Source organism: Paenibacillus sp. UMB4589-SE434, from assembly GCF_030226685.1.
GTDB lineage: Bacteria > Bacillota > Bacilli > Paenibacillales > Paenibacillaceae > Paenibacillus_B.
Window position 1 is genome coordinate 1 of the sequence record NZ_JASOYK010000001.1, and the last position, 57,671, is coordinate 57,671.

48 protein-coding genes (1 of these 48 running past the window's edge) are annotated in these 57,671 nt (G+C 43.9%); 34 read left to right on the forward strand and 14 right to left on the reverse strand.

Features of this window, described 5'->3' with window-relative positions; all coding sequences use genetic code 11:
* Positions 1-2,343 (forward strand): fibronectin type III domain-containing protein (locus QP775_RS00005; protein WP_285102633.1); only part of this gene is annotated, 2,343 nt, incomplete at its 5' end.
* A 238-nt stretch (positions 2,344-2,581) separates the two neighbouring features.
* On the forward strand, positions 2,582-2,785 hold the full coding sequence (locus tag QP775_RS00010) for a hypothetical protein (RefSeq protein WP_285102635.1): 204 nt from the start codon (positions 2,582-2,584) through the stop codon (positions 2,783-2,785).
* Between the two features lie 86 nt (positions 2,786-2,871).
* Here the strand turns inward: QP775_RS00010 and QP775_RS00015 are convergent, their stop codons facing one another.
* Positions 2,872-3,687, reverse strand: a complete 816-nt coding sequence (locus QP775_RS00015) for a DUF1836 domain-containing protein (RefSeq protein ID WP_285102637.1) — start codon at positions 3,685-3,687, stop codon at positions 2,872-2,874.
* A 310-nt stretch (positions 3,688-3,997) separates the two neighbouring features.
* On the opposite strand from QP775_RS00015, the gene QP775_RS00020 reads away from it, so the two are divergent.
* From QP775_RS00020 to QP775_RS00055, 8 genes are all read left to right on the forward strand, one after another.
* Positions 3,998-5,302 carry a hemolysin family protein gene (locus QP775_RS00020; protein ID WP_285102639.1) on the forward strand — a complete coding sequence of 435 codons (1,305 nt, stop codon included), beginning with the start codon at positions 3,998-4,000 and terminating at the stop codon, positions 5,300-5,302.
* Between the two features lie 137 nt (positions 5,303-5,439).
* Complete coding sequence (locus tag QP775_RS00025) at positions 5,440-6,705, forward strand: GTP-binding protein (protein WP_285102641.1); 1,266 nt, start codon at positions 5,440-5,442, stop codon at positions 6,703-6,705.
* Positions 6,706-7,788: 1,083 nt separating this feature from the next.
* On the forward strand, positions 7,789-8,361 hold the full coding sequence (locus QP775_RS00030) for a hypothetical protein (protein ID WP_285102643.1): 573 nt from the start codon (positions 7,789-7,791) through the stop codon (positions 8,359-8,361).
* Positions 8,345-8,983 carry a DUF4269 domain-containing protein gene (locus tag QP775_RS00035; RefSeq protein ID WP_285102645.1) on the forward strand — a complete coding sequence of 213 codons (639 nt, stop codon included), beginning with the start codon at positions 8,345-8,347 and terminating at the stop codon, positions 8,981-8,983. The genes QP775_RS00030 and QP775_RS00035 overlap by 17 nt, the downstream gene beginning before the upstream one ends.
* Before the next feature lie 399 nt (positions 8,984-9,382).
* Entirely contained in the window at positions 9,383-10,612 is a 1,230-nt protein-coding gene (locus QP775_RS00040; protein ID WP_239326881.1) for a PucR family transcriptional regulator, read from the forward strand.
* A 129-nt stretch (positions 10,613-10,741) separates the two neighbouring features.
* Positions 10,742-11,875: an alanine dehydrogenase gene (gene ald / locus QP775_RS00045; RefSeq protein ID WP_239326883.1), complete on the forward strand. Its 1,134-nt coding sequence runs from the start codon at positions 10,742-10,744 to the stop codon at positions 11,873-11,875.
* 452 nt (positions 11,876-12,327) lie between these two features.
* Positions 12,328-12,492 carry a hypothetical protein gene (locus QP775_RS00050; protein ID WP_239326885.1) on the forward strand — a complete coding sequence of 55 codons (165 nt, stop codon included), beginning with the start codon at positions 12,328-12,330 and terminating at the stop codon, positions 12,490-12,492.
* A gap of 357 nt (positions 12,493-12,849) precedes the next feature.
* The gene (locus QP775_RS00055) at positions 12,850-14,277 is read left to right on the forward strand and encodes a glycosyltransferase family 2 protein (RefSeq protein ID WP_285102652.1); all 1,428 of its coding nucleotides are present in this window, start codon (positions 12,850-12,852) and stop codon (positions 14,275-14,277) included.
* Positions 14,278-14,510: 233 nt separating this feature from the next.
* Here QP775_RS00055 and QP775_RS00060 read toward each other — a convergent pair whose 3' ends face one another.
* The gene (locus QP775_RS00060) at positions 14,511-15,827 is read right to left on the reverse strand and encodes a sigma 54-interacting transcriptional regulator (protein ID WP_285102654.1); all 1,317 of its coding nucleotides are present in this window, start codon (positions 15,825-15,827) and stop codon (positions 14,511-14,513) included.
* Positions 15,828-16,028: 201 nt separating this feature from the next.
* Here QP775_RS00060 and QP775_RS00065 point away from each other — a divergent pair, with 201 nt between their 5' ends.
* The 7 genes from QP775_RS00065 to QP775_RS00095 all read left to right on the forward strand — a co-directional run bounded on the left by QP775_RS00065 (position 16,029) and on the right by QP775_RS00095 (position 22,906).
* The gene (locus tag QP775_RS00065) at positions 16,029-16,949 is read left to right on the forward strand and encodes a proline dehydrogenase family protein (protein ID WP_285102656.1); all 921 of its coding nucleotides are present in this window, start codon (positions 16,029-16,031) and stop codon (positions 16,947-16,949) included.
* A gap of 60 nt (positions 16,950-17,009) precedes the next feature.
* Positions 17,010-18,557, forward strand: a complete 1,548-nt coding sequence (gene pruA / locus QP775_RS00070) for an L-glutamate gamma-semialdehyde dehydrogenase (protein ID WP_285102658.1) — start codon at positions 17,010-17,012, stop codon at positions 18,555-18,557.
* A 405-nt stretch (positions 18,558-18,962) separates the two neighbouring features.
* Entirely contained in the window at positions 18,963-19,409 is a 447-nt protein-coding gene (locus QP775_RS00075) for a VanZ family protein (RefSeq protein WP_285105634.1), read from the forward strand.
* Between the two features lie 210 nt (positions 19,410-19,619).
* A complete protein-coding gene (locus QP775_RS00080; RefSeq protein ID WP_285102660.1) occupies positions 19,620-20,075 on the forward strand; it encodes an NUDIX domain-containing protein in 456 nt (151 codons plus the stop codon).
* A gap of 147 nt (positions 20,076-20,222) precedes the next feature.
* Positions 20,223-20,699 (forward strand): PH domain-containing protein, encoded by a 477-nt coding sequence (locus QP775_RS00085; protein WP_285102662.1) that lies wholly within the window; start codon positions 20,223-20,225, stop codon positions 20,697-20,699.
* Positions 20,662-22,236, forward strand: coding sequence for a PH domain-containing protein (locus QP775_RS00090; protein WP_285102664.1), 1,575 nt, complete (start codon positions 20,662-20,664; stop codon positions 22,234-22,236). Before QP775_RS00085 ends, QP775_RS00090 begins: the two co-directional genes overlap by 38 nt.
* A gap of 229 nt (positions 22,237-22,465) precedes the next feature.
* Positions 22,466-22,906: a flavodoxin gene (locus tag QP775_RS00095; RefSeq protein ID WP_285102666.1), complete on the forward strand. Its 441-nt coding sequence runs from the start codon at positions 22,466-22,468 to the stop codon at positions 22,904-22,906.
* 186 nt (positions 22,907-23,092) lie between these two features.
* Here the strand turns inward: QP775_RS00095 and QP775_RS00100 are convergent, their stop codons facing one another.
* From QP775_RS00100 to QP775_RS00125, 6 genes are all read right to left on the reverse strand, one after another.
* A complete protein-coding gene (locus tag QP775_RS00100) occupies positions 23,093-24,055 on the reverse strand; it encodes an ABC transporter ATP-binding protein (RefSeq protein ID WP_239326902.1) in 963 nt (320 codons plus the stop codon).
* The gene (locus QP775_RS00105) at positions 24,052-25,044 is read right to left on the reverse strand and encodes an ABC transporter ATP-binding protein (RefSeq protein ID WP_275444513.1); all 993 of its coding nucleotides are present in this window, start codon (positions 25,042-25,044) and stop codon (positions 24,052-24,054) included. The genes QP775_RS00100 and QP775_RS00105 overlap by 4 nt, the downstream gene beginning before the upstream one ends.
* Positions 25,045-25,068: 24 nt before the next feature.
* The gene (locus QP775_RS00110) at positions 25,069-26,019 is read right to left on the reverse strand and encodes an ABC transporter permease (protein ID WP_285102669.1); all 951 of its coding nucleotides are present in this window, start codon (positions 26,017-26,019) and stop codon (positions 25,069-25,071) included.
* Positions 26,016-26,954, reverse strand: coding sequence for an ABC transporter permease (locus tag QP775_RS00115; RefSeq protein WP_239326905.1), 939 nt, complete (start codon positions 26,952-26,954; stop codon positions 26,016-26,018). The genes QP775_RS00110 and QP775_RS00115 overlap by 4 nt, the downstream gene beginning before the upstream one ends.
* Positions 26,955-27,054: 100 nt before the next feature.
* Positions 27,055-28,758: a peptide ABC transporter substrate-binding protein gene (locus QP775_RS00120; RefSeq protein ID WP_239326906.1), complete on the reverse strand. Its 1,704-nt coding sequence runs from the start codon at positions 28,756-28,758 to the stop codon at positions 27,055-27,057.
* Between the two features lie 659 nt (positions 28,759-29,417).
* Positions 29,418-29,888 carry a copper amine oxidase N-terminal domain-containing protein gene (locus tag QP775_RS00125; RefSeq protein WP_239326907.1) on the reverse strand — a complete coding sequence of 157 codons (471 nt, stop codon included), beginning with the start codon at positions 29,886-29,888 and terminating at the stop codon, positions 29,418-29,420.
* A gap of 488 nt (positions 29,889-30,376) precedes the next feature.
* Here QP775_RS00125 and QP775_RS00130 point away from each other — a divergent pair, with 488 nt between their 5' ends.
* On the forward strand, positions 30,377-31,186 hold the full coding sequence (locus QP775_RS00130; RefSeq protein WP_239326909.1) for an aminoglycoside adenylyltransferase domain-containing protein: 810 nt from the start codon (positions 30,377-30,379) through the stop codon (positions 31,184-31,186).
* 113 nt (positions 31,187-31,299) lie between these two features.
* On the opposite strand, the gene QP775_RS00135 is transcribed toward QP775_RS00130, so the two are convergent.
* Positions 31,300-33,474, reverse strand: coding sequence for a HelD family protein (locus QP775_RS00135; RefSeq protein WP_239326911.1), 2,175 nt, complete (start codon positions 33,472-33,474; stop codon positions 31,300-31,302).
* 444 nt (positions 33,475-33,918) lie between these two features.
* Here QP775_RS00135 and QP775_RS00140 point away from each other — a divergent pair, with 444 nt between their 5' ends.
* A complete protein-coding gene (locus tag QP775_RS00140; protein WP_239326913.1) occupies positions 33,919-35,184 on the forward strand; it encodes a metallophosphoesterase family protein in 1,266 nt (421 codons plus the stop codon).
* Positions 35,185-35,316: 132 nt separating this feature from the next.
* Here QP775_RS00140 and deoD read toward each other — a convergent pair whose 3' ends face one another.
* A complete protein-coding gene (gene deoD, locus QP775_RS00145) occupies positions 35,317-36,027 on the reverse strand; it encodes a purine-nucleoside phosphorylase (RefSeq protein ID WP_239326915.1) in 711 nt (236 codons plus the stop codon).
* 284 nt (positions 36,028-36,311) lie between these two features.
* Positions 36,312-37,052: a Crp/Fnr family transcriptional regulator gene (locus QP775_RS00150; protein WP_239326917.1), complete on the reverse strand. Its 741-nt coding sequence runs from the start codon at positions 37,050-37,052 to the stop codon at positions 36,312-36,314.
* A gap of 263 nt (positions 37,053-37,315) precedes the next feature.
* Here QP775_RS00150 and QP775_RS00155 point away from each other — a divergent pair, with 263 nt between their 5' ends.
* The 10 genes from QP775_RS00155 to lepB all read left to right on the forward strand — a co-directional run bounded on the left by QP775_RS00155 (position 37,316) and on the right by lepB (position 50,599).
* Positions 37,316-38,356: a BMP family lipoprotein gene (locus QP775_RS00155; RefSeq protein ID WP_239326919.1), complete on the forward strand. Its 1,041-nt coding sequence runs from the start codon at positions 37,316-37,318 to the stop codon at positions 38,354-38,356.
* Positions 38,357-38,456: 100 nt separating this feature from the next.
* Entirely contained in the window at positions 38,457-39,995 is a 1,539-nt protein-coding gene (locus QP775_RS00160; RefSeq protein ID WP_239326921.1) for an ABC transporter ATP-binding protein, read from the forward strand.
* The gene (locus QP775_RS00165; protein WP_239326923.1) at positions 39,988-41,097 is read left to right on the forward strand and encodes an ABC transporter permease; all 1,110 of its coding nucleotides are present in this window, start codon (positions 39,988-39,990) and stop codon (positions 41,095-41,097) included. The genes QP775_RS00160 and QP775_RS00165 overlap by 8 nt, the downstream gene beginning before the upstream one ends.
* Positions 41,072-42,025, forward strand: coding sequence for an ABC transporter permease (locus QP775_RS00170; RefSeq protein ID WP_239326925.1), 954 nt, complete (start codon positions 41,072-41,074; stop codon positions 42,023-42,025). The genes QP775_RS00165 and QP775_RS00170 overlap by 26 nt, the downstream gene beginning before the upstream one ends.
* Positions 42,026-42,769: 744 nt before the next feature.
* Positions 42,770-43,738: an ABC transporter permease gene (locus QP775_RS00175; RefSeq protein ID WP_239326927.1), complete on the forward strand. Its 969-nt coding sequence runs from the start codon at positions 42,770-42,772 to the stop codon at positions 43,736-43,738.
* Positions 43,739-43,768: 30 nt separating this feature from the next.
* Complete coding sequence (locus tag QP775_RS00180) at positions 43,769-44,665, forward strand: carbohydrate ABC transporter permease (protein WP_239326929.1); 897 nt, start codon at positions 43,769-43,771, stop codon at positions 44,663-44,665.
* 83 nt (positions 44,666-44,748) lie between these two features.
* A complete protein-coding gene (locus QP775_RS00185; protein ID WP_239326931.1) occupies positions 44,749-46,425 on the forward strand; it encodes an extracellular solute-binding protein in 1,677 nt (558 codons plus the stop codon).
* 183 nt (positions 46,426-46,608) lie between these two features.
* On the forward strand, positions 46,609-48,189 hold the full coding sequence (locus QP775_RS00190) for a response regulator (protein WP_239326933.1): 1,581 nt from the start codon (positions 46,609-46,611) through the stop codon (positions 48,187-48,189).
* Between the two features lie 15 nt (positions 48,190-48,204).
* Entirely contained in the window at positions 48,205-49,977 is a 1,773-nt protein-coding gene (locus QP775_RS00195) for a sensor histidine kinase (protein WP_239326935.1), read from the forward strand.
* A gap of 130 nt (positions 49,978-50,107) precedes the next feature.
* Positions 50,108-50,599 carry a signal peptidase I gene (gene lepB, locus QP775_RS00200; protein WP_285102696.1) on the forward strand — a complete coding sequence of 164 codons (492 nt, stop codon included), beginning with the start codon at positions 50,108-50,110 and terminating at the stop codon, positions 50,597-50,599.
* Positions 50,600-50,680: 81 nt separating this feature from the next.
* Here lepB and QP775_RS00205 read toward each other — a convergent pair whose 3' ends face one another.
* Complete coding sequence (locus QP775_RS00205) at positions 50,681-51,538, reverse strand: DegV family protein (RefSeq protein WP_285102698.1); 858 nt, start codon at positions 51,536-51,538, stop codon at positions 50,681-50,683.
* Between the two features lie 215 nt (positions 51,539-51,753).
* Here QP775_RS00205 and QP775_RS00210 point away from each other — a divergent pair, with 215 nt between their 5' ends.
* The 4 genes from QP775_RS00210 to QP775_RS00225 all read left to right on the forward strand — a co-directional run bounded on the left by QP775_RS00210 (position 51,754) and on the right by QP775_RS00225 (position 55,026).
* The gene (locus QP775_RS00210; protein ID WP_285102700.1) at positions 51,754-52,326 is read left to right on the forward strand and encodes a hypothetical protein; all 573 of its coding nucleotides are present in this window, start codon (positions 51,754-51,756) and stop codon (positions 52,324-52,326) included.
* 160 nt (positions 52,327-52,486) lie between these two features.
* A complete protein-coding gene (locus QP775_RS00215) occupies positions 52,487-53,515 on the forward strand; it encodes a Gfo/Idh/MocA family protein (protein WP_285102702.1) in 1,029 nt (342 codons plus the stop codon).
* The gene (locus tag QP775_RS00220) at positions 53,512-54,471 is read left to right on the forward strand and encodes a protein phosphatase 2C domain-containing protein (RefSeq protein ID WP_285102704.1); all 960 of its coding nucleotides are present in this window, start codon (positions 53,512-53,514) and stop codon (positions 54,469-54,471) included. Before QP775_RS00215 ends, QP775_RS00220 begins: the two co-directional genes overlap by 4 nt.
* A gap of 87 nt (positions 54,472-54,558) precedes the next feature.
* Positions 54,559-55,026, forward strand: coding sequence for a MarR family winged helix-turn-helix transcriptional regulator (locus QP775_RS00225; RefSeq protein ID WP_285102706.1), 468 nt, complete (start codon positions 54,559-54,561; stop codon positions 55,024-55,026).
* 138 nt (positions 55,027-55,164) lie between these two features.
* Here QP775_RS00225 and msrA read toward each other — a convergent pair whose 3' ends face one another.
* The gene (gene msrA / locus QP775_RS00230; RefSeq protein WP_285102708.1) at positions 55,165-56,133 is read right to left on the reverse strand and encodes a peptide-methionine (S)-S-oxide reductase MsrA; all 969 of its coding nucleotides are present in this window, start codon (positions 56,131-56,133) and stop codon (positions 55,165-55,167) included.
* Positions 56,134-56,502: 369 nt separating this feature from the next.
* On the opposite strand from msrA, the gene QP775_RS00235 reads away from it, so the two are divergent.
* On the forward strand, positions 56,503-57,225 hold the full coding sequence (locus QP775_RS00235) for a TerC family protein (protein ID WP_285102710.1): 723 nt from the start codon (positions 56,503-56,505) through the stop codon (positions 57,223-57,225).
* A 269-nt stretch (positions 57,226-57,494) separates the two neighbouring features.
* Here QP775_RS00235 and melA read toward each other — a convergent pair whose 3' ends face one another.
* Positions 57,495-57,671 carry the 3' portion of an alpha-glucosidase/alpha-galactosidase gene (gene melA, locus QP775_RS00240; protein WP_285102712.1) on the reverse strand. The gene runs 1,125 nt beyond the window's last position, so only the last 177 of its 1,302 coding nucleotides appear in the window; the start codon falls outside the window, past its right edge; the stop codon is at positions 57,495-57,497.

Consider the following 57,671-nt stretch of genomic DNA (forward strand, 5'->3'; position numbering starts at 1 on the left):
TCCCCAGCAGTTACGATACAAGTGACTACCGACAGTGGAAGTGTGCCAGACGTGACACCGCCAACGGCGCCAACTAACGTCACAGTCGTATCAAAGACGTCAAATAGCGTGAATTTGAGCTGGACGGCATCGACAGACAATGTAGGCGTGACAGGGTACACGGTCACATATGGCCCGACTACAGTGACTGCTGCTGGAACAAGCGCGGCCATAACAGGATTAAGCGCAAATACAGCTTATACGTTTACAATTGTGGCGAAGGATGCGGCGGGCAACGTCTCCCCAGCAGCTACGATACAAGTGACTACCAACGCAAACAGTGGTGGTGTATGTGCGTCTGCGTGGGATGCAGCTGCGGTATACACGGGGGGCAATCGCGTAACTTACAACGGCAATGTGTATGAAGCAAAATGGTGGACGAAAGGTGAACGTCCGGATCAAGGTGGAGACTGGGGTGTGTGGAAACTAATCGGTCCATGCAGCTCGACGCCAGCACTCATTGTGCCTACTGAACGGACAGAATCAGCAGGAGCAACAATAATCGGAGGAGCGGGCTTATCGCCCGCTTTTCTGTCCCTCTCAAGCCAGTCAGCACTAGCCCAGCCAACTACTGCTGCGCTGCCAGCCGACAAAAAAGTGATTGTCGGCTATTGGCACAACTTTGATAACGGCTCCGGATTTATCCGTCTACGCGATGTCTCGCCCAACTTTGATGTGATTAATATATCCTTTGCGGAGCCGGTGAGTGGTCCATCCGGAGGGACGATAGGCTTTACACCTTACAACTACACAGAAGCGGATTTCAAAGCAGACGTGAAGTATTTGCAAACACAAGGTAAAAAAGTGATGATCTCCATTGGTGGAGCCAATGGCCAGGTGCAGCTCGTATCGGAACAAGCTAAAAATAACTTTGTAAATTCAATGACAAACATTATATCTTCGTACGGCTTCGATGGTTTGGATATCGACTTTGAAGGTCATTCTTTATACTTGAACGTGGGGGATAAAGATTTTCGCAGTCCGACGACACCTGTTATTACGAATCTAATTTCGGCTGTTCGAAGCTTGCACAACCACTTTGGGGATTCCTTTATGGTGACGATGGCACCTGAGACCTTCTTTGTTCAGGTCGGGCACAGTTTCTATGGTGGCAACGGAAATGGTATCGATAGCCGAGCAGGAGCATACTTGCCTGTAATTTATGGATTACGTGACATATTGGATTGGCTTCAAGTACAGCACTATAATTCAGGTCCAATCACAGCTTTGGACGGCACGTACTACAATATGGGGGATGCGGACTTCCATGTTGCAATGGCTGACATGGTATTAAGCGGATTTACAGTTGCAAACAACCCCAATTTGGTGTTCCCGGCGCTGCGTCAGGATCAAGTTGTAATCGGACTTCCGGCGAACGTTAACGCGGGCGGGGGCTATACGAGCGTAGCGGAAGTACAGAAAGGATTGAATTACTTAATGAAGGGCCAATCCTTTAATGGGCGTTATAAGCTGGCTAATCCGGCAGGCTACGCGGGGATTAGGGGCTTGATGACATGGTCGATTAACTGGGACAAATTCAATAACTTTGAGTTTTCCTCCAAGCATCGGACTTATCTCGACAGCTATCAGACGGGGCCTGATACACAACCGCCATCCGTACCAGCTAATCTTCAGGCAAACGGGGTTACCTCAAATAGCGTCAAACTGGCCTGGAGTGCCTCGACGGATAACGTAGGTGTTATTGCTTATGATGTATATCAGGGCGGCGTAAAGACAGCCACGGTTACAGGAACAACTTATCAAGCGATAGGATTAGCCGCAGATACTACCTATTCATTTAACGTTAGAGCAAGGGATCTGGCAGGGAATATATCCTCCCCAAGTCTTGAAATTCAGGTGAAAACACTTGTGGAGAACGGTGATGACCACATTCCTCCAACGGTACCAAGCAACGTGCAAGTTACCGCCAAGTCGGCTACTAGTGTGACATTAAGCTGGACACCGTCCACTGATAATGTAGGAGTTGTTGAATACTTGGTGAGTTACGGAGCACAAACAGTGAATCAAGCTGCACCAACTGTTCTAATCTCAGGACTGACTCCTAATACGCTATATTCTTTTTCGATAACAGCAAAAGATCTGGCTGGAAATGTGTCTCCGGCAGCAACGATTCAAGTGACAACCGATACAGCGAGTGGTACTACAGCCTGGAAAGCGGGCACTGCTTATAAGACAAACGATGAGGTAACATACAACAACGTGGTATATGTATGTGTACAAGGCCATACTTCTTTGCAGGGCTGGGAGCCTGCCAATGTTCCGGCATTATGGAGAAAAAAATAGAGAGAATGCAGCCTGGCTTATGCCAGGCTGTTTTTATAGGATAGTTACATGAACTGTCTCAAAATCTAATCTCTAACCGTTTTCATGGCGAACAATAATTTACGTGATAGCGGAAGACTAGATTGGAATGAGAAACGCCCAATGCAAGTTATTGATGTAAGCCGAGGCCAAGCGTGCTATTCATATTATACCCGCGCAGCTTGATAAGGAGCGGCACGATGCTTCCGCCGCTTTCGAAATGGAGTTTCCTATTACTGATCCTAACAGCAGCACTTCGGATACCGTGGAGCAATTTATACACGCTTTGACCTCAGACAATGTTTCATTTGAGCCTGCAGAAGATCGCATAAAAGGCAAATATATCGTGCTGAATCTGGATAAATTAACCCACGTTCAATCTTTGAGTAACAGTTTACAACCAAAAGGCAGTCGCATTTCATAAATGCGACTGCCTTTAATTTCATAGATGCTAGTCCTGCTGAAGTGTATTGTTTAATACTTGACTGGACTCAGACTTAAATGCTGTCGTCAAGGCGAGGTGAAATGATCAGGCTGAGTCAGCATCATCGTATGCAAGTAGCGCTTAGCTAGGTGCTGAAAGTACGTCGTCTGCACGGAAGTAATTGCGATCACCAATGCATTTCGAATCAGGATGCGATGTTTGTCCTGAATTTGGGCACACTTTGTCATATATTCATCTGTTTTCTTGACGATAATAAGTTCCAGTACATCGTCATGATGAAGACGCAGCGGATCATGACCGTGAACGTCCAGCACCTGATCATTATTTTGATCGAGCTCCTCATATAAAGAAGAGTAGATCTGATAAAAAGTTAACGGGCGAATCGGGTAATCTCCATTATGATCCTGTTGTTCGAACAATACGGACAAGAGCTGCCGTATCGCTTCAAAGCTCAGCGTTGCCCGTAGATCCTCTACAATCAGGATGATAGCAGCTTGCTGCAAGTCATACTTTTTCCCAACGCGTGGAGAACAGATCAATTCTTTGATATCCCGTTTAACCCAATTCTGTATCGATGTGATGGAAAAGCTCGTATATTCAACCTGATTGCCCAGTGACACGATTTCATTTAGCGATAGTCCCTCAGTGTGAAGGTTACTTCGAATCAATTTCTCTAATATGATAGGAAGCTTGGACGGCATCATTGTCATACTTGCGGAATCAGTGCCTTTGAATTGCTGGTATCGGCGCCACACTTCTTGGAGGATTAGTAGCGGGCTTTTGCCACTGGCTACGGACTCGGCGGATTCTCCTGAGTGAGAACGGTACAAAAATTGAAGCAGTGCGGACATTTGCTTCCGAGTTAGCATAAAGGACTCCATTGCTTGCCTCCTTCCGCGCATACACACAGCGTATGCGATATATGATTAACGGTAGCACTAGGCGAGCGTACAATCAAGTTTGCTTGTCATACCTGCTAAGAACTGCCCTTACATCATACAAAGACGACTAATCGCAAGTCAAAGGGAAATAGGAAGCATACCGACCGCTCAGGGATTCAATAACCACCGCTACGGGTTAATTATGACTTAATATGAACCGATTCAGACGTTGTGATTCTGTAGATAAGTTCATATAATAAGTTCAAATGAACTTAAAAATAGGTATCTCAAAGGAGAGAATCATTTAACAATGGAAGTTCCCACCCTAGAATTTATTCTTATCGCTGTATTAATTGCAATGACTGCATTTTTCGTAGCAGCCGAGTTTGCCATCGTTAAGATACGAACAAGTCGTATCGATCAGCTGGTGCTGGAAGGCAAGGCTAACGCATTAGCCGCCAAGAAGGTGATTAGCAATCTGGATGGCTACTTGTCCGCCTGTCAGCTAGGCATTACGATTACAGCACTTGGTTTAGGATGGTTGGGTGAGCCTACCGTTGAAAAGCTGCTCCATCCGTTGTTCGAAATTGCTGGTTTTCCGGAGCAGATCAACAAAGTATTGTCGTTTATTATAGCATTTGTTCTGATTACGTTTCTGCACGTTGTGGTTGGTGAATTGGCGCCAAAGACAGCAGCTATTCAGAAAGCAGAGCAAGTGACCCTACTCTTTGCCAAGCCGCTTATCATTTTCCATAAAGTTATGTACCCGTTTATTTGGATGCTGAATGGCTCTGCCAATGCGATTACACGCATGTTCGGTATGAAACCTGCTAGTGAGCACGAAGAAGCCCATTCAGAGGAAGAGCTGCAGATCATCTTAAGTGAGAGCTTTGAGAGCGGGAAGATTAACAATACGGAGTATGGTTATGTGAGCCGCATATTTGCATTTGATGACTTGTTAGCGAAAGAAATTATGGTTCCTCGAACAGATATGATTGCACTGGACGCTGATCTTACTGTCGATGAAAATATGGACATTATGAAGCAAGAAGAATATACCCGTTATCCAGTCATTAAAGAGGATAAAGATAACGTCATCGGTATGGTCAATACGAAGCAGATGTTCCTTGATTACAAGATCATTGCAGACGTCCCGGTTGAGCAGTTGATTCAGCCGATCATGACGGTATCAGAGGCGATGCCTGTCAAGAAGCTGCTGCGCAAGATGCAATTGGAACGTGCGCATATGGCGATTCTCGTCGATGAATACGGGGGAACATCGGGCATGATTACGATAGAAGATATATTGGAAGAGATCGTTGGTGAGATTAGGGACGAATTTGATGCTGAAGAGCGCGCTGAAGTAGAGCGAGTGGCAGAAGGTCATTATCGTGTCGATGGAAAAGTACTGTTGTCAGAAGTGAATGATTTGTTGGGTACCCATCTTGAAAGCGCTGATTTCGACACAATTGCCGGATGGTTGTATGATCGTTTCCCAGATGGAAAGCGTGGCAGCAAGATTACGGTAGAGGGTGTAGAATTTACGATTTTGGAAAAGGAAAGACATCGAATCCGTAAAGTTGAGCTCAAGAGAGCGGCTGATAGTACGGAGTAACTTAACATAACAAAGAGCCTGTCCCCTCTGGGGGCGGGCTTTTTGTTATGTTGAGCTTGACATTTGTTTGAGAGATGGATAAAATTCTTTTAAGTTGTTAATCGTAATAATTACGAATAAAAGAAGGGATGATAAGTATGAGTAATAGTGAATGGGAAGTGGGAGGCGGTTATGAGCCGATTCCTGTCACGGTGTTATGCGGCTATCTAGGTTCTGGTAAGACGACAGTTCTTAACCATATCCTGAAGCAGCGAGGGGGGATGCGTGTCGCAGTGATTGTGAATGATATGAGCGAAGTAAATATAGATGCAAAGCTGATTAAGTCAGGCTCTGCTTTGTCACGTACAGAAGAAAAGCTGATTGAGCTGTCCAATGGCTGTATCTGCTGTACACTTCGTGATGATCTGCTTCAAGAAGTGAGAAGATTGACTGAGGAAGGTAGATTTGATGCAATTGTAATTGAGTCGACTGGAGTGGGGGAGCCAATTCCGATCGCTCAAACCTTCACCTACATGGATGACAACTTGAAGATTGATTTATCAGAGCAGTGCCGGTTGGATACAATGGTTACTGTAGTAGATGCTTATCGCTTCTGGCATGATTTCTCATCGGGTGACAGTCTGCTGGAGCGCCAGCAGGCAGTCGGCTATGAAGATGAGCGTGACGTAGTGGACCTGCTTATTGATCAGATCGAGTTCTGTGATGTACTGCTGCTAAACAAGTGTGACATGGTTCAAACGGAGGAGCTCGATCAGTTGGAGCAGCTCATGCGCAAGCTGCAGCCAAGGGCGCGGATTATACGCACCGTTAAAGGCCAAGTGGATGTAAATGATATCCTTAATACGCATTTGTTTAATTTTGAGGCAGCTAGCATTTCCCCAGGGTGGATGCAGGAATTACAGCGTGAAGAGCATACACCGGAGACAGAGGAGTACGGCATTGGATCCATGGTATTCCGGAGTCGTCGCCCATTCCATCCCGAACGGTTAGGTCTTCTCTTTGAGGAATGGCCGGAAGCGATCATACGTGCCAAAGGCACATTATGGATTGCCTCGCGGAATGATATCGCAGCATCCATCAGTCAGGCCGGGGCTTCAATCCGCTTTGGTCCTGCGGGCTACTGGATTGCGGCCTTGCCTGACGATGAACGGCAGATCTATCTGGATGCGGAGCCGGATCTGGCGGCGAGCTGGGAGCCGCGTTGGGGGGATCGGATGACGGAACTCGTCTGTATCGGCATAGACTTGGATCGTGAAGTGATGAACAAGCGACTAGAAGACTGTGTGCTGCGTGTAGATGAAGTAGAGCTGGATTGGAGTTCCTTTCCTGATCCGCTGCCATCTTGGGATCAAGCGTTAGAACAAGTGGAGATGCAAGAAATCGGTACGGACGTAAGTAGGTAATGAATGACTTGAGGCCTACCTCAGTCGTAATAACGTCTTCTTATGAGAGCTCTGACTGCGACATAGTCTGGGCTCTTTTTCCTATCCAGCCTTGTACCTGAACAGCCTGTGCAGCCATAAACTGAAGCTAATCTTTAAGCTTGTATTGCTGTTTGCATATTAGTCAGTAACGATCGTGTAAGCGCTGCAGTGAATAAACGATACATTATAAAGACAAAGTGGAAAATAACAGGTCTCGTCATCATATTAAGCGCCAGCGATTCGCTATTTTATTATTTTGTCCTACATTAAAAATGTACAATGCTACAAATTCATTCACAATTGTTATCGTTAAATCTGAAATCTAACGTATGTTCAAGAAGAGTATTATGTGCTAAAGTAAATAACATGTTGCAAAAAGGAAATAACACCCAAAAGAAATGTGTGTTTGTAAGGAGTAACCTCAGTATTTCGGATGATCTTCCTATTTTGCCTTACATTCGCTGTGTGCTTGATAACTTTACTGTACCCGCTATATATTAGCGCACACTATTGCTGCATATGCTCCCCGCACGTATCCGCTATGCATGGACACAGTTGACCTTGCTTGGTCAGATGTTGTTAACCAGAGGGTCATGCTGCACACAATAATATGTAATCAACATTCTCCGTGTAACCATTGTTCATTTAGCTGTCTGTTGACAGTGCACAGGCTGAATACGCGCTAGGTGCACATTTCGCGACCATTACACATATCCAATGAAATACGTGAATATAGGATAGCAACAGAAGGATCGTTGTTGGGTAACGTAAACTAGACGATAAGGCCTAACAGGTATCTCGATTTCGAGAACAATGGGGCCGATATAATGACTATATGATATATATTATGGGGTTTGTTTAACCGTAATCACGGATTACTGTACGTAATATGCTGGTGGTCGGCTTTACCTGGGGTGCTAATCCAATTTTTGAAACTTTTTAATATGGTTTGTTTTATGACTTTCAGATAGGCTATATAGACTTTTGGCCTGTAGTGCCAGCGGTGTTCCTAGCTTTTCTGCAATGAATCTCATAATTATTTAAATTAATGGAGGCTTGTTTATGAGTCAACACGTTCAACAAGACCGGGTTATCACATACGACATGTCCTATAGCAGGGATGAGAGATATCGCGAAGTAGCTACTAATCCCGAGCAGATGCGAATGGGCGTTGCAGCAATGATTGCTCATTATGAAAAGACGGAAGATGAGATTACGGCAGGGCGAATTAGCATCTACTTGCGGATTCTAGGTGAGCTGGATGAAGGCGAAAAGTACGCACGTTTGGCGATCGGCGCATATCGGGAAGAGAAACGGCCAAGAGGTGTATACGTTAACAAAATCCGGCTCGCTCGCATTCTACATTGGAAGGGCGAATATAACGAAGCAGCTGACATACTGTTGTACTTAAAAACAACGTTGGAACGCGAGCATATTGCAGTCGATTTGTTAGATCTTATCTATTATGTAACTGGTGAAGTGAAGGTTGATCAGGGTCATTATAAAGAGGCGCTTTCCTTCTTAAAGGAAGCCAAACGATTGGGTGAGATTAAAAAGGATCACGAAGCGCTTGCAGCGACTGTAGCAGCAATAGCAAGGGCTGAACGATTGTTATCTGATGAGGTCGAATGCTAATAGGAACGGAATCGAACTGAAGTTAAGTGCAGTCAGAGGAGAATTTGTGAAAAAGATGCTAAAGTTTCTCAATATCGGTTATTTGCGCATCGGGACTTATCGACAGCAGGAAGCGTACAAAGCTCTGATCTCATCCCATATCATGGATATATTAGACCCTTACACCCCCATATTAGTGGGGACGATTCCACTGGAAATTGATCTACCGCACAGTGACCTTGATATCGCATGTGAAGTACATGATTTGCATGGCTTCAGACATGAGATGGAGGCGAGACTTCGTCCGTTTTCGCCCTTACATCTAGCTATAGGAGTCATAAATGGACAACCCTATATTACAATAAGTTTTACATATGAAGGTTGGGATATTGAAATATTTGGACAACCAGTCCCAACGACAACTCAGAACAGCTTTCGACATATGATAGTGGAATGGCGTTTGCTGGAGCTCATAGGAGAGAACGGTAAGCAGGATATACTTAACATGAAGAGGGCTGGTTTCAAGACAGAGCCTGCTTTTGCGGAGTACTTAAAGTTAGCAGGCAACCCTTATGAGTCACTGTTAATGTTGGCAGACCTAAGCGACGCTGCATTACAGCGGTTCGTAGAAGCAGCGCGATAAAGCAGGGATAACGTCGGTATCATAGAGAAACCTTCTGATTGAAGAACAGTTCGAAATAAATGTTATAGCAACTAAATTAAAGAATATATAAAGCACTGGCATGCTTCCAGTGTTTTTTATATTCTATTTTAATCGTATTAGGCTCAGCAATTCTTTTTGTACCTATGAACAGTGAACTAGCTGGGAAGGTTGTTTGAACTGTGTCTACTTGGAAATAACAAGTAAATACTGTATGAAGCAGGGATAATCTACTATCCCCATTCACTTACAAGAAATTAAAACTGTACTTTTGTTTCATTTTCTTCTAATATCATGGAGGGATTTACAAGATGTCATAGTAAAACACGGCTTTTGCATGTTACAATGGGGTCGTTCATTTTGGTGTAAGGAGTACAATGTATGAGTGTTGATCACAATCCGTTTGACCGACATTTTGACAGCCTAGAATCGATAGCAGATACGATAAGTGAAGTTGTGCAGTGTCCAGTTACGATCGAGGACGCTAGTCACAAGCTGTTGGCTTATAGTTCGCATGATCCGGAGACGGACCCAGCTCGGATTGCTACAATTATTGGAAGACGAGTTCCGGAAAATGTCATAAGCGCCCTTTGGAAAGAAGGGATTATTCAGCAGATCATGACAAGTCATGAACCCATCCGAATCTCACAAATAAGTGAGGTTGGGTTAGGTGATCGAATCGCGATAGCTATTCGCAATAACCAGGATGTACTTGGCTATATTTATATATTAGATAACAATCAACGTACAAATGAGACATCTCTGCAGTTGCTGCAGCAAGCAGCACAGGCTGCACGAACGAAGCTTGTCCAACTACAGACGCAGAATCGCAAGCAAGAACAGCATAACCATGATTTCTTCTGGCATTTGCTCACTCATGCTAACCAATCCGAGCCGGAAACTAAAGAACGTGCCTCGCAATTAGGAATTGCGCTGCCACCTCGGTATCAAGTGATTGTACTGGAGTTCGAGTCCGATATAAACGATAAGTTGAACCAGCAGATCCAGTACACCATTCGCACGGTCCAGCAAATTCGAATTGCGCTTCATGTGATCCACAATAACCGTTTAATTATGATGTGCGCACCCGGAGTTGGAAAGCATGCAGAACTGCATTACAAAGACGAATGCAGCAAATTTATTACACAACTAAAGCTCCGTTTTGGAGCTGTGCCTGTTCGTAGAGGCGGGGGCTTGTTTTATGAGCAGTACGTCTCCGTGGAGAAGAGCTACCAAGAAGCGTTAGTTGTCATTCAAATGAGAAATAAGTATCCGGAAGCACTGAGCGGCATAAATGACTATAATGAATTGGGATATTATCGCTATCTGCCTACGTTGGTTGTGGATAGAGAACGTAAACCGATCATCAACGAGAATCTCAATCGGCTTTGGCAATATGACGATGAACATAACAGCGATCTGTTGTATACATTGGAAATATTTCTAAATCAAGACAGTAATGTGAAAAAGGCGGCAGAGGTGCTGCATGTGCATACCAACACGTTGATGTACCGTTTAAAGCGTATTATGGAGATCGGTGATATCGACTTGAATAATATGGATCAGAAAGTAACAATGTATTTAGAGTTGAAGTTAAATAAATGGAAGTAACCAATATGGCACCTGTCTTTGTGTAAAACTACAAAGACAGGTGCTTTTTTTTGGAAATCAAGATAAGGTAGCGGGTCGCAAACTACCTTATACTGGAAAGAGACGACTTTAATTTCAGGAGGCTTGAAGATGCGGATTGGTGTGCCAAAGGAATTAAAGAATAATGAAAATCGAGTAGCCATTACACCGTCAGGTGTGGTTGCTTTGTATCAATCAGGTCATGACATCCTTATCGAGGACGGCGCAGGCACTGGCAGTGGCTTTACGAATGAAGACTATATTAGGGCTGGAGCAGAAATAGGTTCAAGTGCCGCTGATGTATGGTTTCGAGCTGATATGATATTAAAGGTGAAGGAGCCCATTCCTTCTGAATATGCTTATTTTCGATCAGGTCTTATTTTGTTTACGTATTTACATCTAGCTGCAGAGCCTGGATTAGCGAAAGCGTTGACAGAGAATGGGGTAACAGCAATTGCGTACGAAACAGTTGAAGTGAATCGGACGCTGCCTTTATTAACACCAATGAGTGAAGTCGCGGGACGGATGGCCGCCCAGATCGGGGCACAATTTCTCGAAAAATCTCATGGTGGAAAAGGAATTTTGTTGGGAGGCGTACCTGGTGTCAGACGTGGGAAAGTGTCTGTCATCGGTGGTGGTATCGTCGGTATGAACGCTGCCAAGATTGCAATAGGACTTGGAGCTGATGTTACAATCATCGATATGAATGCGGATAGGCTGCGGCAATTGGAAGATATATTCGGTTCATCCATTCATACTTTGATGTCTAATCCGCTTACGATTGCCGAAACAGTTGCCGAGTCAGACTTGGTCATCGGAGCGGTTCTGATCCCTGGAGCGAAGGCACCTAAGCTGGTAAGTGAAGCGATGATTCAGTCGATGCAGGCTGGCTCTGTTGTCGTTGACGTGGCCATCGATCAAGGGGGCATTTTTGAGACCGTTGATCATATTACAACTCATGACAATCCAACTTACGTTAAGCATGGCGTAGTTCATTACGCTGTTGCCAATATGCCAGGAGCAGTTCCGCGCACATCGACGATCGCATTGACAAATGCTACGATTCCATACGCCTTGTTAATGGCTAACAAAGGATTGGAACAGGCACTACGGGAGCATAAAGCTCTATTGGCAGGAGTGAATACGGCAGGAGGCGCTGTTACTTATTACGCAGTTGCCCGAGATTTGCATCTCGACTATGTTCCTGCAGCAGAAGCATTAAAGTATGTCTCTGTTAATTTGTAACAAGTCAGATGGAGAGAAACTAGGCAATACGATGTATACTTTTTAGCTGCAAACCCCAGTTCTTATATAAATGAATTTGGTAAGCGAATTCGTGACCCCTGCGCGAATTCGCTTTTTAAATTGTGCAAGTCAGTTGCTCTGATATCGAAATCGCTTGAGGTATATGCAGCAGTGCATGAATCTGGTAAAATAACGAAAACACCACTTTATGGCAAAAAAATGGAGGCATTGGAACTGAAAGCGAGACCACAGTTTATAGCCGTTTATGGAGCTGCTGGCAGTCTTTGCAGTCCTTGTGTGTTTAATAGGGTTAATGTATCGAACACTTATTACCGACAAATCTTCGCACGTTGTGCATCTCAAGTATTTGAACTGGTTTAGAATGGTATGTTTTCGCATCAAGGATGAATGGGAATAGCCACAATCCCCAGTTAGAAAGGAGGATGATCGTCATGTGGTATACGATTACGGCGTTGCTGGCAGCCGGGGTTACATGGATATGTTATCGCATATTTCAGAGGATCAGGCTACTGGAAGAGCAGAATGACGAGCTTCTGTTTCGGATTGAGCAGCTTGAAAGCAGGCGGATAATGGAGCCAGATCATTATGTATCTTAATGAATATACAATGGATAGGCAGCTATCACATTCTCATCTTGTTGTCTGTTTGTTAAAGATTTGATTAAGAAATTCAGAATTGCTGTACAAAAAAAGTACATTATATAGAATTAGTACTAGGAGCATAGATCAAGGTTGCTAGTGGTTTAAGTAAGATAACCTATTAGAAGTGATATAACTACTATTCCAGTAAACTGATCATTACATGTAAGACGACCTCTTCTGCTCCGTGCTTCAGATTTTTTCCTACCCACTTTCTAAGCTCACTGCGAGTAACACCTTCATCACAGCTCTATTTTAACTTATACATCAGGATGAAACACATAGATACATATATCGTGGAGGGAGACTGTACAATTGAATATTTCAATTATTATTCCAGTTCACAACAAAGTTGAGCAGTTGGAGCGGACCTTGGCGTTTATTAGCGAGCAACAGCATCGGGACGACATTGCGTATGAGGTAATTGTTGTGGATGACGGCTCAACAGAACCTGTTAAAGAGGTAGTAGATTCGTTTGTGTCGAAAATTAAAGCGTTAAAATATTTGTTTATTCCACGGGATAAATTCTCGTGCCGTTCCAGAACAAGAAATACAGGAGTTAATGAGAGCAGGGGAGATATCCTTGTGTTTTTGGATTGCGGGATCGTGATTCCAGCACATTTTGTGGATCGTGTCGCCGAGAGAATCGGCTTAAGCCAGAATACTGTTTTGTACCATTATATCCTTGGTGCATTTACAGACCCGGACAAAGAGGACATGTCGGTAATAGATGGAATTACACCTCACAATTTACAAGAAATAAGTGAGCGTTTGAAGTACCATCCGGCTTGGGAGGACATGAGAACGTCTCATTTTCACCTAGTTGAAAATAATTTAAACCGGATGGATGTACCGTGGACGATGGGCTGGAGCGGGGCAATAAGCGCATCCAGGGAAATTGTGCTGCAAGCTGGCGGCTTTGACGAATCGTTTAAAGGCTGGGGAGCAGAGGACACGGATTTCTCTTATCAACTTCACAAACAAGGCGCTGTTATGCATGCGACAGAAGATATTTGTGTCCTTCATTTGCCGCACCGCTCAGATGATCAGAAGCAGCTTAAGATTAAGTCGAGTTTTCTTAATCGAAAGAAAATGCACGTAAAAAATTATCAGTTTGATACGGAAATTTATCCGTACTCAGCTGACATGCATTTCGATCAGGTCATTTCTAAATTTAATCATCTCGTTGTGAAATACTATACGCCGGAATATGAGCTTTCCTTTATCGATACACTTAATACTAACTATATTGCCGGTTCAGAATGCTCACTTATTATTGGTGAGGACAGTATTGCACATCTTTCCGCGCTCCATACTTCTCATATTTTCATCCAGAATAAACACATACACCAAGCTTATACTGAACGGTTTGCTGCTAGGGAAGTTGTGTATCTGCTTGGGGTTGATACACCGTATGCTCGGGGGTATTTCGATACGATTGTTGTGACGGATTACTACCGCATGATCAGTGAACCTCTTGCTGGTTTAATGTTCAAAGAATGGTTCCGTATTTCCAAACGATTGATCTTAATCTACCATAAAGAGTACATTTCTTATCTCGCCAATGTGTCAGGATGGACTTGGCATAATTTAGAGGAAATCGAGCTAATTTTGCGGAGCAACAATTTAGGTTACGAGATCCAGGATCAGCTCGGTGATTATATCATAATTGAGGTAACTAAAGCTGTCAGCAAGCCAACCACATCTACGTCTTTAGCTGATCCGACTGCCGTAGGGAACTAGCTGACTAGGGAAATAGAAGGTGATTCGTAAGTGAGTCATCCGAAGACGTGTTGATGCATTGGTGACTGAGAGGCTAAATATTAAATAATTCATCAAACAAGCACAGCAATTTAAAGCTTGAACAAACATAAAGTGCCCTATATTCCACTGTATGATCAGCGGAATATAGGGCACTTATTTAGCTTTTGTTAATCTATTATGTTGTAAGGATTACTAGTTAAGAGGTACGGTTGTTACTCTAAGCCATACTGGCGCATTTTATAATAAAGTGCACCTCGTGAAATACTCAACATACGTGCCGCTTTGGCTTTGTTCCCAGCTGCTCGCTTCAGTGCATCCGCAATACGGACACGTTCCATCTCTTCTGAGTGCACGCTTAAAGGAACATCAGCCTCCGTCAACTCGGAAAGCGTTGTTAGCCTAGCGTAATCAGGCAGTTCGCGCACAGATACTGCGCCGGTTCCGTTTGAATGGGCCATAAAGCAGGCATGCTCCATGGCATTTGCCAACTGCGGCATATTTCCAGGCCAATCAAACGAAGTCAGTGCTGTCAATGCGTCGGAACCCAAGGGCGGCGACTGTGCATTCAACTTCTCTGCTGCTACGTTCAGGAACATACGGGACAGTTCAGGTATGTCCTGCTTACGTTCACGCAGGGCAGGCACCTCCTGCTGCAGCATCGCATAGTACAGCTCAGGAAGCCACTGTGACAATACGGACACTTCGAGTCCATTCGCTGCAGAAGCGATAATTCGACAGGATAACGATACAGTGGACGTGCCGCCTAATCTATAAAATTTACGATCTTGCAACATCTGATAGAGCTTTTCTTGGAGCGATTGGGGCAGCAAATGTATATCTTTGAGATACAAGACACCGTCCTTCGCTTGATCCAGCTTGCCAAGACGGACTTCATCACCTTGATACCCAAATAACTCTGCTTCCAGTAAACCGTGAGGAAGCGCACCACAGCTCACCGTAACAAACAGCCCCTGCAGCTGAAGCTGCTTATGAATCCATTGTGCGATTGCACGTTTGCCTACCCCTGATTCCCCCAATAGGAGCAATGGACGCTTATGTTCTACAACAAGGCAGGCCGCATGTACTTCTTCTGGCTTAAAAGGAAACACCGCAGAAGATAATTCCTCAGCTTCCGGTTTATTATACATTTCAGCGCTTAGCTTTACGTACTGCGTTACGTTGCTTTCGATAGAGATGGCGCCAATTAACTGTTCCTGTTCATCTCGCACGGGAGCGGCATTAATCATAACATGTACGCCGGGACGAGGTTCGTGATATACGTGATGTACTTCAGTACCGCTTTCCATCACTTGAAATAACATAATAGATTCCCGTTGAAAGAAGTCTCCAATTCGTTTGCCTACAATATCAGATCGTGCAATTCCGTATGTCTCTTCCGATACCCGATTCCAGTACTGCACGATTCCATCGGTATCCACGATCGTTACGGCGTCATTCGTTGTGTCTAATAGTCGCTGCAGCAGAGCATTTACATGTCTGCCAGACCAGGTATGTATCTCTTGTCCCATGATTTCCACTCCGGTTTCTGCTGTCTTTCAACTATTATGGCAAACGCCCCCTAGAAAATCAATCCATCTAACTCGTAAAACTTTTCCAAGTATTTCTTCAAAATCTATTTACATGTTCAACCAATTGTGATTATAATTAATCATCGAGGTTAAATGTGTACAAAAATTGAACACTTCAATGTTTAGGGGGAACTGTTCGACATGGAAAGCTTAATGCGAAATGCGTTTCTATTTCTGTCGAAGAATAAAGTGGCTAACCGCACCGCTAAGAAATATGGTCTCCGCTTTGGCGCCAAGCGGTTTGTAGCTGGTGTTCAAATTTCGGAAGCGGTTACAACTGTGCGTATGTTGAATGAGAAGGGGATCGTAGTTACACTGGATCACCTTGGCGAATTCATCTCCACACGTGAGGAAGCCATTGAAGCGACAGCATACAATGTACGTACGCTGCATGAGATTGCCGCTAGCGGCGTCAAGTCCAACCTGTCCTTAAAGATGACTCAGCTTGGTCTCGATATCTCTCGAGAGCTGTGCATGAGCAATATGCGTCAGATTTTGGACGCAGCCAAGCAGCATGGGAACTTTGTACGCATCGACATGGAGGATTACGCTCACAATGAAGTCACCCTAGACATTTTCCGTGAATTAAGAGAAGAATATGGCAAGACCGTCGGACTAGTTATACAGGCATATTTGTACAAGAGCCAAGCTGATATGGAACAATTATCGGTTTATAAGCCCAACCTACGACTTGTTAAGGGTGCTTATAAGGAATCACAAGAAGTCGCATTTCCACGTAAGGAAGACGTAGATCAGAACTTTATTCGTATTATTGAGCAGCACCTGCTGGATGGTCATTATGCAGCAATTGCAACGCATGATGATAACGTCATTAATCACGTCAAGCAATTTGTAAAGGACCATCGCATTCCGAACAGTCAGTTTGAATTTCAGATGCTGTACGGAATCAGGGTTCAAGCGCAGCAGGATCTTGCTAATCAGGGGTATACAATGCGTGTATATGTGCCTTACGGGGACGATTGGTATGGATACTTTATGCGAAGACTGGCAGAGCGGCCTGCCAATGTAGGTTTTGTCCTCAAGTCAATGTTTAAGTCGTGATATGACAAACGTACGGATATCTTCATTATATACATTCATTATTATTGGGAGGTACGAACTATGAGCATGATTGAATATCGTAACGAACCGTTCACTGACTTTACAATTGAAACGAACAAGCAAGCGATGGAGGCAGCCCTTCAACGCGTGGGAGCGCAGCTCGGTAGTACTTATCCATTAATAATAAACGGTGAGAAAATTAGCACGGAACGTGCGGGTACATCTATTAACCCTGGAAATACAGATCAAATTATCGGTTATGTGGCGCAGGCAGATCGTGAATTGGCTCTGAAGGCAATTGCCGCTGCGGATGCGGCATTCCAAGAGTGGCAGTATGTTGATCCAGCAGAACGTGCAGGATACTTATTTAAGGCCGCAGCTGTGATGCGTCGTCGCAAATTTGATTACTCGGCATGGCTCGTATATGAGGTTGGTAAGAACTGGGGCGAAGCAGATGCAGATGTAGCGGAAGCGATCGATTTCCTCGAATTTTATGCACGCGAGATGATTCGTCTGAGTGGCCCACAGCCATTGACGAAGCTTGCAGGCGAAGACAACCGCCTATCGTATATTGCACTTGGCGTAGGTATTGTAATCCCGCCGTGGAACTTCCCGCTTGCTATTATGGCGGGTATGTCCGTGGCAGCGATTGTGACGGGCAACACCGTTGTGCTAAAGCCAGCTTCTACTTCACCGGTCATCGCAGCAAAATTTGTCGAGCTAATGGAAGAAGTCGGCTTGCCGGCAGGTGTCTTGAACTTCATTCCGGGTTCTGGAGCTGAAATTGGTGACTTGATCGTGGATCACCCTCGCACACGGTTCGTATCCTTTACAGGCTCACGTGACGTTGGATTACGTATTAATGAACGTCTAGCCAAGCCTGCTGAAGGACAGATCTGGATGAAACGTCTAATCGCAGAAATGGGTGGGAAAGACGGCATTGTCGTCGATAACACGGCAAATGTGGAAGAAGCGGCTACCGCGATTGTAGCGTCGGCATTTGGATTCCAAGGGCAGAAATGTTCTGCTGGTTCCCGTGCAATCATTCATCAGGACGTATATGATGAAGTGTTGGAACTGGTGACAGCCAAGACGAAGCAGCTTCAAGTAGGATCTGCAGTCGCAAACGTAGCAATTGGTGCTGTTATCGACGAGAATGCATATCGTAAGACGTTGGAGTACATCGCGATAGGTGCCGAGGAAGGTAGAGTAGTAGCAGGCGGAGATGTAGCGGAAGGCAACGGCTACTACATTCAGCCGACGGTTATCGCGGATGTAAGCGAGAATGCACGAATCATGCAGGAAGAAATTTTTGGACCTGTACTTGCTGTTTGCAAAGCAGATGATTATAAGCATGCGATTCAAATATTTAACAACACGGAGTACGGGCTGACTGGCGCTGTATTCAGCGGCAATCGCGAGCATTTGGAGTATGCGCGGCAGCGTATGCACTGTGGCAACCTGTATTTTAACCGCAAGTGTACAGGGGCTCTGGTCGGGGTGCATCCATTTGGCGGATTTAACATGTCAGGTACCGATTCCAAGGCTGGAGGCCGTGATTATTTACTGCTCTTTACACAAGCAAAGCTGGTATCGGAGAAATATTAATTAAGGGGAATGCAAGCCTTCGTCTGGGAAATCCGACGGAGGCTTTTTATTGTAGTGACACATATTAGGAAATAGTAAGCGCTCACTCCTTCTATTTTTCAGGGGGTAACTGACATTAGGAGTTCACATGTTGTACGTTTCTGTAGAGAAAGCTGTTTTGATGTATAACTTTTTTCCTTGCTTGTTGGGGGGATTATCTATAATATCGATATGAAGACCGTTTTCTTGTACATGATCACCTAGCAGGAACGTGGTGTAGACAAAGGATTGGCCGCTGATGGGGATGTGGCAACTTTATTGAATAAGTAGCTTTCTACCTGCTGCTGAGAAAGTAGGTTGATACCGTTGACGCCTTTACAACGCAGAATTAAATGGAAGGCAAGTCTGACAATTGTGGGTTGGCTTGTGTTTATCCTATATGTACTCTACAGTACATACTTATTATTTTTCGGGTTTTATCGCAGTTATGGTTTAAGTGAGGGTTACTATCCTGTGAATTTAATACCATTAACAACAATATGGGAATATGCGATGCACATAACAGATTATCCTGTGTATGTGTGGTTTAACAATTTGATCGGTAATATTTTGTTGTTTGTTCCACTTGGAGCCCTTCTTCCGCTGCTGGTTAGAAGCTGCCGAGGGTGGGTAAGGATGATGCTGATTTCTTTCTTGATGACGATGTTTATTGAAGTGATGCAGTATATGCTTCAAGTCGGAACGCTTGACGTTGATGATATGCTGCTGAATGTATGCGGTGGTATGATTGGTTATGGTTGCTATAAGATCGTTCGTATGCTCCTTATTTCGTTATCACGTGTAGGCCCGCAGCAATCTCCTCCTTTACCATAAGTTCTCCTCCATCAGTCCATATCCCCAAACGACCTTTTCTATATTCTATTATTCATGTTTGAAACAATTAATAGCGTGGTGCATGTCGTTTATACCCTGAATAAGGAATAGTCTGGTAATTCCCTGTGAGATATGATAGAATGTAGAGCTTATATCATATCCAATATGAGCTGTTATCATCCTATTACAGTTGCAGAAGGGAATATTAACATGAAACCGATCCGTAATTCGACGAAAGCTATTATACAGCGTTCAGGTCACCTGTTACTAACGCAGAACATAGACCAAGAGGGTCTGTTTTATTTGTTTCCAGGCGGTGGTCAAGAACACGGTGAGCAGCTAAATGAAGCACTTATACGGGAGTGCATGGAAGAGATCGGACAGAACGTAGTTGTAGGCGAGTTAACCCATATCCGTGAGTATATTGGTGCCAATCATCAATTCAGTCTAGTGGATGGGGACATCCACCAAGTCGAGTTTTATTTTGCCTGTGAGTTGGAACATGAGGCAGATACTTTTATAGGCACCAATCCTGATGAATATCAAGTTGGTGTTGAATGGATAGCCATCGACAAACTGCATGAGATTCGTTTATATCCGGAACAACTAGGTCATATTTTGCAAGGAAAGAGACCTGCTGTCTGTTACTTGGGAGATACGAATTAGTAACTTTTTCAACAATTATAGGAACGTATGAACGAATCATGCGTTATATATAAGAGGACGTTATGAAGATAGCGCCGCATTTTGCGGTGTTTTTTTCATGCCAGCTAATTAAAATTTGAAAATGTAACGTGGAGGCTTCAAATGGAAATGGACAGACTTACGCAACGGCTTCATCCTGATTATATCAAAGTATCACGTATATCCGGCTGCCTCACGAATCTTATCTTGATAATTGGATCGGCCGTATATTTGCTAATCGCAATTCAAAAGGACTGGGTATTATGGCCAGGTTGGATAGCACTTTGTATATTTGTATTTACGTTTGTTCTTTTTACGTGGATTGTGCCTGTAGTAGAATATGAACGGTTTAAATACGAGGTATTCGAGGAAGAAGTTGAGATTCGTTCAGGATTGATCTGGATCCGAGATGTACTCATTCCGATGGTAAAAGTCCAGCACGTGGAGTTAGAGAGTGGTCCGCTAATGCGGCGTTATGGCTTGGCAGAAGTAAAGGTTGTAACGGCTGCCAGCACGCACCGGATTAAGGGGTTAAAGCAGGCGGAAGCCGAACAATTAAAACTGCAGGTTGGTAAGCTGGCAAGAGTGGTGGAAGCTGATGAATGAACCGAAACGAATGCATCCTGTATACATGCTGTTTAATCTCATTACCTATGCAAAGGCATTATGGCCAATAGCCATCTTTTTTGTATTCAAAGATATCAATTGGCTTCAACTTCAGTGGTTTTGGTATGCTGGAATAACGCTTGGTATTGCTGCAGTCCTTGGGTTTGGCTGGATGGGGTGGCGCAGGCATACGTATCAGCTTGAAGCAGATAAGCTCGTGATTCGAAAAGGGGTATTTTTCCTTGAGGAGCGTTCGATCTACTACGGGCGCATCCATTCGGTGAATACCGAGCAGCCTTTGTTGCAGCGAATATTAGGCGTTGTGCAGCTAAAAATTGAGCTGCCTGGCGGAAAAGCAGACGGTGATGGCGTCTTGCCGGCCATCTCTGCGGCGGAATCAACCCGCTTGCAAGTATGGTTAAGGGAGCAGATGAACAAAGCGGTGAGCGAGAAGGCAAGCATCGCTCATACAGTAAGTGAAGCGAATACTGGCGCTGATGAGGCAGTGCACAGTCAACAAGCAAGCCTGACTGATATCGGTTCTAATAACGTTAGCAGCAGCGCTGCATTCTCTTCTGTTCAAGGCGAGTCACCACACAAGCAAGAAACGATATTTAATATTTCGGGTAAGCTGATCGTTATGGCTGCCTTTACTTCAATTAATATAGGATTGGTACTTACTTTTATTGCAGGTATAATCTCATTAGCCGATGATATTTTACCAAAGAAGGTGTACGAGCGGACCATCGAACAGGCAACGGAGCTGCTGCCAGGCTGGTGGGGGATGGCGATAGTTGGATTTTTACTAGCTTGGCTCTTATCAGGGCTTTTGTTTGTTGTAAAGTACGGAGGGTTTCGTGTAACACGGGATGGCAGCCATATCGCCATTTCATATGGGTTGATAGAGAAGAAGGCACATACGTTTAAGGCGGAACGTGTTCAGGCAGTCATATTTAAAGAGAGCTTGCTGCAGCAGGCTTTCGGATACGGAAAATTGATGCTCCATGTTGTTTCTTCCTCCAAGCAGGAAATGATAGTCCTTCACCCTTTCATTCGCAAACAGGAATGGAGTGTGATTATGTCCGATCTGATCCCGCATCTTCATGTAGTGCCGATTGAGACCGTATGCCCTCCTCGAGCAAAATGGGTATATTTCCGAGTTGATGCTCTAATCGTGATTGCGTTATGCGCAGCTGCAATTGGCTTTTGGCACGAAGCTGGATTATGGTCGCTCTTGATTGTACCTCTGACGATTTTATGGGATCTATTGCAGTATCGCGATACTGGCATGACCTTATCAGAGAAGCAGATTACGCTGCAGTCTAGAGAAATTGCCAGAAGTACGTATATCGTGCCCCGATCTCAGATGGTGTCGATCGTGCTTAAAGGAACGGTATTCCAACGTAAACGCAAGTTGTTATCTTTGAATGTAAAGCTAATGGGGGATGTAGCGGGCACTACTTGGGCTGTTAAGCATCTGGAGCAGGCCGATGTTGAACGGGTATATAGATGGTTTAGTCGCAGACGACATGTGTAATTTTAACTAAGGTTTTATTTGCCAAGACCCTCTTCTATTCTTAGAGAGGGTCTTTATTTGCTAGGAGCACAAAAAAGAATTGGAAATAATAAAAATTGAAGTTTCAATTGCCAAGTCAGGAAGAAGGATGTATACTTTTAATGAAAATGATTATCAATATCATACATACGAGATTAGACTGCATGCTTAGGCTGGGGAGAAGCCACCATCGGAACGGAGGAACTTATTGATGAGCAACATCATCATGATTTTTGCAAGTATGACAGGTAATACCGAAGACATTGCTAAGGCAGTGGAACGTGGAATCAGAAGCACAGAGGCCGAACTTACCGTGAAGGAAGTAATGGATGCTGAAGCATCTGAATTGGCTAATTACGATGGGATCGTATTAGGAGCATACACCTGGGGAGACGGAGAACTGCCAGACGAGTTCTTGGACTTCTATGACGATATGGATGAACTCAGCTTATCTGGCAAGAAAGCGATTGTATTCGGATCATGTGATTCTTCTTACCATGCTTATGGCGCTGCTGTTGATTTATTGATTGAGAAGCTCCAATCGATAGGCTGCGAGGTTGTACTGGAAGGACTGAAGATTGAGCTGTCTCCTTCCAAGGATGAAGAAGAACAGTGCGCTCAATTTGGACGCGACTTTGTTGCCAAGTTGTAGGCGGCAAGAGCAAGGAAGTCGTCGTAGGCAGATGAAGGAATATTGAACTATTGACGATTGATCTGTTTAACTGCTAGTCGTTCACGTTCATGCATACTAAGAGGTATGACGCAAATGAGTAAAGGCAGTGCTCGTTCTCCATCAGGAGCGGCGCTGCCTTTGTTGTATTAGTTGTAGCGCGGCTTTCTATACTTCATGGCAGGCTACGAAATGATTCGGCTTGGCTTCCCTGAATAAAGGTGCTTCCACCGTACAGCGTTCTGTCGCAGCTGGGCATCGTGTACGGAAGTAGCAGCCTGATGGCGGGTTGATTGGACTCGGTAGCTCTCCTTTAAGGACGATGCGCTCTTTGGAGGCTTCGATCTCGGGATCAGGCACAGGAATAGCAGACATTAGAGCTTTTGTATAGGGATGGAGCGGGTCAGCATATAAAGTGCTGCTTTCTGCAAGCTCGACCATCTTGCCCAGATACATAACGGCAACACGATCGCTGATATGTTTGACCATGGACAGGTCATGTGCAATAAACAGATAAGTAAGGTCGAACTTCTGCTGCAATTCTTTTAACAGGTTGACGACTTGGGCTTGAATAGAGACGTCGAGCGCAGATATCGGTTCATCGCAAATAATAAATTGTGGATCAACCGCAAGGGCACGCGCGATACCGATTCGCTGTCGTTGTCCGCCTGAGAATTCATGCGGGTAACGGGTTGCATGATCGGGATTAAGTCCAACGAGATCCAATAGGTCCTCAACGCGGCGTTTACGCTCTGCGCGACTGTTAGCTAGGCGGTGGATATCCAGTGCTTCGCCAATAATATCAGTAATTGTCATCCGCGGATTCAGGGAAGCATATGGGTCCTGGAAGATCATTTGCATCTGGCGGCGCATTGCTTTCATTTTAATACTATTAAGCTGGTTTATATTGGTTCCATTAAAGGTGACGCTGCCTGCAGTTGGCTCATACAGCCGCAGTACAGTTCGACCCACAGTCGATTTGCCGCAGCCGGATTCACCAACCATCCCTAGCGTTTCACCCTTTTTCACTTCAAAACTGACATCGTTCACCGCTTTGAGAACACCACCGCGATTTACATGGAAATATTTTTTGAGTCCTTCAACCTTTAGCATTGCTTCCGTTCGTGTCATACGGTAACCTCCTGTGCCAAGGGATGCATGAGCCAGCAGCGTGCTTGATGAGAACCGCTAATATCCGTAATTTCTGGATCTTCGGTTTTGCAGATTTGCATCGCATAGTCGCAGCGAGCGCAGAATCCACAGCCTGCAGGCGGCTTAATGAGGTCAGGCGGCGTTCCGTTAATGGGAATAAGCGGCTCATTTTTCTTCTGATCAAGACGCGGCAAGGAACGCAGCAGGCCCTTTGTATAAGGGTGCTTTGGATTTTTGAATATTTCCCACTTTGTTCCGGTTTCCACCACTTTCCCTGCATACATTACGATAACTCGATCGCACAAATCAGCAACGATCCCGAGATCATGAGTGATCAAAATAATTGAGGTGCCAAACTTGGCTTGCAAGTCCTTCATAACGGACAGGATCTGCGCTTGAATCGTTACGTCCAACGCTGTAGTTGGCTCATCTGCAATAAGTAATGATGGATTGCAGGCTAACGCAATTGCGATCATCGCGCGCTGGCGCATGCCACCGGAAAATTCATGCGGATACTGTCCAAAGCGCGATGAGGCATTTGGAATGCCAACCAAGTTCAACATATCAACAGCGACTTGCTTAGCTTCCCGGCCAGAGAGTTGTTTATGCTTTTCTAATACTTCTGTAATTTGGCGTCCAATTGTCATTGTTGGATTAAGTGATGTCATGGGGTCCTGAAAGATCATACCGATATCTTTTCCACGTATACTCTGCATCCGTGATGGCTTGAGCTTCAATAAATCTTCACCCTTAAATAGAATCTGACCCTGCTTCACTTTACTGGGCGGCGAAGGCAACAATCTCATAATCGACTGAGCGGTAACGCTTTTTCCACAGCCAGATTCGCCTACGATTGCTACAGCCTCGCCAGGATTAACATGGAAGGTCACACCTCGCACGGCTTTAACCTCGCCGGCACGAACATGGAAGGAGACGTGCAAGTCGTGTACCTCTAACAATGGTTTCAATGGTTTATGCATGCCTATGCCTCCTTATTTCTTCAGCTTGGGATCAAGCGCGTCACGCAGGCCGTCACCGAACATGTTAAATGCAAGCATCGTTAAGCTGATAAGAATAGCCGGGAATAGCATACGCCAAGGATATAAAATCATGGCTTTGAGTGCATCATTAATCATCGTGCCCCATGATGCAGCTGGAAGCTGTACGCCCAACCCGAGGAAACTAAGCACTGCTTCGCTAAAGATAGCAGTAGGCACAGCCAATGTTAACGTTACGATTATGGGGCCGAGGGAATTTGGCACTAAATGACGGAATAGAATACGGGCCCCAGATGCACCAAGAGAGCGGGATGCAAGTACATACTCTTGATTTTTTAGCTGCATCATCTGTCCACGTACAATCCAAGACATATTAATCCAACCCGTGATACAAAGCGCCATAATTATTGTAAATAAACTGGGTTCAAATACAACAACAAGTAAGATGGCGACAAGCATATCAGGTACGGAATAAATAATCTCAGATATTTTGTTCATAACATCGTCTAGTCGTCCCCCGATGTAACCCATAATACCGCCGTATATTACGCCAATAAATAGATTTATAAGCGCAGCGGAAAATCCAACAATTAAGGAGATCCGGGCACCCATCCAAGTACGGGCGAACATGTCGCGGCCGAGATCGTCTGTGCCAAACCAATGTTCTGCTGATGGAGGCTGGTTGGTAAGTTCCAGATTGTTGGTATAGTAGTCATACGGTGTTATGAGGGGGCCTATTATTGCCATGATAATGAGCAGCACAAGTATGGATAAACCCATCATTGCCCCAACATTATTTCGCAACCGAAACCAGGCATCACGCCATGCAGAAATGCTTTCGCGTTCGATCGCCTCCGCCGCATGTTCGTCGATGGATATTTTGGTGAATTGTTCTGCTGAATACTGTCTGTCCGAAAGGGGCCTTTTTTTGTTGTATGAGATCATGCCGCTTTCTCCTTTCGTTTACCCAGCTTAATACGTGGATCAATAAAACCATAAGCGAGATCCGTAATGAATCGTGCGGACATCAATATTAATCCGTAAAAGATCGTAATGCCCATAATAAGCGAATAATCACGATTGCCGATACTCATTACGTAAATTTTGCCGAGGCCTGCAATCCCGAATATTTGCTCAATAATAAACGAACCAGTGATAACGTTGGCTGTAAGTGGCCCGAGATAGGTAACAACAGGCAATATACCGTTACGAAGCACGTGTCGCTGCATGACAGTCCAAGTGCTTAACCCCTTAGCTCTCGCGGTTTTGATATAGTCAGAATGTAGTACTTCTAACATATTAGAACGAGTTAAGCGTGCGATAAACGCGATTGGCAGAGCCGCAAGGGCGATTGTGGGGAGTACATAATCTTTTGCTTCCTGCAAGCCGACAACATTAAAGATCGGGAACTTGACTCCAAGCAGCCATTGTAAAATAGAAGCCATAACAAAGCTCGGAACGGATACACCTACAACAGCCAGTACCATGGCGGAAGTATCCAGCATTTTACGATGGTTAAAGGCAGCGGTCATTCCAAGGGTAACACCAACTAGTACGGAGACGATAACAGCGACAATACCCAGCTTCATAGAGAATGGGAAGGAGTCCCGAATAAATTCAACTACTTCGCGGTCTTGCATTTTCATGGAGATGCCGAGGTTACCCTGTACCAACTTGCTCAAGTAGATACCATACTGTTCAAGAACAGGTTTATCTAAGCCATAATGGGCCATAATCCGAGCTTTAATTTCAGGCGGTATATTTTTCTCGGACATAAAAGGATCGCCTGGAATGGACTTCATCAGCATAAAGGTAATCGAAGCTAGCATAAATAATGAGAGGATAAAGAAGAACATCTTGTTTAAGATATAACGAGTCATCACATTACACCACTACTCCTCTGTAAAATCATCATGGCAAAAGTCGGGACACATAGAGCCTACGCTCTATGCACCCCGACATGCTTCTCATTTGTTTATCCTATTCCAGATAGCCGCGATCAAAATGAATCATACCTTGATAGTCGATAAACACGCCTTTCACGTTAGGCTTAGTAAGACCCACTGATGTATAGTAGTAGATCGGAAGGATAGCTTGCTCATCTTCAATAAGGATCTTCTCAGCTTGTGCCATCAGATCCATGCGCTCCTTGGCATCCATGGAGGACTTAGCTTTCTTCAACAATTCATCATACTTAGGGTTGCTGAAGCCGATATCGTTATTGCCGCTGCCTGTCATATAAAGGTCTAGGAATGACATTGGATCGTTGTAGTCTGTAGACCAGCCTGCACGTGCAACTTGATAGTTTAAGTTCGTACGGTTTTTCAAGAACACGCCCCACTCTTGATTCTGAATCTTGACTTTTACGTTCAGGTTTTTGTTCCACATGTCGGCAATAGCTTGTGCAATCTTTTTGTGCTTGTCATTCGTATTATGAGCAAGCTCAAATTCAAGCGTTGTCAGGCCCTCTTCTTTAAGGCCTTCTTGCAGCAACTTGTTGGCTTCTTCCAAATTCTCTTGGAAGTAATTATCTTTCACTTCGGAACGGAATTCGTCATTCTGTCCGGCGATACCAGGTGATACGATTCCGAATGCAGGAATTTCTCCACTTAACGTTACTTTATCAATGAGCAACTGACGGTTGATAGCCATGGATAAGGCTCGGCGTATTTTCTTGTTGGAGAAAGGCTTTTGCTTATTGTTGAATAAGTAGTAATAAGTAGAAGCAACCCCTTTAATATGAAGCTCATCCTTCTTTGTTTGCTGAAGGACTGGAATTTGCTCAGTAGGAACCTCACCTGTAGGCATACCGCTATAATCAAGTACGTTGGTTTCATACATATTAAGCTCAGACGAACCTTCTGATACAATAGATACTTGTACCTTTGTAAATTTCACTTCGTCTTTGGCATAGTAGTTGTTGTTTTTAGCGAGTTCAAGGGAGGATTGTTTCACCCATTTGCTTACAGAGAATGGCCCGTTTGAAATAATCGAACTGGCTTCTGAAGCCCATTTGGGATTGTCTTTTACAGATTGATGCACGGGAAAGAACGTTTGGAATGATAGTAAGCTTAAGAAGTAAGCTGTCGGACTTTCTAATTGCACTTCTAATGTGTTGGCGTCTATCGCTTTTACGCCGACTTGGTTAGGGTCTGTAATTTTAGTTTTGGTGTAAGCGGCATCTTTATGTTTATTGTATCCTTCGGCGTTCTTGATGTAGTAGAGTTGGTAGGCGTAAGGAGGAGCGGGTTGAAAATCAGGGTCTAGCACACGTTTCCAAGCGAACTCATAATCATTTGCGGTGACAGGGTCGCCATTGGACCATTTTGCGTCTTTACGGATGTGGAAGGTGTATTTGGTGCCATCAGGGGAGATCTCCCATTTCTCTGCAGTGCCCTCAATTGGTTTTCCTTTCTCATCTGAACGTGTCAAACCTTCAAATAAAGCGCCTAGCAATGCAAATGAGGTAGAATCTTGAGCTTGACCTGGGTCTAGAGATGGTGGCTCAGAAATCGAGTTGAAGCGGAATACTTGCTCTTTGGCGGGTTCATTTTTGTTCTCATTGGATTTCTCTTCGTTCTTTGCCTCTTCTTTAGCAGGTGTGGAGCTACCTCCGCAAGCGCTTACAAACGCACTTACTGCCAACAGCAATGTCAGGACTAGCAGCATGGATTTTTTTTTCATGCTTTGTGTGTTCCCCTCTCTAGGTAATATCGTTGGTAACCATCGTCAAATTACGCAAGGCTGTCTAGGCATCGAGGGAAATAATTGACAGCTGGTTTGTACCATATAATAGCACATGCTTTTCTTTTCGTCTGCTCTTTTTTGCAAAAAATTTTAAAAATGTCTACTCAACAGATGCACTAATCCATCAAGAGACAACAAAATTACAAAAAATATAAAAAATATTGTCATGCATTGTCGTATAATTGCGCAATCGCTGTAAAGTTTTAAATTGGAAAAATATATAAACAAGCGCTGTAGAAGACATGATGAAGTAGTCAGCTTAAGGTGGTCTGCACTGGATAAGGCAAAATGAAATAAACGAGAAAAGGGTTATTGGATACGTTAATCTGTATGAAAAGGATGATAGACATGTTAAATAGATTGTGTCGAATGATGGGAAGTTCGAATAAAAATATTTCGACAATTCTCACACGAAATAAAAATAAGTGAAAACAAACTTTTCATGTGTTCTATGTGTATGAGAAGGGGAGATCGAGCAAGTTCTTGACAAGTGTCTTGAATTGAAACATAGGGGGAGCGCTCGAAGCGGTGCTTACAAGTGACCTCGTGCCGGGTATGTGTGCAGCCACGGCACGATTTAGCGTCATCATAACATTTTACGAAGTTATCTTGTCAGGAGTAATCGTGACAGTCTTCGTGGGCGCATCCCAACTGTTATGGAGTTGAAATACTTGCTGAAGCAGCGCCAAGGGGACGTACGTACGGTTTTTTAACAGGAGAGGCTTGGTTGTTAATGTAACATCTTTCCCGTTTACCTTTAAAACGTCAGTAATGATGTTCCAAGTCACATTTACATGTCTATTCTCAATTGAAACTGTTTGTGTGTTGGTCTCCCAGCGGACAACAGCTTGTATAAGATTAGAAATGTCCTTGACAGGCATATACGTCATGCCGTTTAAAATCGTGAAGTCTTCTACTTTGATTCGGCCTTCCTCTGTTACGATCATAACTTGGGGAACAACAGAAATGGATGGTCTTGGGCTGTGCTCGGCAGCAGCATGTCCGTACATAGGGATCAGAGTAAAAAGTATTATGGCGACTATGGATGAGGCCAGAGTTTTGTACATGTGGATACCTCCTTATAGATTAAACGGAGCAATAGCCTAAAAAGTTTCGCAAATTGGAACATTAGTAACTGTTAGTTACTTCCATATATAGTATTGGCTTCATCGATAGATTTACCGCTTGATATAGATCATGATTGTTAGAATCTTTGAAAGACTGCATTTAATGGAATATTACTAGTTGAATATTTCCATTTGTTTGGGTAAAATCTAGTCTATTGATTCTTTCATGTAAGATTACTTACCCTCTTTTTCTCATTTTAATCTTAAGGTGGCCGATTAGGAGAAAATAGAAATGTGCTCAGTAAAGGAGAATTTATCCTGGAAGAGGAATAAATAATTAAATCACACAGTTCTAGTTTTGGTAGTTGAAGAGTGAGGTTGCATCTGATTGGGACGAAATGGCATGCATTCGGATAAAATCTTAGTAGAATTGAACATCGAGAAGTAAATATATCGTGATAGCTGAGCCTATTAAAGGAGATTGAATTATGATTCAAGACCTGCATCCCAAAATTCAAGCCATCTTAAAATTATATATGGATATGATTAATGAAGTCCAGCCAGGTCTGATCGAAGGTTTATACATTTACGGATCTGTAGCGATGGGCGATTACTCTTTGCGATTGAGCGATATAGACTTTATTGCAGTAACACATAAACGTATGACCGATGAAGATATTTTAACAGTAGAGCGTGTTCATCGCAAGGTTAACCGAGCATACAAGAAACCGAACTTGAACGGAATTTATATTACATGGGATGAGTTGGGTAAAAGGGCAGAAGAAGTTGAGCCCTTCCCTTATTATTGTGATGGACGAATGCACCGTTCTGGTTATTTTGAAATGAACTTGGTGACGTGGTATGGACTTAAGACGCACGGGATTGCCTTGATTGGCCCAACTACAAAAGAATTGCCTTATGAAGTCAGTTGGCAGCAGTTAATACAAGACATGCAGCATAACTTACAAACCTATTGGATGTCCTGGATCAAGCGCTCGCACGCTATGCTCAAGGATAGAATTGGTTTGTACTTATTTCGCTCTCAAGTAGAATGGGGAGTCTTGGGAATTAGCCGATTATTTTATACATTTAGAGAGCAAGATATTACGTCAAAACGATTGGCAGGAGAATACGCGCTGCGTGTCGTTCCTGAACAGTGGCATCCTATTATTAAGGATGCTATTGACTATCGTGAGGGAATACGAAGTTCTAGTTATCGTTCACGCGCTGTGCGAAAAGCAGATACGTTAAGTTATATGGAATACATAATTTCTGAATGTACGAAGGAAAGAGAGTAGACTAGCTATAATTTTTCCTTCAGCTGCACTTTTTTTCGAGATAGATTACTCGTAAATGTATAGCAGCAAGGAGCATCCGAAGATGCTCCTTGCCACCCTGGTCAGCCTGCCTGTTACCAAGCTGTATGCTCTGTCCACTCGTCATCTGTGTCTGGCACAAGTGGACTGATCGTGCCATCTACACACAATGTTAAATGGTGAAGTGCACGTGTACAGCCTACGTATAGCAGTCTTGCTTCTAAAGGATTAATGCCATAGTGGGTTGCGTTGGCATGTGTAACGATGACAGCATCGAATTCCAGTCCCTTTGATAAATATACTGGAAGGACAGAAATACCACCCTCATACTGCTGTTGTCGTCCATCAATGATATGGGCGTTGATTCCGCTGCAGCTTAGCTGTTCATGCCACTGACGCGCCTCATCTGTCGTACGAGTCAAGATTGCCGTGGTCTGGTATCCAGATGCTTGATGGCGCTGCAGTTCCTCTGCGATCCAGCCAGCCAGTCGATCTGCTTGCGTGTGCAGCACTTGGACTTTCTGGCCGCCCCGGAATACGGGCTCTGCGAGCATCGTTGTGTTGACACCACGTTTTAATATCATATTGGCAAAATGGATAATTTCCATCGTAGAACGATAGCTTCTAGTCAAGGCATAATAAGCTGAATCATCAGACGGGAAAGCTGCACGCATTTCCTGCCAATCCTCAATCCCTGCATAAGCATGGATTCCTTGCGACAAGTCGCCGAGTACCGTAAAAGAATGACTGCGGACCATCTGGTCGAGCAGTGCGACTTGAAGCGGGGAGAAGTCCTGCGCTTCATCGATGACGATATGATCAAACCGTTGTGCGGACGTAACGCCATGCAGACGAATATGCAAGTACGCTAACGTGGCCAGATCTTCGTGCTTGATGACGGCACGTTTTAGATCGGCAAGAGTCTGCTTGCGAACTGCTGCGGGGATACGATCTTTGAAGGCATCGTCCTGCAGCAATTGTTTGTACAATTGAACAACGTTAGCGTTCGGCCACCGCTTTAGATAAGCTTTTAACTTAGAAGCGGATTTCTTCTTTTTATCCTGAAGCTTTGTTTTGCTTCGCTCTTGTTTGAGCTCCATTTCCATCCAGCGCTGTATGCGGGCAGTCACCCGTTCTAATCGTTTTGCGGGCTCATATGACCGATATTCTTGGTCAAACCAGTGGGCGATGTCTCTTTGCGGTAGTACTCCGCCGTCCCAAGGTGAGAAGTCTCCTTCCGGAATAGCTCTTTCTACCCAATGCTGTATGAGTTCATCAAGCATTTCCATCCATGCAAGCGAGCCCTTGAATCGTCCTGAACTGTCTTTACTATCCGTCGGACGCTCATCCAAGGAACCGTACCAACGTTCCACTTCCTCCATTGAAGAAGCCAACTGCACCTGATTGTGCAGATCCGCTAATTCGAGTGCCCAATCGGCAAACGTACGCTGCTGAATGTTGCCGACACCAAGTTCGGGAAGCACGTCACTTATATAGTCGAGAAACATGCGGTTAGGCGCAAATATAATCATTCGTTCCGCATGGATTTGTTCGTGATATTGATAGAGTAAATAAGCCAAACGGTGCAGTGCCACCGTAGTCTTTCCACTTCCTGCAACCCCTTGAATAAATAAAGCTTTGTTTTTAGGTGCACGGATAATTGCATCCTGCTCGGCTTGGATTGTGGATACGATATCGCGCAGTCGATTATCTTTATTCTCTCCGAGGCGATACACTAGAAATTCATCTGTTACATGTTCTTCACCCTGCTCACGATTATAAGTATCCACGACACGTTGCAGCTGCTCATTACGGATTACAAGGTTGCGCTTGAGATGTACATCTGCTGTTATCGTGCCCTCAGGTGCTTCATAAGCGGCTGCTTCATCGCCGCCAGTAAAGGAATAAAACAAGCTGGCTACAGGAGCACGCCAATCAATAACAAGCGGATAAAGTGGAGCAGTTTTCTTGGCACCCTCATGATGTTGGAGTTGATGCGTATCGACGCCTTGCTTGCCGATGTAGAGCGGCATTACCTCATCCCGATTCTCTTCACGAATGTTCATTCGGCCAAAGTAAGGCTCTCTTACAGCACGCTTTAACCGTTGACGACGCTGTTCGCGAGTATCCTCCAATACTTGCTCTGTGAAGTCATGACCTGTGTAGACAGGAATGCGTTGTAGTGTTTCATATTGCTGATTGATTTCCAGGAGTGTCTGCTCAAGTCGCTGTTGCTCTTCTTGATAGGCACTTTGAAATGTGTCGCTCACCTTCAGTTACCTCCTAAGAATAATTGTCGTCCATTTCATAAGCATACAATCTACAAAATGGAAACAGGAACTCACTATATCATACTGGTGAGGGGCTAGCAACTCATTCCTCTTTTGTAAAGGAGTTGGAAAGAATAAAGTTAAAACGAATGTCCGGCCCATTTTGGGTTCTAGTCCGTATAAGTTTATTTAGATGGCATGATTCTTAACTGGCAGGTGGCTTCAGGAGATAATTATTACAGAAAACGATGCTTTGATGGTGTATGCTCCTCTTCTCAAACAATCAAGCCAGTTTTCATCGTCATACACACCTTGAATGCGCTTACTTTCAAGAGTACAATTAAACTTGAGGCAATTGAACTAACATGCAAATTAGTACAATTGCAAGTAAAGCTATAATTGTGATCGATAACTCGTTATCGGTATAGTGAGGAGAGGACTGAAGTGGGCAACGAACCTATTCTTGTATTTCCGGTCATCAGTGACGTACATATTGGACCGGGAGACGATGAAGAACAGCAAGCCATGGACGTGCAAGAGCCGACAGATATTGAAAAATATGCTGCCGCGCTAAATCTACTGAGGCAATTAGCACCTGCGCAGGATGTGATGGTGATTGTTGGGGATCTGACTAATCAAGGTACAGTCCCGGAATATACCCGTCACATGGAAACTTTAATGACTCATAAGCATCCTGATGCAGAACTGCTAATTACGATAGGTAATCATGATTATTGGAATAACCTCCCTGTTACAGAGGCGCAAGAACGGTTCCTGCACATGAGCGGCATGAAACATTTATACCAGCAATATGTTATCAAGGGTTACCATTTCATTATGTTGGCGACGGAAGATGGCACGACCCATGGATTATATTCACTCGATCAGATTGAATGGCTGAAGAGTCAATTGCTGCAGGCGGCACAACAGGACCCAGATAAGCCGATCTTTGTATTTCTGCATCAGCATATTGCAGATACGGTATACGGTAGTGCGGAGTGGGGGATTCAACAGAATAAAGAAGCGTTGTATGAAGCGCTGCGTCCATACCCGCAAGTTATCACTTTTAGTGGTCATTCTCATTATCCGTTAAATGACCCAAGAAGTATTCATCAGCGGGATTTTACATCAGTAGGTACAGGCTCAATTCGATATATGGAGGTGGAAAAAGGCAGAATTCAAGGAGCATTGCCGCTCAAGGGTAGCGAATTCAGCCAAGGACTCATAGTTGAAGTATATCATGATGGAGTGCAAATTCGCCGAATCGACTTCTGTGAACAGGCAGAAATAAGTGAACCTTGGCTGATTCCATTGCCAGTTATCACTTCGACTTTTAAATATACGGATAATCGCGACCAGAGCCCGCCAGTATTTCCGACAGATGCACGTCTGCTGGTACACAATTGGGACAAGAGTACGTCAAGTCTGACCATTGCATGGAAGCAGGCTAATGACGATCAACAGGTTCATCACTATGAAATTCAGCTGTTTGATGACGATGATCAACTGCTTCAACAATGGACAGCATTCTCTGAATCATATCGTTACACCATGCCAGATCCGTTAGTTATCACATTGAGTGATTTGCCGGATGATATAATGTATACAACCGCCAAATTAACCGTAAGGGCGGTAGACAGCTTCGGGTACAAGAGTGATGAGTGGCTGACATGTCGAGTTGAGGATGGGCAAATACGTACTCGAATCTAGCGAACTTATAATACAATACACAGTATAACGCTTACAAAAAAAGACCGAGCAATCGATCTTCAACACAGTGGCACATATCCTCTATGTTGGAAACGATGCGTTCGGTCTTTTTATGGTCCAAAAGTGAATATACTAGCCTTGGTTTACAACAGTATCCAATGCTACTTCGATCATTTGATTGAACGTAGTTTGACGTTCTTGGGAAGAAGTAATCTCACCAGTTAGAATGTGATCGCTTACAGTCAGGAGCGACAGGGCTTGTACACGATACTTAGCAGCCAGGATGTACAATGCAGCAGTCTCCATCTCTACAGCCATAACACCGTATTGTCCCAATTTATTGTTTAATTCAGGACGCTCGGAATAGAAATAGTCCGAAGAATGGATGTTGCCGACACGAACATTCATATTACGTTCTTGCGAGATCATGTAAGCGGAGTGCAGTAAATTAAAGTCTGCAATCGGCGAGAAAGACAGATCATCGAAGAAATGAGACACGATTGAAGAATCTGTACATACGCTTTGTGCCATGAGTACATCGCGCAGCTTAACATCTTCTTGAATCGCACCACACGTACCCACACGAATAAGGGTCTTGCAGCCGTAGTCTTTAATCAATTCTGTTGCATAAATAGAGAAAGATGGTACACCCATCCCAGTACCTTGTACGGAAATGCGCTTGCCTTTGTATGTTCCTGTGTAACCGAACATGTTACGGACATTGTTGTAGCATTGCGCGCCTTCTAGGAAGTTCTCAGCGATGTGTTTTGCGCGGAGCGGGTCTCCAGGTAATAGAACGGCTTCTGCAATTGCCCCATTTGGAGCTTCTAAATGAATACTCATAACGTTCCTCCGTTTCGTTGTCGTCAGTTGTCGTATGAAGCGTTATATGCGACTGAACGGGCATACTACGTTAGCTTTACACGTTCGAATCGAATTAATTCGAGGTTATCATGATTGTTGTCAACAATTCCGTAACGAGGAGGGGATTCATTTTGTGATTTTGGTTACAAAAAAAAGGTCAGGGGCGTCACTGCATCATGACGCCCTTTAACATACAATAAACCTAGACATATGAAAGCGCTTCACAGTTATTGACAGTTGGTGCGTCCTTATGCTAGATTTCGCTAGGGGAGCAGGCATTGATTCGTATCATCACCACGCCAACGTCTCTGCTTTGGATGTGCGACATCTGAGTCATAAAGGTCAATCAATCGCTGAATGTCTACTATTGTAATCGTTTTTTGTTTCATTTCAATTAGTCCGTCATCTTGGAACTCTTTAATGATCTTGGATAACGATTCACGGGTGACCCCAATCATGTTAGCGAATACATGATGAGTCAGCTTGAAATTAATTCGGATACGGCCTTTTTCTTCAATACCTAAGTTATAGGCAAGGTCCAGCAGCATATTGGCCACTTTGCGGCGAACATCCATGTAAGATAGGTACACAACCTTGCGGTTTAACACACGAATGTGGTCGACAAGCTGACAATAAGCTTTGCGCAGCACTGAAGGGTATTGTTCGGCTATGGATAGGAATTCATCACGTGACAGCAGCCAGGCATGAACGGTCTCCATCGCTTCTACTGAAGCAATCCGAGAATAGTCGGTGTAGATGGCTTCGAGTTCGCCAACCGCTTCACCAGGAAAGAAGAAATTAAAAATAATTTCTTTATCTTCCTGAATGCTGAATACTTTTACCGATCCTGACCGCAAAATAAACACATCACGGCTGGTGTCGTCTTCGTAGATTAAAGTGTGGTTCTTGTTAAATATTCTATGCTTCAACTTCGGCAGTATCGCATGCAGCGCTTCGTCCGGAAGATCTTGAAAGTAGAATACCTGACGTAAGTCATTAATCATCAAATATCCATCCTTATTTAAGGTTTTTGTAAATAGGAGTCATCTCGCCATTATAACCTAATTAGCAGCAGTTTGGCAGTGCATTGGAGTAAAGTAATAGGATGTATAATATTGCAAGTTACAATTGCTTATTCTATTTAGGAGGTGATGCCCGCTACAAGAGGGCATACACAATAGTAGTACAGCAAGTCCGTAGAGCAATGTTATTGTAACATACTACGGTAATTTCTCAGCAACGCACATAACTAAGGGGGATTTTGAACATGAAACAAACAAAGAAATTTTGGGTCCTAACGCTCGTAGCAGCACTGTTCTTCTCCGTTGCACTTACAGGCTGTGGAGGTAAAAACAAAGATGAATCCGGCGCAGCAAACGGCGGCGCACACAGCGAATTGAAAGCAGGCTTGGTGACTGACCTTGGAAGTGTTAACGACAAATCGTTTAACCAAAGTGCTTGGGAAGGCTTGCAAAAGCTGAATAAAGAAACCGGTGTACAAGTAAAATACTTGGAGCCTAAAAAAGATACCGAAATTATTACAAGCTTGAACCAATTTGTGAAAAATAAATATGATTTGACATGGGCTACTGGCTACACAATGATGGATGCCGTTAAACAAGTAGCAGGAGAGAATCCTAACGTTAAGATTGGCTTGGTAGATGCTGAAGTTCAAGCACCTAACGTTGCATCTGTATTGTTCAAAGAGCAAGAGGGTTCCTTCTTGGTTGGGGTAATTGCAGGTTTGACAACCAAATCCAACAAGGTAGGCTTTGTTGGTGGTGTTGAATTGCCAGTAATTAAACGTTTCGAAGTTGGTTTCCGTGCTGGTGTAGAGGCTGTTAATCCAGAAGCTGCTAAAAACATGAAAGTTATCTACGCAGGTGACTTTAGCCGTGTTGACAAAGGTAAATCCGCAGCTGCTACCATCTATAATGAAGGCGCGGATATTATCTTCCACGCTGCTGGCATGACAGGAAACGGCGTATTTAATGAAGCGAAAGAACGCTCCAAAGGCGACAAAAAAGCTTGGGTTATTGGTGTAGATATGGACCAATCCTTGACATTTGGCGATGAAGTTACATTAACATCCATGGTTAAAAAAGTAGATGAAGCAGTAGTTAAAGTATCCAAAGACATGATTGATGGTAAATTCCCAGGCGGCAAAACAACTTACTTGGGTCTGAAAGAGAATGGCGTTGATATCGCTTCTACGTCGACCAAAAACGTAGCTCCAGATGTGTTGAAAAAGGTTGAAGAATTCCGCGAAAAAATTATTAATGGTGAAATTACTGTTCCTGAAAAATAATCGACATCACGGTTAAACCTGAACAACATTGACATCGTTCAGCACATTCCCCTGCCGTCTTGAGAATAGAGGCAGGGGAACTTTATAAGGAGGAATAATTATGGCAGAGCAGCATGACATCGTGCTCCAGCTAAAAGGGCTGACGAAGCGGTTTGGCGGATTCGTCGCGAATGACCATATCGATCTGGAACTTCGCAAAGGCGAAGTATTAGCTCTTCTCGGAGAGAACGGCGCCGGCAAGTCGACTTTGATGAACATGGTGTTTGGCTTGTATCAGCCTGAAGAGGGCGAAATATGGGTTAAGGGCCAGCAGCTCACGATGGATACTCCAAGTGTTGCCATAGAACATGGGATCGGGATGGTGCATCAGCATTTCAAATTGGTGCCTCCATTTACGGTAACAGAAAACATTATTCTTGGTATGGAGACGAAGAAAGGACTTCGTCTCGATAAAAAGAGTGCGGCAGCACGAATTCAAGAGCTGTCTGACATGTACAAGCTGAACTTAAAACCTCACGCTAGGATAGATTCCATATCCGTTGGAATGCAGCAGCGTGTTGAGATTATGAAAATATTGTACCGCGGCGCGGACATTTTAATATTCGACGAGCCTACGGCTGTGTTAACACCGCAGGAAATAAGCGAACTGCTTGGCATATTCCGCAAGCTGACCAAAGAAGGCAAGTCGATTATCGTCATTACCCATAAGTTAAAAGAAATTATGGAAGCAGCAGATCGTTGTACGGTCATTCGCCGAGGGAAAGTCATTGATACGTTGAACGTAAAAGACACAACTCCTCAGCAGCTTGCTGAACGTATGGTAGGACATAACGTTAAGTTGACGGTAGATAAAGAGGATGCGAAACCAGCAGAGACTTTGCTTCATGTGCAGGATATATGGGCAAAGGATGATAGCGGGCACGATATGCTGAAAGGGCTGTCATTTGAAGTTAAGGCCGGTGAGATTGTAGGTATTGCAGGTGTAGATGGCAATGGGCAGACAGAATTGGTTGAAGCAATTAGCGGCATGCGCCCAACGCAAAAAGGCAAGATTCAGCTTGGTAGCGACGAACTGACTAACCGTAACCCGCGTGATGTATCAGAGATCGGGGTTGGCCATATTCCGCAAGACCGTCACAAACATGGTTTAGTTCTAGATTTTACAATTGAAGAGAACTCGGTATTGAAGTCATACTTCAAATCACCTTGGACAAAGAAAGGTATCATTCAATCCGACAAGATTAAACAAGAAACAGAACGTTACGTTCAGGATTATGATATTCGTACACCTGGAACCGGCGTGTTGGCGCGTTCGCTGTCTGGGGGCAATCAGCAAAAAATTATTATTGCTCGAGAGATCGAACGCAAGCCGCGTCTTCTTATTGCAGCCCAACCGACTCGCGGTCTGGATGTAGGTGCGATTTCCTTTGTACACAAGCAGCTTATTGCTGAGCGTGATGCAGGGAAAGGCGTATTGCTTGTGTCCTTTGAGTTAGAAGAGATTATGAACGTTGCAGACCGAATATTGGTTATCTTTAACGGGCAGATTGTTGGCGAGACAACACCTAAGCAAACAAATGAGCAAGAGCTCGGACTGATGATGGCAGGCAAGCTAGAAAGGGGATCTGCTCATGTCTAAGATGAAGGGATTAGTAACCCGACTAAGACAAGAGTCCGTATGGATATCGTTATTATCCATTGTAATTGGTCTAGTAATCGGGGCTATTGTAATGTTAGTCAGCGGCTATGATCCGCTGCTCGCATACCAATCGCTTGTTGAGAAAATTGTAGGAAACAGTTATGACTTTGGTGAAACTTTACGAGCAGTTGTTCCTTTGATTATGACAGGTCTTGCAGTCGCAGTTGCATTCCGGGCCGGACTGTTTAATATCGGGGTAGAAGGACAAATCGTAATGGGTTCGATTGGTGCATTGCTGGTTGGACACTTCGTTAGCCTTCCACCTGTGATTCATGGCATTGTCGCAATGATCGTTGGTACGCTGGTTGGCGGCCTATGGGGAATGTTGGTTGCATGGTTAAAGACAAGCAGAGGCATTAACGAGGTTATCAGTTGTATTATGTTGAACTGGTGTGCGCTGTATATCAGCCACATTGTTATTCGTACATTAATGGAGGAGTCTGGTACAGGTCGCTCTAAGCTGATTCAAGAGTCAGCAAGCATTCAGCTTGATTCCTTGTCAGCTTGGATGGACGGAGCACGTATCCACTGGGGCTTTGCCATTGCTATTATTGCTGTTATTGGGTATTCCTTCTTTATGAACAAAACAAAGTGGGGATATGAGATTCGAGCAGTTGGTTCTAACCGTCACGCGGCTCATTATGCAGGGATGAAAGTAAACAGCACTGTGCTGCGTGCATTCTTCATATCGGGGATGCTGGGCGGCATGGTTGGTACGTTTGAAGTTCTTGGCGTGTTTAAGTACGTAGCAATTGCACCGGCAACTTCAGGACTGGGCTTTGACGGTATCGCCGTTGCTTTGCTCGGGATGAACACGGCAATTGGTATTTTCTTCTCCGCCATACTGTTTGGCGCATTGATGTACGGAGCTCAAGGTATGAGCTTTGGTGCTGATGTACCAGGTGAAGTCGTACGGATGATTATTAGTATTATTATTTTCTTTACAGCGGCTCCAGGTCTGCTAAGAATGTTCTTCAAGCTGCGTACTCGCAAAGGCAGAAAGGGGGCGAATGCGAATGGAAATGATAGCGTTTCTTCTTAATGGCACGTTTGTATTTGCCACTGCATTAATCTTTGCGGCACTTGGCGGATTAATCACAGAACGTACAGGAGTCATCAACCTCGGTTTGGAAGGCTTTATGGTATCCGGCGCATTTACTGCTGGTGTGGTGTCATATTATGCTGAGCAAGCGGGGTTGGGAGCAGCGTCTCCATGGATGGGGTTTCTGGCAGCACCAATCTTCACATTGTTATTTGCAGCGCTTCATGCTGTTGCATCCGTTAAATTTAAAGCGAATCAAGTTATTAGTGGTCTAGTTGTTAATATGCTCGCATCCAGTTCAACGTTCTTCCTTGTGAAGCTGTTGTTTGATGGGGCAGCTGAAACACCAATTCTCAATCATGTATTTAATAAAGTGTATATTCCAGTTCTGTCGGATCTGCCGATTGTTGGGGAAGGGCTGTTCCGGTTATATCCGGTTACCTATATTGCGCTTATTCTGGCAGCTGTTATCTACTTTATTATGTTCCATACGCCGCTTGGACTTCGGATGCGAGCAGTTGGGGAACATCCAGGTTCCGCAGATACAGCAGGGGTTCGGGTTAATCGCCTTCGCTTCCTTGCGGTGCTTGCAGGTGGTATGGTAGCTTCACTTGGTGGCGCTACAGTTACATTAACTGCAAACAGCAGCTTTGCGTTCCATACGATATCCGGTCAAGGGTATATTGCCTTGGCGGCAGTTATCTTCGGTCGCTGGCATCCGATCGGTGCATTGGGCGCGGCTATATTCTTTGGGTTTGCGCAAGCGCTGAAGGATCAAATGCAGATCGTAGAAGCAGCAAAATTTATTCCGAATGAAGTATTCTACTTGCTGCCATACGTATTGACACTTGTTGTGCTTATCTTTACGTCGAAGCGTTCCAGCTCACCTGCGGCCCTAGGGGAACCGTATGAGCCAGGGAAGAGGTAAGCTGAAAGGTACGGTAGAATATACCGAGTGCTTACAGCTTCTTATCATTAATAACAACCGATACATGGTTCAGACTATGTGAGACGCGGTTATCTGCAACAGCAGTTCAAGAATATTCTTGGACTGCTGTTTTTTTATGGGTTAAAGTTTTACTAAAGAGTTTATTTCCTTTAAGCTGTTATAATTAATTTATGAATACGCGAGCAGCAACAGAAATACTCATACTTAAGCTGAATACAAGCATAGGATAAGGCAGTAGCTTATACCGCTAATTCAATCAGGAGTATGTAAGACTTCTGGCCTCGCACCTTTTAGTTAACAGAGATCGCAAAATTGCAAACATTCTCTTCCCTCAAGGAAGCATTTACTTTGTCAGGCTTTTACCATTAACAAGCAAAAACAACGGTCAGTTTCGCGGATGCTGAACCTGAATCTAAAAAAATGATAAAGATCATTAATAAGTATCAATAATCGTTGATTCGTCATATATCAATGAAAGCGCTTAGATAATAAAATGATAACAAAGGAAGCAAGCGAGATAGATACATGATGACGTTAAACGGGCAGTGACGTTAGGTCAGGATAAGGGATTACAGACATTAGTTGAGATGGAGGGAGAGAGTGGGGAAGTAGGCCTTAAATAGACAGAAGGCCATCGTGTATGCGTACTGTAGAAGTTTTATGCTGCCATTAGTTAAAACGCTTGTACTTTCATCACACTATATACGTAGGAGGGATTCGAGCATGGCGAAGGCAACCGCCGTACCAGAGACGGGATCAGGATTGAATCTCGACAAGCCCAAAAAGAGTACACTTAAACGATTTTTTTCTCAAATAGATATTCAATTAATGGTTTTGCCGGCACTTGCTTTAGTTTTTGTGTTTGCTTATATTCCGATGTATGGATTACTTATTTCTTTTCAGGACTATAAGATGGGTTCCAACTTATTAAATAACGATTGGGTAGGCTTTAAGCATTTTATTTACTTCTTTAATTCACCGGAATTTTACCCAGTAATGCGTAATACGATCGTTATCAGTTTCCTGAAGTTTATTTTTGGATTCCCAGCACCTATTATTTTGGCCCTAATGCTAAATGAAGTTCGTAAGATGGTGTTTAAGCGTGTCATACAGACCGTTACTTATTTGCCTCACTTCTTGTCCTGGGTTGTAATTGGATCCATGGTTACATCGATGTTATCGGTGGATAACGGTAGTGTAAATATGCTGCTAGAGAAAATAAAGTTAATTAATGAACCGATTAATTTCTTGTCCATGACGGAGTACTTCTGGTCGATCTTGGTTACTACGAATGTATGGAAAGAGATTGGGTTTGGCTCTATCGTGTACTTGGCGGCCATTGCAGGTATTGATCCTCACTTGTATGAAGCAGCTTCTATGGATGGCGCGAGCCGCTTTAAGCAAATGTATTTGATTACGCTTCCGAGCATTATGCCTGTTGTCGTTATCTTTATGATATTAGCAATTGGAAGCCTGTTGAATGCCGGGTTTGAGGATATTTTGATTCTCGCTTCCAACCCAGCACTTCGAGAAGTATCTGACTCACTTGATGTATATGTCGTTCGAATAGGTATAGACAATTATAGGTACTCCTATGCGACTGCCATTGGACTGTTTAAGTCCATCGTCAGCGTAACCTTACTCACATTTGCTAACTTCGTTGCCAGAAGATCCGGTAATAGCTTGTGGTAATGAATCACTTAATTCGAGGAGGACTGAATAATGATACGAGATAGTATAGGAGACCGTCTCTTCACCGCATTTATATATGTATTTCTGACTTTGCTGGCGTTTTCAACATTTTATCCGTTCTGGAACTCCATCGTTATCTCCTTTAATGCAGGGATGGACACCTCCAAAGGCGGAATCACATTTTGGCCACGTGAGTTTACATTAGAGAACTATAAGATCGTGTTTGAAGACTCGCGATTGATGAACGGATTTATGATCGCTGCTCTCCGAACGGTTATCGGGACGGTTACAGCGATATTGGCTACTTCGATATTTGCGTACGGGATGTCAAAGCGTGAATTGATGGGACGCAAATATTATATGATTATGTGTATCGTGACAATGTACTTCGGTGGAGGACTTATTCCAACGTACATGTTAATTAAAGGTCTTGGTTTGTTTAACTCATTCTGGGTGTTTATTATACCGGCACTAATAAGCGTATGGAATATGATTATATTCCGAACGTTCTTCCAAGGACTACCGCAAGGCTTGGAAGAGTCTGCTAAGATTGACGGCTGCGGCAACTGGGGGACATTTTTCCGAATTGTATTACCACTGTCAGGACCCGTTATCGCAACGTTAGCCTTATTTACAGCAATTGCTCACTGGAATGAGTGGTTCGTAGCGAGTATCTACATTACCAATGAGAATCTGTTGCCGATTCAAACGGTATTAAGACAGATCTTGTTCTCTAACATAGCATCTGAGCAAATATCTAATCTGGATGCCGGTGCGCTGGCACGCTTGAACGCAGCTAAGACGATTACGTCGAAGTCATTAACGATGGCCACGATTATGGTCGCAACACTTCCAATCGTCTGTGTGTATCCATTCCTGCAGAAGTATTTTGTTAAAGGGGTCTTGGTTGGTTCCTTGAAAGAGTAGTCTGCATGTAAGTTGAGCTTCATATGTACTCATGAGTTTAGAGCTACAAGCTTTAAACATAGATTAACATTTGAAAGGGGCAAATGTCAGTGAAAAACAAGAGAAAGTTGCTTCTTAATGTGATGTCCATTTTGATGGTTATTACGTTAATGGTAGGCTGCAGCAGTAATTCAGGATCATCAACACAGCCTACTACGCCAGACGAGACAAAGACAGATCCAGGCAAAGAACAAGCAAGTACTCTTTATGAACTTGGCAAAGAACCGCTTGAAGTATCATTCTATGGTAACTATGGCTGGTACCAAATGCCAAAATGGGGCAAAGACACAGCAACAAAATGGATTTTGGACAATAAAAAACTTAACGTAACTGCTGTTAGCTCTGGAGGTAATAATGCTCAGAAGCTGCAGACGATGATTGCAGGAAACGAGCTTCCTGATGTGATCTGGACGGATAAAGGTATGGACGTAGAGCGTCTTCGTCAAGCAGACATGCTTGTGCCTTTGGATGACTACATTAACAAATACCCTAACTTTAAGAAGTACTTAACCGAAGCGCATTTAGGTTTGCTGCGTTCTCCGGACGGAAAGATCTATCAATTGCCTAACTATTACACTACTCAACCGAACGGAAACGCTGGTTACGCTATCAATACTAAGATTTACAAAGCGCTCGGATCTCCTAAATTGGAAACAACGGATGACTTGTATGCATACCTTAAAGCTGTTAAAGCCAAGTTCCCGGATGTAATACCATTTGAGACGGGATTAGCTAAAGATGGTCACGGTATCGACCAAATCTTCTCTTCCTTTAAAGAAGATAACTTGTCCTACACTAGATTTTACGGTGTTCCAGAGGGAGACAAAATCGTCTCCATCTACAAAGATCCTGGTTTCCGTGAATCTGTAGTCTACACAGCAAAGTTAATGCGTGAGAAATTGATGACGCAAGATGCGAATACACAAACGGAAGATCAAGTAAGAGAGAAAGCTATGAATGGTAAGTTTGCTGTAATTGCAACATTTGATCCATTAAAAATGCTTTCTGTTGCAGATGCCGAATTAAAGAAGAAAGATCCAAATGATGGCTACATGTTTATCAAACCAGTTGCTAAGCCAGGTTTAGATCAAAACAAAATCTTGCCAGGTACTTACAACCAATTAGGTTGGAACGTTGCAACTATTACGAAAAATGCCAAAAATCCTGAAGCTGTTTTTGCAATGCTGGATTGGATGACTGGTCCAGAAGGTTCGATGGTTCTGAACTGGGGTCCTCCAGGAGCAGATGGTTATTGGAATGGTTTTGAAGCAGATGGAATTACACCTAAATTTAACAAAGACAAATATTTAAGTGACTCAAAAGCACTTGCAGATGTGCAAGGTAATGCTGGTAACTTGGTATGGGTAGGTAATACGGTGTATTTGGACAATACGAAGAAACAAATGTTGTCCACTCTTCCGGCTGACAAAATCGACTTTAGTACACGTTGGCAGATGGAAGTTACGTGGGCATCGCAAGGTGACTTCACTGAGTTCCTAGACTGGGAGCCGTCCTCTGATAGTGAAGAAGGTATTATACGTCAAAGCGTAAAAGACATCTGGCTTACTGCACGCGCTAAAGCGATGTATGCAAAGAGTGATGAAGAAGCTTTAGCAATCATTGATAAAGCACATGATGATTCGGTAAAAGTAGGATTTGACAAATATTTAGAGCACATTACTAAAGTATGGACTGAAAACAAAAAAGCAATGGGTAAATAATTAGTCCTGAAGACGAAGGTTTGCTAAATTGGCAAACCTTCGTTTTATTTGTTAGTACTTTAAAATAGATATATGGCGTTACAAAAAAACTGTTAAATAAGATAAGGAATTGGTATACTTGGAAAAGGGAAATGTTGCAATTTAGAGAAGAGTCTGACTGCACGTCTTAGGGGGGCTGCATTCATGTACAACGTGATGTTGGTAGACGACGAAATGCTTGATCTGGAAGGAATGAAACAATTTATTCCTTGGAATGAACTGGGTATGGAAGTTGTAGCCGCAGTTAATAACGCATTTGTGGCGTGTGAGATGTTAGAGCAGCATCCAATTGACATCATTGTGAGTGATGTAAATATGCCTAATATGTCAGGCCTTGAGCTTGCTCGTATTGCTATTGAGCAAAAGCCGCAGATTCGTATTATATTTGTAAGCGGTTACCAAGATTTTAGTTATGTGAAGCAAGCGCTTTCGCTAAAAGCATATAGTTATGTGCTAAAGCCAATGGACGACAATGAATTGATTGCTGTGCTTCAAAAAGTCAAGCAAGATCTGGATGATGAGCGCAAGCGTCGTGAAACGGAAGAAGCCTATCAGCATATGATTCCAATGGCCAAAAATGATCTGTTAATTCGATTGTTTGAAGGTGATTGGGAGGATTCACGGCACGAAGGAGTACAGAAGCTAGTAAGTTCATATGGCTTAAACAAGTTGGATTGGCCGATCCGTATCGCGGTGTTGGAGCTTGATTACTTGTCTTGGGTACAAGAGGAGAACAATTTGTCTCAGCAAGCTGTGTCAAGAAACTTCTTGTATGAGGTTGGAGAGATTAGCAGAAAGCACAACATGCCGCACTGGTGTAAGTTATCGTCGCAGAGAATCGTTCTGCTGGTTCATGATCATAACAGGTTCTCCTTCATGGAAGATATGTATGCAGCTATACGTGAGAAGTTCCCGGTAACGATGACCGTTGGAGTAGGTGAACCTGTAGATGCTTTGGAACAGCTTCAAGTATCTTACAGACAAGCGATGGAGGCTGTTGACGGCAAAATGTTTATTGGCAAGGGTAACTTGATTATGTATGAGACAGTAAGCCGTAAACCAGAAATGCTGGACGCGCAAACGTTAGATGTTCGTATGGAGGCTCTGCTAAAAGCATTGACGGAGTATGAGCTTGTTCAGATTTATGATGAGATTGACAAGTTATTTGATTCCGTAAGTAGGCTGAGATCGAAGTTTACAGTACATAATTTGGCGATGCATATCATATGGAAGCTGGATCAGCATTTAAAGGCAGCAGAAGAGAACATTTTCGAAATTTTAGGCATGGAGCTACATAATCTTGATATTCTGCTCCAATTTGACACCATAAATGACATTCGGTCCTGGCTAGTTCGGAAAACATTTGAGATATCGGAGCATTTAAGACAGAAATCCAACTCCAAAAATAATAGATTGATCCGTGAAATTATGCAGACGATGAAAGACAGCATGCATGAAAATATAACACTTAAAGATATAGCTCATCAATTTTCATTTTCTCCCAACTATTTGGGCTTTTTGTTTAAGGAAGAGACAGGAAAGTCCTTTAGTGAAGTGCTCATTCAGCTTCGGATGGAACGCGCACGTGAGCTGCTAAGAGAACCGTCAACCAAAATATACGAGATTGCAAGTCTAGTAGGCTATCGCTATCTTCCTTATTTCAGCAGACAGTTTAAAGAGGCTTTCGGCATGACGCCTATGGAATATCGGAAGCGGGAAACGTGATAGGGGATGGATGCAATGAATGAGAGGGGACAACAACTCGGATATTTACCAATTGGATATAAGCTAATGCTGACCTATATGCTTTTTATTATCATTCCTGTGTCCGTTATCGGCTTTGTCTCACATTCGATGTATGAAGATTCCATTCGCAAGCATACCAGAACCAATATTCAGGGTACATTATTGCAAATTCGTGACAACATTGAATATAGGATGCAAGAGATAACACGTATCTCTTCTTTGTTATATGGAGATTTTGACTTCTATCAATATTTACGACATTTTGAAGAAGGTTGGGAAAATTATGACCGCATGTTTAATGCGATTTTCCCCAAGTTTCAGGCAGTAACCGAGTCAACGGGGATGAAGTTTTGGATGTCAGTGTTTCTTAAAAATGAATCGATCTATGAAAGATACAGGTATACATTTAGCAATGAGAATCCTGATTTTAGCTTTTCATCTTATGATATTTATCATATGAGTCGAATTAAAGAGAAGAAATGGTACATGGATTATCCTGAAGAGAAATATGGCGAGACGATGAAATGGTGGCAGATAGAGCAGGATACCGTGAACAATCGTATCTCTTTACTGCGGAGGTTAATTGATACTTACAACCCAGTTCGTCTAAATGAGGTCGGTTTTCTACGGATTAATGTTGGCATACAGGAACTATTTGAGAGCATGAACTACTCAAAGATTGGCAATGGCAGTGTTCTTTTCATTAAGGATGAGTATGGTCGTAAATTGTATCAGTCTGGAGAACTTCCAAGCAATTATATGGATGAGCAGCAATTAAACGAAAATTATTTAACGATAACGGAAACGGTGGGGAAACAGTCCTGGCAGTTGGTTGCGCTTGTACCGATAACGATTATTGAGCAGGACTCTTTTAAAGTCCGTATGTTTATTATTACGATGTGCTTGTTATGCTTTATCGTATTCTCTTTTGTTGGTATTTTTATTTCCCGCTTTTTTGCGATTCGAATTAACAAATTTGTATCTGTACTTAACGCCATTCGCGAGGGTGATCTACATAAACGAATTTCGTATCGGGGGAAGGATGAGTTTTCTCAGATTGCGACAGCACTTAATGATATGGGAGAAAATATTGAGTCATTAATTAAAGAAGTGTATCTTACTCAGCTGCAGAAAAAGGAAGCCGAGTTGGAAATGCTGCAGTCCCAAATCAATCCTCATTTCTTGTACAATACGTTATCGTCTATTAATCGTTTGGCGAAGTTTGGTGACACTGATAAGCTGCAGCAGATGGTATTCGGTCTTGCCAAATTTTATAGATTAACTTTAAATGATGGAAGAACGATGATTCCGGTCCCTTCTGAGATTGAGCAAGCAGATGCCTATTTACAGATTCAAAAAATTAAATATGGTGACCGAATGTCTGTAATGTTTGATATCGATGCGAATGTGTGGCCATATGAGACGATTAAGCTCATTTTGCAGCCGTTTATCGAAAATGTACTAAAACATGCTTGGTGCGGTGATCGGATCCATATTCGAATTGTAGGTACTTTAGTGGGTGATGATATTTTATTCCGAGTGATAGATGATGGTATTGGTATGAGGCAAGAACGTATTGATCAGATATTTGATCCGCAGGAGCATGTGAATACGGGATACGGTGTCCGCAACGTAGATCAACGTATCAAGCTGCAGTATGGCGAGGAATACGGAGTATCGATCTTTAGTGCCGTAGGTGTGGGAACAGCAGTACAAATTCGTATTCCTGCACGTAAATGCAAGCGAAAGCGTACAGCAAAACCTTAAGCCCGCCATACTTTGATTGTGGTATTTACTGGTAGTATAATGATTATGTGTATGATTAATGAGGTGCGAGTCTGGCTGCTGAACTGAATCACTACCGTAGATCACAGTAATAGAACGGGAGGTGTACGAGATGAGCTTACGCAGTATAAGGCAGTATGTCGTTATCTTGCTTATAACTATAGGTGTTAGTCTTGTCATTCAGAAAGTAGCTTATGCGCAAATTGTAGTGCAACAGCATTCTATGGAAGTAACCTACCATGAAGGTGATAGGCTGCTGGAGAACAAGTGGTTGTATCATTTTGCGAAGCCAGAGCGTGGAGATGTCGTTATTTTGCAAGATCCGGATGAAGATATTCGCCTCATTAAACGTGTGGTTGGAATTGCGGGCGACAAGCTGGAACTTCGGCAAGGCAAGCTACTAGTAAACGGCAGCGAGCAAATTGAGCCTTACGTATCAAGCCCTACATTTCCTGTGCAGGTACAATTTCCAATTGTTGTGCCTGAAGATGCTGTTTTTGTACTAGGCGACAATCGAGGAAATAGTAAAGATAGTCGTGTGTTCGGTGCAATCCCGTTGTCGCTGGTTGAAGGCAAGGTGATAACACGTTTATGGCCGCTCTAGCTTGAGAATTACATAATAAGTAAAAAAGACGCTTGCTGAGCCCGAATAATAAGGTTCAGCAGGCGTCTTTTTAGGTAGTTACTAGAATTTCTTTGCAAATACGATACCAATTGTATTGGTTCCACAGTGGCTGGAAATAACACATCCCGTGTAAGAGATGTATACATGCTTAGCCCCAGTTAATTCCTTGAGTTTATGCTGTACAAACTGAGCGTCCTCATCTGAGAACGAATGAGTGACAAAGATCGTATCATTATCCATCTGATCTTTGAGGCTTAACGCGTTGTTCAGCAATTGCTCCACAGCTTTATCGCGTTTGCCGCGTACACGGTTTGTCGGCGTCATTTTGCCGTCCAGCACTTTAATGACTGGACGGATACGGAGCAGTGTGCCGATAATATTTTGCAGACCGCTGCAGCGACCGCCCTTGTACAAATAATCTAACGTGTCGATAATAAACTCCGTCTCGATATACTTCCGCATCTCTACAATATGTGCCTCAATAGCAGCTGCTTCTTGTCCTGACTCAGCAAGCCGTGCGGCCCTTAATACTTGTTGACCGACGCCTGTAGCAAGATTTAATGAATCGATCACCGTTATCTTGCCGGGCTCGCCCTCTAACATTTGCGCAGCAATACCAGCGTTTTGGATGGTAGAGGATAAGTGAGAGGAGAGGCCGATATAAATAATGTCGCGGCCTTCCTTCACATAAGGTTCGAATGCGCTCGCAAAATCTCCAGGGGAGGGAGCCGCAGTCTTAGGCAGCTTTCCTGTAGCATCCACCATTTCATATAACTTCCTGGGATCGATATCTACACCATCGCGAAAATCTTGATCTCCAAATGTAACATATAGGGGCACAATGCCAATATCATATTGTTCGATTAAAGATTTGGGCAGATCGCAAGTGCTATCCGAAAAAATCTTAATAGTTGCCATGCCTTGATCCTCCTGAGTAAGCTGATTCCTTAATAACTTGAACACGCGTATGTATACCATGTTCCATTATACTTGAAAAGTAGTCTGACTACACGATAAAGATGCTACCGAATGATGGAAAACGGTTCATACTACTCCAACTTCATTGCACGTAGCCTAACAGAATTGTTATACTATACGGATAACAGTTGAGAAAGGGAGCTCAGTCATCAGACATGTCAACGATCCAGAAAGCGTTTAAGCAAATTCAATGGGGTTTTTTATTTTTTATCGATTATTCGGTAAACGGCATCGATATTTTACCTGATATCGTCGGATTGCTCGTTATTATGAATGCTTTGGGGAAACTAATAAATGAATCACCACATTTCACCCATGCCAAAAAAATATTGCCGCTTTTAATCGTTCTGGCTTTTTATGAGTTAATCGAGCCCTTACTTGGCGCCTATCAGAGCGCGGCATTTCTAGCTTGGTTTGCGGTAGGCCGCAGCGTTTTAGTTACCGTTTTTAACATTTTGCTTGTATGGTTTGTATGTAATGGATTAAGAGATTGGGCCATTCGTTATCATAAGCCTGTACTTGCACGCACTGCTCGTCGCAGAGGTATGTATTTTTCCATTATTTTAGCTTGTTCGACGATTATGGTCGGGTTTGCGCTCATATCACCGACCATATTTTATGCGATGTCCATCCCGATGTTTATGTTATACATCATCGTAACGCTCCTTTTGATGGCGCTGTTTGGCTTGGCGGCCAAGGAAGCGGACACCATCATTAAGCATTCATAGTATCAGTTCATAGGTGCCGACATACTGTTCATTTGTATGTCGGCATGTTGCATATTCAGGCAGGAATTCCGGTATGGATGGCGAAATCGACACATAGACCATAACAAATGGCTGTACGTTCAGGATAATCAATTAACTATCGATAGGAGATGACATCTGGATGAACTGGCGAATCGTAGTTGCGGGATGCGGTCAAATGTCTCAAAAGTGGGTTGAATATGCGTTACAGCGGCAGAATGTCGAAATCGTTGGCTTAGTGGACGTCAACCCAGAAGCAAGTTTGCATCTGGCGGAGACGTATCATTTAAAATGCGGTTTGTATTCGGATCTTCGTGAAGCCATTCGACGCGGTGGTGCTAATATAGTTATGGATGTATCAATTCCAGCTGCTCGTCGCAGTGTTACGGGCACAGCACTTGAGGCAGGATGCCATGTGTTCAGCGAGAAGCCGATGGCTGCTACGATGAGAGAAGCCGTAGAGCTTATGAATTTGTCAAAGATGACGAAGAAGACATACGCAATAATGCAAAATCGCAGATATGACAAGAATATAAGAGGAGCGCTGCAGCTGCTGCAAACAGGTGTCATCGGCCAGATGGGAATGATAAATGCTGATTTTTTTCTAGGCCCGCGTTTCGGTGGATTCCGCGAGCAAATGGCTAGTCCGCTGATTCTTGATATGGCGATTCATACTTTTGATCAAGCAAGACTGCTTACAGGAGCAACACCGAAAACGGTTACTTGTCAGGAGTGGAACCCTGATGGATCGTGGTATAACGGGAGTGCAAATGCTGTCGCTATTTTTGAGATGGACAATGGAGTACGGTTTTCGTACCGCGGCTCCTGGTGCGCGCAAGGTTTCCCTACTGCCTGGGAGTCAAGCTGGCGATTGATTGGCAGCCATGGAACATTATTGTGGGATGGTGCGGATCACATCGAGGCTGAATATATGGATGCTCGCAATGGGAGTATCCAACGTAGGAGCGGGTCCGCCCAGCCAATGGTAAATGAGGGGCATTGGGGTTGCTTGGACGAAATGTTTGATGCGTTGGAAGAGGGACGGAAGCCTGAAACGGATAGCTCCAACAATATTTACAGTACAGCGATGGTATTTGCAGCTATTCAAAGCTCGCGAATAGGGCAAAGTGTAGATATTGCTCGTCTGCTTAGGGAAGAGGGAGTGCAATGAGAAGTGATGATGAGCCGTCCACTAAGATAAACCAGATGCAAACCGTTTCTATCGTGTGTCGTAAAGGAGAGGGCATTTGCAATGAAGATGGGTATGTAGCCGATCCAACGCGTGGATTATATGTTGTTATTGACGGTGTATCTGGACTGACAACCTATCGTGATGAAAAAGGGCGAACAGCAGGGGCAGCAGCGGCACAATTGGTACAAGGCGTTTTCGAGGAAGTGGAGGCTCAGGAGCAGCATCCTGGTGCACCTAACACAAGGAATGGCGGCTTAATTGGTTGTAGTCTGCTTAAAGAGATGACCTTGACTGCAAACAACCGTCTGCATGAGTGGATGATTGAGCATGGGATTGCATATGAGCAGCCTGAACAACGAATTGGGGCTGTTCATGCGGGTGTACTCGTTAAAGGACGTCGGGTTTATTGGATCCAGAGCGGGGATTGTATGATATATGTTCAATATAAAGACGGCACTGTAAGGGAAATAACCCGAGATGGAGTGGACCGATTTGATGCAAAGGCTTTGACCCTATGGATGATGGATGAAGCAGCCTGGCAAAGCCATGTCAAGACCGATATGGTAGTGGAGCAGTTGTATCACAATCGACTGCATGCAAACATAGCTGAAGGCTATAGTGTCATTAATGGTGATCCCGAGCTTGAGAAGCTGCTGGAGTATGGCTCGTTTCCCCTTGATGGTATTAATGCGATAGTGTTAATAAGCGATGGGATATATCCATGGATTAATCGTTATAACCTCGGCATTGGCGAGAAAGGTAGGAATCGAACAGCGGCCCCATTATCCTCTAAGTGGATCAGCGAACTGCTGGAGATGGGCATCGAGAGTTATGTGACACGCTTGGAACAGTTTGAGCAGTCTGATCCGTTGTGCGTGAATGTGCCACGTTTTAAATGTGCGGATGATAAGACAGGTATTGTCATTCGATGTTAGTTGGATAAGGTTAAATGTACTTTATAGACATTGTCGACTTATAAACTAATCACGTGACTATGGATTTGATCCAAATGGAGGGCTGTCATGATTGGAGGAGCAAGGCCGGAATTTTCATTACAGAAGTCTGCCCTGCTGCTCCGTGTGGAACTGCAGCGCCGAATTGCTGAACATCATATCAGCTTTCAGCAATGGGCTGTAATGAGGGAGATATATGCACAAGAAGTGAAGCCCGATAGGAATCGGAAGGTGACGATAGCTGCAATTGGCGCTAGATTGTATATCGATCGTCCAACTATGACAGGCATCGTTCAGGGACTAATAAGCGACGGTTGGATTGAGCTGCTGCCTGATGCACAAGGCGACGGTTCGCAGCGGATGATTTTGACGGCGGAATCACTTGAAAAGTGCACGATGTGGCAAGAAGAAAGTGCAGCGGTAGTTGGATTTCCGCTGTCAACATGCAGCAACTATGAGCAGCAGTTAATGATGGAGTTATTGCAGCGTATGGTGTATCAGATGGAACGAGGACAGATCATGCAGCGAGGCTTGTGAAGTTAGTATAAATATCTAGCAAATGCAAATGACAGCGCCTAGTGATAAATCATTAAATTTACGATAGTTGTATATGATTCATAACAGCACCCTACGACAGCTTTAAGCTGCGTAGGGTGTGTGGGTTATGCGAAGGATTTAAGCAAACATAGCCAGAAATTGTTCGTATCCCGCTTCTTTCAGCTTGGAGACAGGGATAAAGCGGAGTGAAGCTGAGTTAATACAATATCGCAATCCCTCAGGGCCTGGGCCATCGTCAAATACATGGCCAAGATGTGAATCGGCAAATCGACTGCGCACTTCCGTGCGAACCATACCGTGTGACACATCAAGCTTCTCTTCCACATGAAAAGGACGAAGCGGCTTGGTAAAGCTTGGCCAGCCACAGCCTGAATCATACTTGTCCTTGGAACTGAACAAGGGCTCGCCTGATATGATATCAACATAGATGCCCTCTTCTTTATGATTCCACATTTCATTCTGGAACGGTGGTTCGGTACCACTGTTCTGTGTGACATGATACTGCATGGAAGTCAGCTTTTCTTTAAGGCCGGCTTTCTGTTCAGCACTAACTCCCCAATGTTTGGCCATAAAAGCATCGCGGCCTGAGCCTGTCCGGTATCGTTTGTAATGTGCATAGTTCTTCTTATGGTAATCTTGATGATATTCTTCTGCCGGGAAAAATTCCTTTGCAGGAACGATCTCCGTTGTAATTGGCTGATCGAATCTGCCACTCGCATCCAGCTCCCGCTTCGATTGCTCAGCAAGTGAGCGCTGCTCTTCATTATGGTAGAATATCCCGGATCGATACGAGGAGCCTCGATCGTAGAACTGCCCGCCTTCGTCCGTAGGATCGATTTGCTGCCAAAATATATCAAGCAGTGCCTTATAAGGGAACACTTGAGGATCAAATGTAATCTGTACCGCTTCGGCATGTCCTGTCGTCTCGGAACAAACCTCTTTATACGTTGGTTGATCCGTATGACCTCCGGTATAACCAGACACGATGCCGTAAATGCCAGGCAACTGCTCAAATGGAGTTACCATACACCAAAAGCAGCCGCCAGCAAATGTAGCCTTTTCCAGTTGTGGTGTTATATTGTCCATTCTGTCAACCTCCTTAATCGTACATGTATGTAGTGTAACCAATTATAACCACCACTTCAACGCTGGGAAACAACTAATAATTTGAAATAAAAGTTATTTTAGTGTTGAAGTTATAAATAACGCATGCTATTATAAGTTACACATCAAAACATGATAACTTCTTTAAGGGGAGTAGCAGGTACAGTAAAGTCGTCATTACGGGATACGCGGGCGCGATCCTCGGCTTTGCTGGCAACGATTTTTGTTGTTTGCGAGACCTTTGCCCACAACGGTGAAGGTCTTTTTATTAATTTGTTTGCCGTTGCCTTGTGGGTAACGGCTTTTTCATGCGATCATACTAGGGGTAAAGTTTTAGGAGGAGGAGTAGAAATGGACGTATTATTTACTGCAGAATTCTGGACAGCATTGATGTCGATCGTGATTATCGACCTTGTGCTCGCGGGCGATAACGCCATTGTGATCGGCTTGGCAGCACGCAACTTGCCAAAGCAAGATCAGACGAAAGTTATTATTTGGGGAACAATCGGTGCTGTTATTATACGGATCGCGGCAACGATGGGGGTCGTGTATTTATTAAAAATACCTGGCCTTCTCATCGTGGGTGGTCTGCTCCTTATCTGGATAGCGATCAAGCTGCTTGTTGAGGAGAAGGAACATGACGTTAAGTCTGGAACTAGCATGTGGGCAGCGATCCGTACCATCATTATTGCCGATGCAGCAATGGGGCTGGACAACGTGCTTGCTGTCGCTGGCGCGGCTCACGGCAGTATGATGCTGGTTGTGCTTGGTCTGACTATCTCCGTTCCGATTGTAGTCTGGGGCAGTACGGTCGTTCTCAAATTAATCGAGCGTTTCCCATGGATTATTATGATCGGTTCTGCGGTATTAGGTTGGACGGCTGCGAAGATGTTTGTTGGCGAAGCGTTCCTGAAAGATTTCTTTGTCAACCCGGTAATCAAATACGGTTTTGAGGCCGTAGTTATTGCCTTTGTGCTGGTAGTAGGTATGATTGTGAAGAAGAAACGTGTACAAGAGAAGGCATCGGTGTCGGCAGCAAGTAGCGAAGGACCTCGTCATACACAAGGAGAGTAAGTATCGAGCGTGCTAAAAGTCAGCTTAGGTGGTTGTACTTGAACGTACAAGCTCAGCAGCAGTGCTGACAGCAAAGCCGATTCACAATAGAATGGTTTGGGAGCCGTGTACGAAGTTGGTTAACTTCATACACGGCTTTCTTGTGTAGCTGCTTTCCGTTGGTTGCAAGGATAAGACAGTGTTTTCTTCTGCATTAAGAGGTTAAGACCCCGTAGTCTAATTATTATGTTCGTTTATTGACATGATTTGAGGTGGAATGCAGTTATCTGTTATGACTGAAACAGGGGGAGCCAGCTGCCGTGGGCTTCGATCAAGTCGTCGCAGAGGGCTACAATTTGATCCAAAGTTAATTCAGCTGATGTATGCGGATCAAGCATAGCAGCATGGTAAATATGCTCTTTCTTGCTCGTTATGGCTGCTTCAATTGTCAGTAGTTGTGTATTGAT

Excerpts from the sequence above, each read along its gene's own strand:
- QP775_RS00225 (WP_285102706.1), top strand. The coding sequence starts at position 54,559 with ATGATTGGAGGAGCAAGGCCGGAATTTTCATTACAGAAGTCTGCCCTG.
- QP775_RS00080 (WP_285102660.1), top strand. The coding sequence starts at position 19,620 with ATGAAACCGATCCGTAATTCGACGAAAGCTATTATACAGCGTTCAGGT.
- QP775_RS00125 (WP_239326907.1), bottom strand. The coding sequence starts at position 29,888 with ATGTACAAAACTCTGGCCTCATCCATAGTCGCCATAATACTTTTTACT.
- QP775_RS00020 (WP_285102639.1), top strand. The coding sequence starts at position 3,998 with ATGGAAGTTCCCACCCTAGAATTTATTCTTATCGCTGTATTAATTGCA.
- QP775_RS00030 (WP_285102643.1), top strand. The coding sequence starts at position 7,789 with ATGAGTCAACACGTTCAACAAGACCGGGTTATCACATACGACATGTCC.
- ald (WP_239326883.1), top strand. The coding sequence starts at position 10,742 with ATGCGGATTGGTGTGCCAAAGGAATTAAAGAATAATGAAAATCGAGTA.
- QP775_RS00015 (WP_285102637.1), bottom strand. The coding sequence starts at position 3,687 with ATGGAGTCCTTTATGCTAACTCGGAAGCAAATGTCCGCACTGCTTCAA.
- pruA (WP_285102658.1), top strand. The coding sequence starts at position 17,010 with ATGAGCATGATTGAATATCGTAACGAACCGTTCACTGACTTTACAATT.
- QP775_RS00215 (WP_285102702.1), top strand. The coding sequence starts at position 52,487 with ATGAACTGGCGAATCGTAGTTGCGGGATGCGGTCAAATGTCTCAAAAG.
- QP775_RS00050 (WP_239326885.1), top strand. The coding sequence starts at position 12,328 with ATGTGGTATACGATTACGGCGTTGCTGGCAGCCGGGGTTACATGGATA.
- QP775_RS00170 (WP_239326925.1), top strand. The coding sequence starts at position 41,072 with ATGGAAATGATAGCGTTTCTTCTTAATGGCACGTTTGTATTTGCCACT.
- QP775_RS00160 (WP_239326921.1), top strand. The coding sequence starts at position 38,457 with ATGGCAGAGCAGCATGACATCGTGCTCCAGCTAAAAGGGCTGACGAAG.
- QP775_RS00100 (WP_239326902.1), bottom strand. The coding sequence starts at position 24,055 with ATGACACGAACGGAAGCAATGCTAAAGGTTGAAGGACTCAAAAAATAT.
- QP775_RS00185 (WP_239326931.1), top strand. The coding sequence starts at position 44,749 with ATGTCAGTGAAAAACAAGAGAAAGTTGCTTCTTAATGTGATGTCCATT.
- QP775_RS00195 (WP_239326935.1), top strand. The coding sequence starts at position 48,205 with ATGAATGAGAGGGGACAACAACTCGGATATTTACCAATTGGATATAAG.
- QP775_RS00130 (WP_239326909.1), top strand. The coding sequence starts at position 30,377 with ATGATTCAAGACCTGCATCCCAAAATTCAAGCCATCTTAAAATTATAT.
- QP775_RS00120 (WP_239326906.1), bottom strand. The coding sequence starts at position 28,758 with ATGAAAAAAAAATCCATGCTGCTAGTCCTGACATTGCTGTTGGCAGTA.
- QP775_RS00025 (WP_285102641.1), top strand. The coding sequence starts at position 5,440 with ATGAGTAATAGTGAATGGGAAGTGGGAGGCGGTTATGAGCCGATTCCT.
- QP775_RS00060 (WP_285102654.1), bottom strand. The coding sequence starts at position 15,827 with ATGGGACAAGAGATACATACCTGGTCTGGCAGACATGTAAATGCTCTG.
- QP775_RS00165 (WP_239326923.1), top strand. The coding sequence starts at position 39,988 with ATGTCTAAGATGAAGGGATTAGTAACCCGACTAAGACAAGAGTCCGTA.
- QP775_RS00040 (WP_239326881.1), top strand. The coding sequence starts at position 9,383 with ATGAGTGTTGATCACAATCCGTTTGACCGACATTTTGACAGCCTAGAA.
- QP775_RS00205 (WP_285102698.1), bottom strand. The coding sequence starts at position 51,538 with ATGGCAACTATTAAGATTTTTTCGGATAGCACTTGCGATCTGCCCAAA.
- QP775_RS00065 (WP_285102656.1), top strand. The coding sequence starts at position 16,029 with ATGGAAAGCTTAATGCGAAATGCGTTTCTATTTCTGTCGAAGAATAAA.
- QP775_RS00175 (WP_239326927.1), top strand. The coding sequence starts at position 42,770 with ATGGCGAAGGCAACCGCCGTACCAGAGACGGGATCAGGATTGAATCTC.
- QP775_RS00220 (WP_285102704.1), top strand. The coding sequence starts at position 53,512 with ATGAGAAGTGATGATGAGCCGTCCACTAAGATAAACCAGATGCAAACC.
- QP775_RS00150 (WP_239326917.1), bottom strand. The coding sequence starts at position 37,052 with ATGATTAATGACTTACGTCAGGTATTCTACTTTCAAGATCTTCCGGAC.
- QP775_RS00110 (WP_285102669.1), bottom strand. The coding sequence starts at position 26,019 with ATGATCTCATACAACAAAAAAAGGCCCCTTTCGGACAGACAGTATTCA.
- lepB (WP_285102696.1), top strand. The coding sequence starts at position 50,108 with ATGAGCTTACGCAGTATAAGGCAGTATGTCGTTATCTTGCTTATAACT.
- QP775_RS00095 (WP_285102666.1), top strand. The coding sequence starts at position 22,466 with ATGAGCAACATCATCATGATTTTTGCAAGTATGACAGGTAATACCGAA.
- QP775_RS00190 (WP_239326933.1), top strand. The coding sequence starts at position 46,609 with ATGTACAACGTGATGTTGGTAGACGACGAAATGCTTGATCTGGAAGGA.
- QP775_RS00210 (WP_285102700.1), top strand. The coding sequence starts at position 51,754 with ATGTCAACGATCCAGAAAGCGTTTAAGCAAATTCAATGGGGTTTTTTA.
- QP775_RS00155 (WP_239326919.1), top strand. The coding sequence starts at position 37,316 with ATGAAACAAACAAAGAAATTTTGGGTCCTAACGCTCGTAGCAGCACTG.
- QP775_RS00085 (WP_285102662.1), top strand. The coding sequence starts at position 20,223 with ATGGACAGACTTACGCAACGGCTTCATCCTGATTATATCAAAGTATCA.
- deoD (WP_239326915.1), bottom strand. The coding sequence starts at position 36,027 with ATGAGTATTCATTTAGAAGCTCCAAATGGGGCAATTGCAGAAGCCGTT.
- QP775_RS00180 (WP_239326929.1), top strand. The coding sequence starts at position 43,769 with ATGATACGAGATAGTATAGGAGACCGTCTCTTCACCGCATTTATATAT.
- QP775_RS00010 (WP_285102635.1), top strand. The coding sequence starts at position 2,582 with ATGGAGTTTCCTATTACTGATCCTAACAGCAGCACTTCGGATACCGTG.
- msrA (WP_285102708.1), bottom strand. The coding sequence starts at position 56,133 with ATGGACAATATAACACCACAACTGGAAAAGGCTACATTTGCTGGCGGC.
- QP775_RS00115 (WP_239326905.1), bottom strand. The coding sequence starts at position 26,954 with ATGACTCGTTATATCTTAAACAAGATGTTCTTCTTTATCCTCTCATTA.
- QP775_RS00035 (WP_285102645.1), top strand. The coding sequence starts at position 8,345 with ATGAGGTCGAATGCTAATAGGAACGGAATCGAACTGAAGTTAAGTGCA.
- QP775_RS00235 (WP_285102710.1), top strand. The coding sequence starts at position 56,503 with ATGGACGTATTATTTACTGCAGAATTCTGGACAGCATTGATGTCGATC.